The organism is Pseudomonas sp. R4-34-07 (assembly GCF_003852375.1).
Taxonomy (GTDB): domain Bacteria; phylum Pseudomonadota; class Gammaproteobacteria; order Pseudomonadales; family Pseudomonadaceae; genus Aquipseudomonas.
The window spans coordinates 5,370,063-5,427,483 of record NZ_CP027760.1 but is presented as its reverse complement, the minus strand read 5'-3'; the positions used below and the strand labels follow the sequence as shown (position 1 = coordinate 5,427,483).

Genomic DNA, 57,421 nt, shown 5'->3' with positions numbered 1-57,421 from the left:
CCGTGGTTTTGCCTGGCGATCGCGGCGAACCTGCATCGCGCGCGCAAGGCGCCGATGAGCGGCCAGTGGCGCTACCTTGGCTGGTTGCTGTTGTTCAGTGTGATCAGCGAAGTGCCCTATCGGCTGTTCATCGAGGATGCCGATACGTTGAATGTGCTGCCGACCCTGGCACTGGGCGTGCTGGTTGCCAGGGGATGGCAGCACAAAGCCCTTGTTGATCGAGGATTGGCGCTGCTGGCGCTCGCAGCAGGCGCTGTCTTTTCCACGCAACTGATGTTCGGTTTTTTTGGTGTATTGCTGCCACTGGCGATGCTGCTGGTATTCAGCCGGCCATGGTATTTCAGCGTGTTACCGGGTTTGGTTTGCGTAGCCGCCAACCAATGGCAGATTTTGCTCAACAGCGGCTCGATCGTTGCGCTGACCGGGTTGGCCGCGTGCCTGATCGCGCCATTGGCCGGATTGGTCTTGTTGCGACATGCCAAAAGCGCCTCCCCGCCAGCCATGCGTCGCTGGGCGTACGCTCTGTACCCCGCGCATTTCCTCCTGCTGCTACTCATCCGCCAGATCATCGCTTAACCCTTGTGGGAGGGGCGGTGCGACGATTCGACTTGCCCCCGATTGCGATGTGTCAGCCAGCCTATGTGCAAGCTGATGCACCGCTATCGGGAGCAAGCCCCCTCCCACATTTATTTCTGTGTTGTTTGAGCAATGTCGTAAACGCACCTTTGCGTGGCGTGCGCAGGCATTTGACCTGCACGCGCCAGCCCTACCATCGCATCAAAGGGCCCTGCACGGGCCTCAACAATACGAAAGGCTGGGAGAGACGCGATGTTCAGCAAACAAGACCAGATCCAGGGATATGACGACGCACTGCTGGCGGCGATGAATGCCGAGGAGCAGCGTCAGGAAGATCATATCGAGCTGATCGCGTCGGAGAACTACACCAGCAAGCGTGTGATGGAAGCTCAAGGCAGCGGCCTCACCAACAAATACGCCGAAGGCTACCCGGGCAAGCGCTACTACGGTGGCTGCGAGCATGTGGACAAGGTCGAGGCCCTGGCCATCGAGCGCGCCAAGCAGCTGTTCGGCGCCGATTACGCCAACGTGCAGCCGCACTCCGGTTCGTCCGCCAACAGTGCGGTGTACCTGGCGCTGATCAATGCCGGCGACACCATTCTCGGCATGAGCCTGGCCCACGGCGGTCACCTGACCCACGGCGCCAAAGTGTCGTCCTCGGGCAAGCTGTACAACGCGGTGCAGTACGGCATCAACACCGATACCGGGCTGATCGACTACGACGAAGTCGAGCGCCTGGCCGTGGAGCACCAGCCGAAAATGGTCGTGGCCGGTTTCTCTGCCTACTCCAAGACCCTGGATTTCCCACGCTTCCGTGCGATCGCCGACAAGGTGGGCGCGCTGCTGTTCGTCGACATGGCCCACGTCGCCGGCCTGGTGGCCGCCGGTCTGTACCCGAACCCGCTGCCCTACGCGGACGTGGTCACCACCACCACCCACAAGACCCTGCGCGGTCCACGCGGTGGCCTGATCCTGGCCAAGGCCAACGAAGCCATCGAAAAGAAACTCAACGCGGCTGTCTTCCCCGGCGCCCAGGGTGGGCCGCTGATGCATGTGATCGCCGGCAAGGCGGTGTGCTTCAAGGAGGCAGCAGAGCCAGGCTTCAAGGCGTATCAGCAACAGGTGATCGACAACGCCCAGGCCATGGCCGAGGTGTTCATCAAACGCGGCTACGACGTGGTCTCCGGCGGCACCGACAACCACTTGTTCCTGGTCAGCCTGATCCGTCAGGGCCTCACCGGCAAAGACGCGGACGCGGCCCTCGGCCGCGCCCACATCACCGTCAACAAGAACGCTGTGCCGAATGACCCGCAGTCGCCGTTCGTGACCTCGGGCCTGCGCATAGGCACCCCGGCGGTGACCACCCGTGGCTTCAAAGTGCCGCAGTGCATCGAACTGGCCGGCTGGATCTGCGACATCCTCGACAACCTCGGCGACGCCGATGTCGAGGCCAACGTGGCCAAGCACGTGTCTGCCCTGTGCGCTGATTTCCCGGTTTATCGCTGAGCGCGGTTTTGGAGTAATGACTATGCAACGCTACTCAGGCTTCGGCCTCTTCAAGCACTCCCTCAGCCATCACGAAAACTGGCAGAAGATGTGGCGCACGCCGACCCCCAAGAAGGTCTACGACGTGGTGATCGTCGGCGGCGGCGGGCATGGTCTGGCGACCGCTTACTACCTGGCCAAAGAGCACGGCATCACCAACGTGGCCGTGGTCGAGAAAGGCTGGCTGGGCGGCGGCAACACGGCGCGCAACACCACCATCGTGCGTTCCAACTACCTGTGGGATGAGTCGGCGCACCTGTACGAACACGCGATGAAACTCTGGGAAGGTTTGTCTCAGGACCTGAACTACAACGTGATGTTCTCCCAGCGCGGTGTGTACAACCTGTGCCACACCCTGCAGGACATCCGCGATTCCGAGCGTCGTGTCAGCGCCAACCGCCTCAATGGCGTGGACGGCGAACTGCTCAACGCCAAACAGGTAGCGGACGAGATTCCGTACCTCGACTGCTCGAAAAACACCCGTTACCCGGTCCTCGGCGCCACCGTGCAACGTCGCGGCGGCGTGGCCCGTCACGATGCCGTGGCCTGGGGTTTCGCCCGCGCCGCTGACGCTCTCGGTGTGGATTTGATCCAGCAGACCGAGGTGATCGGCTTTCGCAAGGAAAACGGCGTGTGCATCGGCGTGGAAACCAACAAGGGCTTTATCGGCGCCAAGCGCGTCGGTGTGGTCACGGCCGGTAACTCCGGGCACATGGCGTCACTCGCCGGGTTTCGTTTGCCGATCGAATCCCACCCGCTGCAAGCGTTGGTGTCGGAGCCGATCAAGCCGATTATCGACAGCGTGATCATGTCCAACGCCGTGCACGGCTACATCAGCCAGTCCGACAAGGGCGACCTGGTGATCGGCGCCGGTATCGACGGCTACAACGGCTACGGCCAGCGTGGCTCGTACCCGGTGATCGAACACACCATCCAGGCCATCGTCGAGATGTTCCCGGTATTGTCCCGGGTGCGCATGAACCGCCAGTGGGGCGGCATCGTCGACACCACGCCGGACGCCTGCCCGATTATCTCCAAGACCCCGGTGCCGAACATGTTCTTCAACTGCGGTTGGGGTACCGGTGGCTTCAAGGCTACGCCCGGCTCAGGCAACGTGTTTGCCGCGAGCCTGGCCAAGGGTGAAATGCACCCGCTGGCCGCGCCATTCTCCATCGACCGTTTCCACAACGGTGCGCTGATCGACGAACACGGCGCTGCGGCCGTCGCCCACTAACAGGAGAAATTTCCTATGTTGCATATCTTCTGTCCTCACTGTGGCGAACTGCGCTCCGAAGAGGAATTCCACGCGTCCGGCCAAGCGCACATCCCGCGCCCGCTGGACCCGAATGCCTGCACCGATGCGGAGTGGGGCGACTACATGTTCTTTCGCGACAACCCCCGTGGCCTGCACCACGAACTGTGGATTCACGCCGCCGGTTGCCGCCAGTACTTCAACGCAACGCGCGACACCCTGACTTACGAAATTCTTGAAACCTACAAGATCGGCGAGAAGCCGCAATTCACCGCCAAGGCCGCTGGAGAGAAGGTATGAGCCAGATCAATCGCCTGTCCAACGGTGGCCGGATCGACCGTAACAAAGTCCTCACCTTTACCTTCAACGGGCAGAGCTACAAGGGCTTTGAAGGCGACACCCTGGCCGCTGCACTGCTGGCCAACGGCGTCGACATCATCGGCCGCAGTTTCAAGTACTCGCGCCCTCGCGGCATCTTCGCCGCCGGCGCCGAAGAGCCGAACGCGGTGCTGCAGATCGGCGCCACCGAAGCCACCCAGATTCCCAACGTGCGCGCCACGCAACAAGCGCTGTACCAAGGCCTGGTTGCCACCAGCACCAACGGCTGGCCGAGTGTCAACAACGACATGATGGGCATCCTCGGCAAGGTCGGCGGCAAGCTGATGCCGCCGGGTTTCTATTACAAAACCTTTATGTACCCGCAGTCGTTCTGGATGACCTACGAGAAGTACATCCGTAAGGCGGCCGGCCTTGGCCGTTCGCCGACCGAAAACGATCCGGACACCTACGACAACTTCAACCGTCACTGCGATGTGCTGGTGGTCGGTGCCGGCCCGGCCGGTCTCGCCGCTGCACTGGCGGCTGCGCGCAGCGGTGCGCGGGTGATCATTGCCGATGAGCAGGAAGAGTTCGGTGGTTCGCTGCTGGATTCGCGCGAAAGCCTTGACGGCAAGCCGGCGACCGAATGGGTTGCCAGCGTCATTGCCGAGTTGAAAGCCCTGCCGGACGTGGTGCTGCTGCCCCGCGCCACCGTCAACGGCTACCACGACCATAACTTCCTGACCATTCACGAGCGCCTCACCGATCACCTCGGTGACCGTGCGCCAGTTGGCGTGGTGCGCCAGCGTATCCACCGTGTGCGTGCCAAGCGCGTGGTGCTGGCGACCGGTGCCTGCGAGCGTCCGCTGGTGTACGGCAACAACGACGTGCCGGGCAACATGCTCGCCGGAGCCGTCTCTACTTACGTGCGCCGCTACGGCGTGGCACCGGGCAAAAAGCTGGTGCTGTCGACCAACAACGACCACGCCTACCGTGTCGCCCTGGACTGGCTCGATGCGGGCCTGCAAGTGGTCGCGGTGGCCGATGTACGCCACAACCCACGCGGCGCGCTGGTTGAAGAAGCCCGCGCCAAAGGTATTCGTATCCTCACCGGCAGCGCCGTAGTCGAAGCGCGTGGCACCAAGCGCGTGAGCGCTGCCCGAGTGGCTGCGATCGATGCGAAAGCACACAAAGTCACCAGCCCCGGCGAGTGGCTGGACTGCGACCTGGTGGCCAGCTCCGGCGGCTACAGCCCGGTGGTCCACCTGGCCTCGCACCTGGGCGGCAAGCCGACCTGGCGTGAAGACATCCTCGGTTTCGTGCCGGGCGAAGCGCCGCAGAAACGCGTGTGCGTCGGCGGTATCAACGGCGTCTACGGCCTGGGCGATTCCCTGGCCGATGGGTTCGAAGGCGGCGTACGTGCGGCCAGCGAAGCCGGGTTCGCCCCGGTTGAAGGCGTGTTGCCGAAAGCCTTGAGCCGTCTGGAAGAGCCGACCCTGGCGCTGTTCCAGGTGCCGCACGAAAAAGTTACCGCACGGGCGCCGAAGCAATTCGTCGACCTGCAGAACGACGTGACTGCCGCCGCCATCGAACTGGCTACCCGCGAAGGTTTCGAATCGGTCGAGCACGTCAAGCGCTACACCGCGCTGGGCTTCGGTACCGACCAGGGCAAGCTGGGTAACGTCAACGGCCTGGCCATTGCCGCGCGCTCGCTGAACGTGACCATCCCGCAGATGGGCACCACCATGTTCCGTCCCAACTACACACCCGTGACATTCGGTGCGATAGCGGGCCGTCACTGTGGGCACATCTTCGAACCGGTGCGCTACACCGCGCTGCAAGCCTGGCACGTGAAGAACGGCGCCGAATTTGAAGACGTTGGCCAGTGGAAACGCCCGTGGTATTTCCCGCGCACCGGCGAAGACCTGCACGCTGCGGTCAAGCGCGAATGCCTGGCCGTGCGCGACAGCGTCGGCCTGCTGGATGCGTCCACCCTCGGCAAGATCGATATCCAGGGCCCGGATGCCCGTGAGTTCCTCAACCGTATCTACAGCAACGCCTGGACCAAGCTCGACGTGGGCAAGGCGCGCTACGGCCTGATGTGCAAGGAAGATGGCATGGTCTTCGACGACGGCGTCACCGCCTGTCTGGCCGACAACCACTTCCTGATGACCACCACCACCGGCGGCGCCGCGCGTGTGCTGCAATGGCTGGAAATCTACCAACAGACCGAATGGCCGGACCTCAAGGTGTACTTCACCTCGGTCACCGACCATTGGGCGACCATGACCCTGTCTGGCCCCAACAGCCGCAAACTGCTGAGTGAAGTCACCGACATTGACCTGGACAAGGACGGCTTTCCGTTCATGACCTGGAAAGAAGGCCTGGTGGGCGGCGTACCGGCGCGGGTGTTCCGTATCTCGTTTACCGGCGAGCTGTCGTATGAAGTCAACGTGCAGGCCGACTACGCCATGGGCGTGCTGGAACAGATCGTCGAGGCCGGCAAAAAGTACAACCTGACGCCGTACGGCACCGAAACCATGCACGTACTGCGCGCCGAGAAGGGCTTCATTATCGTCGGCCAGGACACCGACGGCTCGATGACCCCGGACGACCTGAACATGGGCTGGTGCGTAGGCCGTACCAAACCGTTCTCGTGGATCGGCTGGCGCGGCATGAACCGCGAAGACTGCGTGCGTGAAGAGCGCAAGCAACTGGTCGGGCTCAAGCCGATTGACCCGACGGTATGGCTGCCGGAAGGCGCGCAGTTGGTGTTCGATCCGAAACAGACGATCCCGATGAAGATGGTCGGCCACGTCACCTCAAGTTATGCGCACAACTCCCTGGGCTATTCGTTTGCCATGGGCGTGGTGAAGGGCGGCTTGAAGCGCATCGGCGAACGGGTGTTTTCGCCCCAGGCCGATGGCAGCGTGATCGAGGCGGAGATTGTGTCTTCGGTGTTCTTTGATCCGAAAGGTGAACGGCAGAACATCTGATACCTGATCGTTCCCACGCTCCGCGTGGGAATGCATCCCCGGGACGCTCCGCGCCCCTGGAGCGGACGCAGAGCGTTCATGGCGGCATTCCCACGCAGAGCGTGGGAACGATCAATTTAAGACAAGGTGCTTTATGACAGCAGCCAACGTATACCAACAACGCCCCACCACCGGTGCCAAGGCCGAGTCGTCGCTGCACCATGCCGACCTCGCCAGCCTGGTCGGCAAGGGCCGCAAGAATGCCGGCGTGACCGTGCGTGAAAAGAAACTTCTGGGCCACCTGACCCTCCGCGGCGACGGCCACGATGCCGCGTTCGCCAGCGGCGTGCACAAGGCCCTGGGCATCGAACTGCCTGGCGCTCTGCGGGTCATCGTCAACGGTGAAACCAGCCTGCAATGGCTCGGCCCGGACGAGTGGCTGTTGATCGTGCCAGGCGGCGAAGAGTTCGCTGCCGAACAAAACCTGCGCGCGGCGTTGGGCGACCTGCATATCCAGATCGTCAACGTCAGCGGCGGCCAGCAAATTCTCGAACTCAGCGGCCCGAACGTGCGCGATGTGCTGATGAAATCCACCAGCTACGACGTGCATCCCAACAACTTCCCGGTGGGCAAGGCGGTGGGCACGGTGTTCGCCAAGTCGCAACTGGTGATCCGTCATACCGCAGAAGACACCTGGGAACTGCTGATCCGTCGCAGCTTCTCGGATTACTGGTGGTTGTGGCTGCAGGACGCCTCGGCCGAGTTTGGCCTGAGCGTTCAAGCCTGATCGTTCCCACGCTCCGCGTGGGAACGCATCCCGGGACGCTCCGCGTCCCAAGAGCGGACGCAGAGCGTCCATGGCGGCATTCCCACGCAGAGCGTGGGAACGATCAAGGAGTCAACCGTAATGAGCCGCGCACCCGATACATGGATTTTGACCGCCGACTGCCCCAGCGTGCTCGGCACGGTGGACGCGGTCACCCGCTACCTGTTCGAGCAGGGCTGCTACGTCACCGAGCACCACTCGTTCGATGACCGCCTCTCGGGCCGCTTTTTCATCCGCGTGGAATTTCGCCAGCCGGACGGTTTTGACGAGCAAGCCTTTCGCGACGGTCTGGCCACGCGCGGCGAAGCCTTTGGCATGATCTTCGAGCTGACGGCGCCGAACTACCGGCCCAAAGTGGTGATCATGGTCTCCAAGGCGGACCACTGCCTGAATGACCTGCTGTATCGCCAGCGCATCGGCCAATTGTCGATGGACGTGGTCGCGGTGGTGTCCAACCACCCCGATCTGAAACCCTTGGCCGACTGGCACCAGATTCCCTACTTCCATTTCCCGCTGGACCCCAACGACAAGCCGTCCCAGGAGCGCCAGGTGTGGCAAGTGGTGGAAGACACCGGCGCCGAGTTGGTGATTCTTGCGCGCTACATGCAGGTGCTGTCGCCGGAACTGTGCCGCAAGCTGGACGGCAAGGCGATCAACATCCACCACTCGTTGCTGCCGGGTTTCAAAGGCGCCAAGCCCTATCACCAGGCGTACAACAAGGGCGTGAAACTGGTCGGCGCCACGGCGCATTACATCAACAACGATCTGGATGAAGGCCCGATCATCGCCCAAGGCGTGGAGGTGGTGGATCACAGCCACTATCCCGAGGATTTGATTGCCAAAGGGCGCGATATTGAAGGGCTCACGTTGGCGCGGGCGGTGGGGTATCACATCGAGCGGCGGGTGTTTTTGAACGCCAATAGAACTGTGGTGCTTTGACTGACGCCATCGGGAGCAAGCCCCCGATGAGGTCCTCAAAAACAACGCAAAAACAGCATCTGTAACCCGAGCACTTAAACGCGCTGCCCACCTAACAGGGCAACGCAGTTCCATAAAAACAACAGCGAGGTGAAAGCATGTCTGGCAATCGTGGTGTCGTGTATCTCGGCAACGGCAAGGTCGAAGTACAGAAAATCGACTATCCCAAAATGCAGGACCCCCGTGGCAGGAAGATCGAGCACGGCGTCATCCTGCGCGTGGTCTCTACCAACATCTGCGGCTCCGACCAACACATGGTGCGCGGCCGCACCACCGCCCAGACCGGCCTGGTGCTGGGGCATGAAATCACCGGCGAAGTGATCGAGAAGGGCAGCGACGTCGAGAACCTGAAGATCGGTGACCTGGTGTCGGTGCCCTTCAACGTAGCGTGCGGTCGTTGCCGCTCCTGCAAGGAAATGCATACCGGCGTGTGCTTGAGTGTCAACCCGGCGCGCCCGGGCGGTGCCTACGGCTATGTCGACATGGGCGACTGGACCGGTGGCCAGGCTGAATACGCGCTGGTGCCTTACGCCGACTTCAACCTGTTGAAACTGCCGGACCGCGACAAGGCGATGGAGAAAATCCGTGACCTGACGTGCCTCTCCGACATCCTGCCGACCGGCTACCACGGTGCGGTCACGGCAGGCGTTGGCCCAGGCAGCACGGTCTACATCGCCGGTGCCGGCCCGGTCGGCCTCGCCGCTGCCGCGTCAGCACGTCTGCTGGGCGCTGCGGTCGTGATCATCGGCGACGTCAACCCGATCCGCCTGGCCCACGCCAAGGCCCAAGGCTTTGAAATCGCCGACCTGTCCACCGACACGCCGTTGCACGAACAGATTGCCGCGCTGCTCGGCGAGCCGGAAGTGGACTGCGCCGTCGATGCCGTAGGCTTTGAAGCACGCGGCCACGGCCATGACGGCGTCAAGGCCGAAGCCCCGGCCACGGTGCTCAACTCACTGATGGGCGTGGTGCGCGTGGCGGGCAAGATCGGTATCCCCGGCCTTTACGTCACCGAAGACCCAGGCGCTGTCGATGCCGCCGCTAAAATGGGCAGCCTGAGCATTCGTTTTGGTCTGGGTTGGGCCAAATCCCACAGCTTCCACACCGGGCAAACGCCGGTGATGAAGTACAACCGCCAGCTGATGCAGGCGATCATGTGGGACCGTATCAACATCGCTGAAATCGTCGGCGTGCAGGTGATCAGCCTGGATGACGCGCCACGTGGCTATGGCGAGTTCGATGCGGGTGTGCCGAAGAAATTTGTGATTGATCCGCATAAAATGTTCAGCGCGGCATAAAGCCTTGGGCAAATGTCCCAGCCACTGAAAATCAAATGTGGGAGGGGGCTTGCCCCCGATGGCGGTGGTTCAGTCAGTGCCGCTGTGACTGACATGCCGCTATCGGGAGCAAGCCCCCTCCCACAAGGGTTTTAGGGTGTTTAGCGTGCGGCCAGCGCACCCTGGTAGACAGTCGGGCCGGTTGGCTGCTTGCTCAGCGAGCCACCCTTGCTCTCCGAACTCACCATCAATTCCACCGGCTTGCTGATGCTTTCCTGTTGGCGTGGATTCAAACCAATGATGCCTTTGCCATCTTCCGGCAAAAGTCCCAGGGACACAGGCGTGCCGTCTTTGGGGATGGCCCACAGCTCCAGGCTCTGGTCGGGCGCAGGCGCCGTGGCGGCAATCGGCTGTACTTCCAGATAATCCTTGTGCGCCATGATTTGCGCGGCCGGCTGCTGGGTCGTCGTCACCAACGTCGCCGCGGATTTGACGCTGTCCTGGGTGTAGAGCGCGCCGCCGATGCCGGCCGCCACCACGGCACAGGCGCCGATGAACAGGCGTGGGCGGCTCCAGAAGGCAGGCTTGTGCTCAATCACTTGGGGTTGGATCGCAGTCATAAGTCTCTTCCTGACAAATTTTGTAGTCAGTTCCTAGACCCGCTTATCCCCGATGGGTTCCGGAACAACCGACGGGATACCCAGTCCAACGCCTGCTTTTGCACCTATCTCCTGAGGTTGTCTTGATGAAGATTTCACGCGGTTTTGCCCTTTCCTGCCTGTTGACCGTGGCCGCCAGCCCGGTGTTTGCCGCAGGTTTCAGCCTTGGCGATGCGGCCAACGCCATTTCCGGCATGCAGGGTGGCAACAACAAAGCCGCCGCCGCTGCTCCAACATCGGAGACGGCCGACCTGCTGACAGCCTTGACCTCTCAACTCAATATCACCCCGGAGCAAGCCGTCGGCGGCACGGGCGCGATGCTGGGCCTGGCGAAGAACAAGCTGAGCAGCAATGACTTTTCGCAGCTGGGCGATAGCGTGCCGGGCCTCGATAAACTGTCGGGTAACAATGCCCTGGGCAGCCTGGGTGCCTTAAGCGGGATGCTCGGCCAGGCCGGCGGCAGCAAGACCAGCGGCCTGGACGGCCTGCTGGGCAACGTGAAAAACACTAATGATTTGAACACCGCATTCAGCGCCCTGGGCATGGACAGCGGCATGATCGGTCAGTTTGCTCCGGTGATCCTGCAATACCTGGGCGGGCAGGGCGCCGATAGCTCGGTGCTGGGCAAGCTGGCCCAGGCCTGGGGCACCGGCAGCTAAGACTGCTGCGCGCGCAGCTGCTCGATGCGCGCATCCTTCTCCCGCCAGAGCTGGTTGACCCAGTTCTGGACGGTCAGGCGAAACGCCGGATCGTTCTCGTAGTCCCCCTGCCACAACGCCGCGTCCAGTTCACGGGTGCGGATATCCACGATCACCTTCGGCACCGCGCCGCTGATCAAATCCCAGAACCCTGGAATCTTTGGCTGTGGGTACACCACGGTCACGTCGAGGACGGCATCCAACTGCTCGCCCAGCGCCGCCAACACGAAGGCCACGCCGCCCGCCTTCGGTTTGAGCAGCCGGTTAAACGGCGAGTTCTGCTGCTTGCGTTTAGCCTCGCTGAACCGCGTGCCTTCCAGGTAGTTGACCACCGTCACCGGCTGGCGCTTGAACAGCTCGCAGGCCTCTTTGGTGATCTTCAGGTCCTGCCCGGCCAGCTCCGGGTGCTTGGCCAGGTACGCTTTGGTGTAGCGCTTCATGAACGGATAATCCAGCGCCCACCAGGCCAGGCCAAGGAAGGGCACCCAGATCAGCTCTTTTTTCAGGAAGAATTTGAAGAACGGTGTGCGCCGGTTCAGTGCCTGGATCAGCGCTGGAATATCCACCCAGGACTGGTGGTTGCTGATGACCAGGTAAGAGGTGTCGCCCCGCAGGTCTTCACCGCCGCGAATATCCCACTGGGTGGGAATGCACACCGCGAAGATCAGTTTGTCGATCTCGGCCCAGGTCTCGGCGATCCACATCACCGCCGATGACGCATAGTCACGCGAGCGGCCCGGTGCCACCAGTTTTAGCAGAGCAAACACCAGCAAGGGGCCGATCAAAATCAGCGTGTTGAGTAACAGCAGCAGTGTGACCAAACAGCCGGTGAGCAGGCGGCGCATAAGCAACTCTTGAAATTCTGTGGGCGGGCAATGATAAGCAAGGTGCGTCCAGAGGCCAAATCGCAAATGGCTGTACGAATGTTTCACAACGTGCCGGTTATGCTCGGTGATCCAACTAAGTGCCGTGCGTGCGGTCTAGAATCCGTCCACTTCTTTCGAGGAAATCATGCCGTGAAATTGTTCCTTGGCGCGTTCGCCCTAGTTTTTCCCGTTATCACCGCCATGCCTGTGATGGCCGCCGAACCGACCCTCTACGGTCGCTACGAATACATTCAACTGCCGGAAATCGGCCAGACCTTCAAGGCCAAGATGGACACCGGCGCGTTGACCGCCTCGTTGTCGGCCCGCGATATCGAAACCTTCACCCGTGATGGCGACGACTGGGTACGCTTCCGCCTCGGCGGCAAGGACGCCGACAACAAAGTCTACGAGCACAAGGTCTCGCGCATCAGCAAGATCAAGAGTCGCGCCGACGAAGATGACGACAAGGACGAAGCCAGTGTGGCCAAGCGCCCGGTGATCGACCTGGAGATGTGCCTGGGTGACGTCAAGCGTACCGTCGAGGTCAACCTTACCGACCGCAGCAGCTTCAATTACCCGCTGCTGATCGGCGCCAAGGCCTTGCGTGAATTCGGTGCAGCAGTAAACCCGGCGCGTCGCTACACTGCCGACAAACCGGACTGCTGACGGACCCACATGCCGCATATCCTGATTGTCGAAGACGAAGCGGCGATTGCCGACACGCTGATCTTCGCCCTGCAAGGCGAGGGCTTTAGTACCACCTGGCTGAGCCTGGGCCAGGCGGCGCTGGAGCATCAGCGCCAAACCCCGGCCGACTTGATCATCCTCGACATCGGCCTGCCCGACATCAGCGGTTTTGAAACCTGCAAGCAACTGCGCCGGTTCAGCGAAGTGCCGGTGATGTTCCTCAGCGCGCGCGATGGCGAGATCGACCGGGTGGTGGGGCTGGAAATCGGCGCCGACGATTACGTGGTCAAGCCCTTCAGCCCGCGTGAAGTGGCGGCCAGGGTGCGGGCGATTCTCAAGCGGGTCGGCCCGACTGTGGCGCCTGCGGTGTTCCAGGTCGACCTGGAACGCATGCAAATCCACTATCGCAGCCAGCCGCTGAGCCTGACGCGTCACGAATTCCGCCTGCTGCAAAGCCTGCTGGAACAACCCGAACGTGTGTTCAGCCGCGAGCAACTGCTGGACGCCGTGGGCGTACCCGCCGACGCCGGCTATGAGCGCAATATCGACAGCCATATCAAAAGCCTGCGCAGCAAGTTGCGCAGCGTGGCCGCCGATGCCGAACCGATCCAGACGCATCGCGGCCTGGGTTACAGCTACAGCCCGAGCCATAGCTGATGCGCCTGGGGCTGCGGATTTTCCTGGTTTACGCGCTGTTTATCGGCCTGACCGGTTACTTTGTGCTCAACACAGTGATGAAGGAAATCCGCCCCGGCGTACGCCAGTCCACCGAAGAAACCCTGGTGGACACCGCCAACCTGCTCGCCGAAATCCTGCGCACCGATGTGAAGAACGGCACCCTCGGCCAGAGCCACTGGCCGCAGGTGCTCAAGGCGTATGGCAATCGTCAGCCGGGTGCGGTCATCTGGGGCCTGCCGAAGAACCAGGTCAACCACCGCATCTATGTCACCGACGCCAAGGGCACGGTATTGCTCGACTCCACGGGCGAGGCGGTGGGCCAGGACTATTCCAGGTGGAACGACGTGTACCTGACCCTGCGCGGTGAGTACGGCGCGCGCTCAACCCGCAGCGAAGCGGATGACCCAACCTCGTCGGTGATGCACGTGGGCGCGCCGATTCGTGACGACGGCCGGATTATCGGCGTGGTGACCGTGGCCAAGCCCAACAGCTCGTTGCAGCCCTACGTCGACCGCACCGAGCGGCGCCTGCTGTGGTATGGCGCCGGGCTGGTGACTCTGGGCCTGCTGCTGGGCGCACTGTTGTCTTGGTGGCTGAGCGTCGCCCTGAAGCGCTTGACCGCCTATGCCGAGGCCGTCAGCGAAGGGCGTCGGGCTGAGTTGCCCCATTACCGTGGCGGCGAGCTCAAGCAGCTGTCCACCGCTGTCGAACACATGCGCACGCAGCTGGAGGGCAAAGCCTATGTCGAACACTACGTGCACACCCTGACCCACGAACTGAAAAGCCCACTGGCGGCCATTCGCGGCGCGGCGGAGTTGCTGCAGGGCGACATGACCCGCGAACAGCAGCAGCGTTTTGTCGGCAATATCGACAGCGAAAGCGCACGCCTGCAGCAGCTGATCGAGCGGTTGTTGAACCTGGCACAGGTGGAGCAACGCCAGGGGCTGGAAGAACAATCGAGTATCGCGCTGGCGGGCCTGGTCGATGATGTACTCAAGGCGCAATGTGCGCGGATCGAAAGCGCCGGCCTGCAGGTCGAGCAAAGTATCGGCGCCGATGTGCGGGTGTTTGGCGAACCCTTCCTGCTGCGCCAGGCCCTGGGCAACCTGCTGGACAACGCCCTGGACTTCACCCCGCCCGGCGGCGAACTGCGGTTCAGTGCGCAGGTGCGGCACAACGACGTTCGGGTGAGCCTGTTCAACCAGGCCGCGCCGATTCCGGATTACGCCTTGCCGCGCCTGAGCGAGCGTTTCTATTCCCTGCCGCGTCCGGCCAGCGGGCGCAAAAGCACCGGCCTGGGCCTTAACTTTGTCGAAGAAGTGATGAAGCTGCACGGCGGCGCGCTGCAAATCGGCAACGTACCGGGTGGCGTGGAGGTGGTGCTGCATCTCCACACAATCTCCACACTGCCCACATAAATCCCCCACACAGGCTGCCCAGACTCTCCTTATCAAAACAGGGAGAGTCCCATGAACCGCAGCCTGCTTTTCAAACTTGGCGCGATTGCGCTGCTGATCCTGCTGTTGCTGATTCCGTTGCTGATGATCAACGGCATCATCAGCGACCGCCAGCAACTGCGCGACGGCGTACTGATGGACATCGCCCGCAGTTCCAGCTTCGCGCAGCGCCTCACCGGCCCGGTGATGGTGGTGCCTTATCGCAAGACGGTGCGCGAATGGAAGCTCAATGAAAAACTCAACAAACGCTACGAAGAAACCCGCGAGGAGCGCGGCCGTTTGTATTTCCTGCCGGAGCGCTTTGAGCTCGACGGCCAGGTGCAGACCGAGCTGCGCGCACGGGGCATCTACCAGGCGCGGTTGTTTCATGCCGACAACCGCATCAGTGGACGTTTCCAACTGCCTGCACAACTGGGCATCACGGAAAACTTCGCCGACTACCGTTTTGAACCGGCGTTTCTGGCGATGGGCATCAGCGATATTCGCGGCATCGAAAATGCGCTGACGCTGGAGCTGGGCGATCAGCGCCTGGAATTTGCGCCGGGCTCCCTGGTGGACTGGCTGGGAGAGGGCGTGCATGTGCTGCTGCCCGACCAGGACAGCCGGAAACCCGCCACCGTGGATTTCGCCTTCGACCTGCGCCTGCAGGGCACTGAACAACTGCAGGTGGTGCCCGTGGGCAAGACCAGCCAGGTATCACTTGCCTCCAACTGGCCGCACCCAAGCTTTATCGGCAACTTCCTGCCGGCGCAGCGGGACGTCACCGACAAGGGCTTTACCGCCCACTGGCAAACCTCGTTCTTCGCAACCAACCTCGAGCAGGCCCTGCAAACCTGCCTGGACCGCCAGGGTTGTGATGACTTCAATAACCGCAGCTTCGGCGTGAACTTCATCGACCCGGTGGACCAGTACCTCAAGAGCGAACGCGCGATCAAATACGCGCTGCTGTTCATCGCCCTGACCTTTGCCGGCTTCTTCCTGTTCGAAGTGCTCAAGAGCCTGGCCGTGCACCCCATCCAGTACGCCTTGGTGGGCTTTGCATTGGCGTTCTTCTACCTGCTGCTGTTGTCGCTGTCCGAGCATCTGGGGTTTGCCCTGGCGTACCTGATATCGGCCAGCGCCTGCGTGCTGTTGATCGGCTTCTACGTGTGCCATGTGCTGCGCAGCGTGATTCACGGCCTGGGTTTTTCGGTGGGCTTGGCGGCGTTGTATGGGTTGTTGTACGGGCTGCTGAGTGCCGAGGATTACGCGTTGCTGATGGGCTCGTTGTTGCTGTTCGGCCTGCTGGGTACGGTGATGGTGCTGACGCGCAGGCTGGATTGGTATGGCGTGGGCAAGCGCAAGGCGGAGGCGGTGCAATGATCGGGTTGCGCGAAGATCAGCAAATGAAGGCCAGGATGATCGACGTCCTCAATCACACCGCCGCTCAATGTGGGAGGGGGCTTGCCCCCGATAGCGGTGGTTCAGAAACAGATGTGCTCAATAACACACCGCAATCGGGGGCAAGCCCCCTCCCACATGGGGTTTGCGTGAACATCAGGCGGGCGGTTGGGTCTGCTGCATCGAAGGCCGCTGGCTGACCTCGGCGTACCAGGCGGCAAGCCTGGGGTTATCCACGCGCCATTGCAGGTCGGGATGGCGGAAGTCGAGGTAGCCCAAGGCACAGGCCACGCTGATCGCGGCGATGTCGAAGTGGCTGGCCAGTTCGGCAATCGCCTCGGCTTCCAGCTCGGCCAGTGCGCGCCGCATCTTGTTGCGCTGCTCGTCCAGCCACTGGTCCCAATGTTTCTCCACCGGGCGCATCGCAGTCTCGTAGCGCACCAGCACGGCGGCATCCATGATCCCGTCGGCCATCGAGGCCAGAGTCAGGCGGCGCCAGCGGGCCGCGCCGTCGCGGGGGATCAGCGGGTTGCCGACGTGCTGGTGGTCGAAGTAATCGAGGATCACCCGGCTGTCATGCAGTACCGAACCGTCGGCCAGGCGCAGGGCCGGGATCTTGCCGACCGGGTTGCCTTGCACCACATGTGCATCCGGGTTGACGGGGGTGGGCATACAGGCATGCAGGGCCACACGGTCCTGCTGGCCGGTCTCGATCAGCAGCACGCGGACTTTGCGCACGAACGGCGACGCGGGGTTGTGGAACAAGGTCATGCTGGGGGCGGACATGGGCATTCCTCGAAATGGGATGTGGCTAGCCTAGAGGCTTGCGCCGTGGCTGGCGAGGGAGATTTTTGGTGGTTTTGAAGGCCTCATCGGGAGCAAGCCCCCTCCCACAGTTGAAGCCATTCACAAATCAAAATGTGGGAGGGGGCTTGCCCCCGATAGCGCCCTCAGCCGCGCCGCTTGAACAACGCCCATGCACCAATGCCAGCAGGAACGCCCAACCCGACCCAACTCAACACATCCCACCCCCCATCCCCCAGCAACGCCGCAAACAACCCGGCGGCGCTGAGCAGGCCAATCCCCAGCGGAATGCCAAACACTTTCCAGAAACTCGACTGCCGGGGCTTCATGCCTTACCCGCCTTGCGCCGCACTATCCACAGGTAAATCCCGCTGACCAGCACGATGATGGTCAACACATCCAGCACCGCCCAGAGGATTTTCATCGGCATGCCGCCGTAGTCACCGAAGTGCAGCGGCTGGGACATGCCCATGGCGTCCATGTACCAGGGCCGTGCGGCGATGGCGGTCACGGCCAGGGTGCGGGCGTCGATCAATACCGGGGTGAGCAGATGGGAAGTGAGGTGGGTGCTGCCCTTCATGAACACGGCGTAGTGATGTTCGCTGGAAAAGCGCGTGCCGGGGAAGGCGATGAAGTCCGCTTGCATACCGGGCGCGGCATTGGCGGCGATGCTCAGCAGCTCAGTGGCCGGTGCGCGCTGGGTCAGCGGCGGGGCGTTTTTATAGGGTTCGATCATGGCGCTGAGGGCGTCCTCGCGCCAGGCGGCGATGATCACGTCGGCACAGGCGCTGATCACACCGGTCACGCCCACCACCAGTGCCCAGGTCAGGGTGACCACGCCAATCAGGTTGTGCAGGTCGAGCCAGCGCAGGCGAGTGGACTTGTTTTGGCGCACGGTGGCGAACTTCAAACGGCGCATGAACGGCAGGTACAACACCGTGCCCGAGACGATCGCCAGCACGAACAGAACCCCCATAAACGCCAGCAACAGCTTGCCTGGCAGCCCGGCGAACATGTCCACATGCAGGCGCAGCAGGAACAGGGTGAGCCCACCATTGGCGGAGGGCATTTCCACCGCTTCGCCGGTACGCGCATCCAGCATGAAGGTGTGGGACGAATTCGGCTCGGTGCCGGCCGTGGCAGCCATGATCGCGATCACACCGTTCTGGTCGTCCTCGTCCCACGCCAGGTACTGCATGGCCTCGCCTGGTCGATGGGCCTGGGCCTTGGTCACCAGTTGCTCCAGGTTGAGTTGCGGCGTCCCGGCGGGCATCTGCTTGAGCTGCGGCTCGTTGCCCAGCAGATGGTCGATCTCGTGGTGAAACACCAGCGGCAAGCCGGTTAGGGCGAGCATCAGCAGGAATACGGTGCAGATCAGGCTGGTCCAGGTGTGGATGAAGGACCAGCGGCGGATGGTTTTGCTTTTCATCACGGCTCCAAAGGCAAAAGGGCCGCAACTTGGGCGGCCCTTTATCAGCGGTTGTTCACCGTCTTAAAATTTGTAGTTCACGCTGGCAACCACATTACGCTGGTCACCGTAGTAGCAGTAAAAACCGTCGCAGGTAGACAGGTAGTCCTTGTTAAAGATGTTTTTGGCGTCGACGGCTACGGTCACCCCCTTCATGGTGCTGTTCAAACGGCCAAGGTCGTAGTGCACCGAGGCGTCGTAGACGGTGTAGGAGCCTACATGGCCCAGTTCGGTGTTGGCGGCGTTGCCATAGGTGTCGCCGACGTAGCGCACGCCCGCGCCAACCCCGAAGCCATCCAGCATGCCGCTGCGCCAAGTGTAATCAGCCCATCCCGTGGCTTGGTTGCGAGGCAATTGGTTCAGTCGATTGCCCTTTTCAGCGGCTGCACCCTCGATAATTTCGCTGTCGTTGTAGGTATAGGAACCTACCAGCTTGAGGCTTTCTGTGACGTCAGCGCTGGCTTCCAATTCAAGACCACGGACCCGTACTTCACCCACCTGACGAGTGATACTGCCTTCGGTAACGGAGGTGTTTTGCTGTGTCAGGTCGAACACTGCAGCGGTAAACAGGGCTTGGGTGCCTGGCGGCTGATACTTGAGGCCGGCCTCGTACTGCTTGCCTTCGGTGGGTTTGAACGCCCCGGTACTGCCCACTTGGGTGCCTGACCCTGCCTGGAATGATTCGGCGTAGGACAGGTACGGAGTGATACCGTTTTCGAAGACGTAGCTCAGTGCAGCATTGCCGCTGAAGTGCTTGTCGCGCTGAGTATTGGTGGCGTCGTTCTGATTATGGAAGGTGGTGCCGGTGTGTACCCAGTCTTCGCGTCCACCCAGAGTCAGCCGCCAGTTGTCCAGCGCCATTTGGTCCTGGACGTAGAGACCGGTCTGGTGCGTCTTCTGCGTGTAGTCGTACATGCTGAAGTACTGGACCTTGGAGAAGTCCTGTCCATATACCGGGCGGTTGAAGTTGATGGTGGGGACACCTGCCGAGCCCCACAGCCAGCGTGCGTCACTGTCCGAGCGCTGGTGATCGAGCCCCAGCAGCAGCGTATGACTGATCGAACCGGTCTTGAAGTCAGCCTGAAAATTGTTATCCACGGCAAACTGGCCGATGTTCTCATCGACCTTGCCCGCAGAGCGACTCACGTTGCCATCGGCATCGACCGCGACTTCAGGTCCATTTGGGAAGAACGCGCCACCGGCGGTTATGCCTTGGAACGACAAGTCATTCTTGGTATAGCGCAGGTTCTGGTGAAACTGCCACGTGTCGTTTAAACGTGTTTCGAAGGCATAGCCGAGTGCGTAGTAGGTGCGATCATAAAATTCCCAATCCGGATCACCCAGGTTCTTATGGTGGGAAATCTTCCCGGCGGGCGAGCTTAGTTTGGTGCCCTGAAGCGGCAGAAACTGTCCGGTAATACCGGTATCGTCGCGGGTGAACTGGGTGAGCAGGGTCAACTTGGTATCGTCGTTGATATTCCAAGTAAGGCTGGGGGCAACGTTGTAGCGCTTGTCGGGGATGTGGTCCACCGCAGTATTGCTGTCGCGCACGACGCCGCTGATACGATAGAGCAACTGGCCTTCGTCGTCGATTTTGCCGGTGCTATCGAAGTTGATCTGCTTGTGATTATTGCTGCCGGCTTGTACTTCAATTTCGTTCGAGGCGTCGGCCTGGGGACGTCGGCTGACCATATCCAACAATCCCCCTGGCGGTGTTTGCCCGTAAACCGACGATGCGGGGCCACGCAGGACGGCAATTCGCTCAAGGTTCCAGGTGTCTATTTTGGGCGTGGCGTAGTTGCCTTTTGGGAGTGGTAGGCCGTCGAGGAATTGAGTGGGGACGAAACCCCTCACCAGCAACCAATCGCTGCGTGAATCCGAGCCATAGCCGCTGCTCTGCACGCCTGCGGTGTAGCGCAGGGCATCGTTAAGGTTGAGAACAGAGCGGTCCTCCATTTGTTGGCGAGTGATTACCGTGACCGAACGGGGCAATTCTGCGATGGGCGTGTCGGTCTTGGTGCCCGCTGCAGTGCGAGTGGCAACATAGCCGTCGACCGGCCCCCACGCGCTCTCATAACTGCCCTGACCAATAATGCTGGTCTCCGGCAGCGCCACGACACCGTCCGCAATTGCCACCAACGTAAACGTCCCGGCGCTGCTCTGCTCCAACTGTAACCCCGTGCCCCGCAACGCTTCACGCAACGCACCCTGGGCGTCGAACTGGCCCTTGACCGGGGCCGAGGTTTTGCCGGCGGCGAGTGCCGGGTTGAGGGTGAGGGCGAGGCCGGCCTGGCTGGCGATCTGGTTCAGGGTGGAGGCCAGTGGGGCGGGCGCCAGGTTGTAGGCGCGCACGCTGGTGGCCTGCTCGGCGGCGATCAGCGGGGCGCTGACCAGCGGGGCGCCGAGAGCAATCGCCACGGCTAACAGGCTGGGGCGCAACAAAGTGTCTAGCGTGCGGGACATGGGCGGCTCCTGAATGGAAATATTTCTCAATTGCCTAGGTGCCGGACGAGAATCGGAAAGTGATAGGGCGGGGTGAAAATATTTTTTGGTGGTGTTCTTGAGGGCCTCATCGGGGGCAAGCCCCCTCCCACACTTTGATTTGTGAATACATTCAAAATGTGGGAGGGGGCTTGCTCCCGATAGCGATCGCCCAGGCACTGCAAACCCTAAGGCTTACCCGTGACGGTCACCCACCACGGCGTGTGCTGCTCGATCTGCACCGGCAGTGTGGGCAACAGCGCATTGAGCGCCAGGGTGGTGTCGTGCAGTGGGAAGCTACCGGTGATGCGCAGGTCGGCCACGTTGTCATCCACGCCCAGGTGGCCGGTGCGATACCGGCCGAGTTCCGCCACCACATCGCCCAGGCGGGCGTTGTCGACGACCAGCATGCCGCGGGTCCAGGCGTCGGTGGCCGGGGGCACGGCAAGCAAAGGGCCCAGGCCATCGCTGCGCATCAGCACTTGCTGGCCTTGCTTGAACACCTGCTCCTGATGCAGTGCCTGGGGCTGGGCGGCCACTGCCGATTGCAGCACGCTCAGGCGCGTGGCGTGATCTTCGCGCCTGACGATGAACCGCGTCCCCAACGCCCGCAGGTTGCCGTCGCGGGTCTGGACAGAGAACGGACGCGCATCGTTGTGGCCGGTTTCGACGAAAATTTCGCCTTCCTGCAACACAATCAAACGGCGTTTATCGTCGAAACGCACATCAATTGCGCTATGGGTATTGAGCGTGATCCGGCTGCCGTCCGCCAGCGTGAGCGTGCGCTGTTCGCCGGTGGCGGTGCGTTGATCGGCCAGCCAATAGTGGATCGGCACATACCGCTCACCGGCAAACAACGCCAGCCCCACTACCAGCGCAATACTCGCCAGGCCACGGCCTAGCTTGCGCATGCGCTGGCGAACGCTTTCGCGCGACTGCAACAACGCGGCCCGCGCGGGCCCGCAGGCTACGCTGAAACGCTGGTCGAGCATGCCCAGCTGGCGCCAGGCGCGGGCGTGTTCTTCATCGCTGGCCAGCCATTTGGCGAATTCTTCCTGTTCCACCTCGCTGCCGTCGCCTGCGCCGAGGGACAGTTGCCAGGCGATCGCGGCGTCCAGCACGCGGGCCGATACTGGCTTGGAGCTGATCAGCGTCACGTCGGCTCGCCATACAGCGCGATGTAGCACTGGCGAATGCCCTGGGCCAGGTACTGGCGCACACGCGGCACCGACACACCCAGGCGCTGGGCGATTTCTGCATGGGCCATGCCGTCGAGGCGGTTATAGAGGAACGCGGCGCGGGCTTTGCTCGACAGTGTGCCGAGCAGGCGGTCGATGGCTTTGAGGTCTTCGAGGATCAGGTGCTGTTCTTCGGGCGAAGGGTGTTCGCTTTCCGGGATCAGCATCAGTTCGGTGAGGTAGGCCTGTTCCAGGGCAGCGCGGCGGAAGTAGTCGAACAGCAAGCCCTTGGCAATCGCGACCAGAAAGGCGCGTGGCTCGCGGGGTGCGCGCAGCCCGTCTCGGCCCAGCAGGCGCATGAAGGTGTCCTGGCTGAGGTCTTCGGCGCGGCTCGGGCAGGCTACGTTGCGCCGCAGCCAGGCCAGCAGCCAGCCACGATGGTCGCGATACAACGCGCCAACAAGCTCACTGTGTGGGGGCTGGACCGACGACAAGGCATCACCGAATAAAAGTTTAAACTAACGAGAATTATTCGCGATTGTGTCAGAGGCGTGGGATGGGCGCAATTGGCGTCTGTCGGGAGATCGTTCCCACGCTCTGCGTGGGAATGCCGCCCCGGACGCTCCGCGTCCCCTGGAACGACGGCGTGGGAATGCCGCCCCGGACGCTCCGCGTCCACTAGAAAGACGGAGCTTGTTTACGCCGCTTCCACTGGGACAAGCGCTCTTGCAGCGCCTGGGGCGTGTCGATGTGTTGCTGGCGCGCACGGCTGAACAGAATCAGCATCAGCTCCGCCGTCGCCAATGCGTCGGCGCTGGCGTGATGGCGCTCGCCCACCTGCAATTTGAAATGGCCGATCCAGTCATCCAGCCCCGCCTCGCGGATGTTCGCTTCAGGGCATAACAGCGGGGCGATATCGGCCACATCGAGAAACGGGTGGGTCAGGCGATAACTCAGGCTGTCCATCAGCGCCCGGCCCAGCATGTGTTGATCGAACGGCGCATGGAAGGCCAGCAGCGGGCTGTCGCCCACGAACGCCATGAAGTCCAGCAGCGCGTCCACCGGGTCGCTGCCGGCCGCGATGGCGCTGGGGCCGAGGCCGTGGATCAACACGCTGGGGCTGAGTTTGGTGGCGGTGCGTTGCAGGGTGCGTTCGAACATCTGCGAGAAATCCACCGCACCGTCCTCGATCACCACGGCGCCGATGGACAGCACCTGGTCACGGTTGAGGTTCAGGCCGCTGGTTTCCAGGTCGACCACCACCCAGCGCTGGCTGCGCAATGTGCCATGGCCCAGCGCCGAGGGCCCGCGCAACTCGGCCAGGCGCTGCTGCTGCGCCGCGTCGAGCCTGGGTTTTTTCGCGCGCAGCCAACTGAACAGGCTCACAGTTGATAGCGCAAGGTCAGGCTGCTTTGCAGGCGCTGGGCCTGACGCAGGGATTCGCGCAGGATGCGGCGGTCCAGATGGTTGAGGCTGTCCGGATCGACGCGGTTGGAATACGGCTGGTTTTCCCGCGTCTGCACCTGGTGCTGCTGCATGCGGGTTTGTTGGATGAAGTGATAGGCCTCTTCATACGCGGCGCCGTCCAGCGGCTCGATCACGCCCTTGGCGACCAACTGGCGCAGCCGCTCCAGGGTGTTGTTGGCATGCACACCGTGCGCCAGGGCCAGCAGGCGCGCACCGTCCACAAACGGCGTGAGGCCCTGCACCTTGAGATCAAGGGTGGCCTTTTCACCGCTTTTGCGCGTCAGCACGAACTCGCGAAAGCGCCCGACGGGTGGGCGTTGGCGTAAGGCATTCTCGGCCAGCATGCGCTGGAACAGTCGATTGTCCGCCACCTGATCCAGAATGCCCTGGCGCAGTTGCTCGCAGCCCTGCTCGTCGCCCCACACCACCCGCAAGTCGAAATAGATGCTCGACCCCAGCAGATTCTCCGGCGTCGCCTCGCGGATGAAGGCGCCAAACCGCCGCGCCCACTCGGCCCGCGACAGGCACAGCTCCGGGTTGCCGGCCATGATATTGCCCTTGCACAGGCTGAAGCCGCACAGCGCCAGGCTCTGGTTGATCTGCTGCGCCAGGGGCAGCAGGCGCTCGCGAATGTCGGCGGCCTCCACGGCGTCTTTGGCCTCGAACAGGATGCCGTTGTCCTGGTCGGTGTACAGCGTCTGTTCGCGGCGGCCTTCGCTGCCAAAACACAGCCAACTGAAGGGCACGCCGGGGTCGCCTCTTTCCGCCAGGGTCAGCTCGATGACCCGGCACACGGTGTGATCGTTCAGCAAGGTAATGATGTGAGTGATCTGGGTCGACGAAGCGCCGTGGGCCAGCATGCGCTCGACCAGTTGGCCGATTTCGCCGCGGATCGCCACCAGCTGTTCCACCCGGGACGCGTTGCGGATGGTCCGCGCCAGGTGCACCAGGTCGACGCGCTGCAGGGAAAACAGATCGCGCTCCGATACCACGCCACACAGGCGCCGGTCCTGCACCAGGCATACATGGGCGATATGCCGCTCGGTCATGGCGATCGCCGCATCGAACGCGCTGTGGTCCGGGGACAAGAAAAACGGCGCCTGAGTCATATGGCCGGCAATGCCTTGACTGAAATCACCGGTACCGTCGGCCACCACTTGACGCAGGTCACGCAAGGTGAAGATGCCCAGCGGCGCCTTGTGCTCATCGACAATCACAATGCTGCCGACCTGCTGCTCGTGCATCAGCCTCACCGCTTCGCGCAGCGCGGTGTCCGGGCTGCAGGTGACGGGATGGCGCATGGCCAGTTCACCCAGGCGCGTGTTCAAGGAGTATTGAGTGCCGAGGGTTTCCACGGCTTTTTGCTGCACCTGCTGGTTGACCTGGTCGAGCAGGCTGCTGACACCGCGCAAGGCGAAATCCCGAAACGGGCTGGACAGGGCGAACAGCTTGATGAACGCCATCTTGTTCAGCTGCAGGCAGAAGGTGTCCTCGGCGGCTTTGTGCTCGGTGCGGGTGGCGCGTTCGCCGAGCAAAGCGGCGAGGGGGAAGCACTCGCCGGTGGTGATTTCGAACGTGGTATCTGCCGAGTCCGGGCGCTCGCCGACCACGCGGCCCTGCTTGACGATATAAAAATGCTCGACCGGCCCGCCCGACGGTTTGAGGATGCTGTCGCCGGGGCCATAGAAGCGCAGTTGGCACTGTTCCACCAGAAACGCCAGGTGCGCCTGCTCCATCTGATTGAATGGAGGGAAGCGTTGCAGGAATTGCAAAGTGCCATGGATGTTCTGCAACACGGCGGTTTTACCCGCCTGCGTGAAAGCATCAGCTTTACTCATAACAGTGACCGCAGTTTTTTTGTCGTTATCGTGCTGCATGGTCGACTGCCGCACGGCGGGTGCCCATTGGACGTAAGTCTAGGTTGGTGAAACCCACGCAAAACTAAGGAAAAACCTTACATGACTATCGTCCAAAACCCGTAGAACACCCACTAGGCAAACTTTCCGACGAAGTGCACATTGTTCGCCCTCCCGCAGATGTCTGACGAGTGTGCTGCGAGATTGATGAAAACTGCTGAGAACTGTATGTCCGACCACGATATTTTGAGTGATGCCGAGCGCGAGGCGCTGAGCGCCGTGATGCTGGAGCCCGATTTACCGCCCCAACGTGTATTGATCGTGGACGACGACAAGGATGCGCGTGAATTGCTGGCGGAAATCCTCGGGCTGAACGGCATTCGCTGCATGACGGCTGACGGTGGTGAGGAAGCATGGGAATTGTTGAATTCCACCAGCTCCATCGGTTTGCTGATCACCGACCTGCGCATGGCACCGAGCAACGGTTTGGAATTGATCCGAAAAGTGCGCGAGTCGACCCGCGCGGCGTTGCCGATCATCATCATGTCTGGGGATGCCGAGGCGCCGGATGTAATCGATGCCATGCACTTGAGCGTGGTGGATTTTTTGCTCAAGCCGATTGATAGCGCGAAGTTGGCGAAGTTGGTGAAGCAGGAGTTGGGGATGGTTTCCTGAGTTTTGTGATGAAGGTGATGGCCCCATCGGGAGCAAGCCCCCTCCCACCTTCTGAAAGTATTCACAATTCAAAATGTGGGAGGGGGCTTGCTCCCGATGAGGCCAGTTCAATCACCCCAACACCCGAAAAAAAGCCCCGATCTTTCGATCAGGGCTTTTTCATTTACAGGCCGTTTTTAGCCTTGAACTCCCGACGCCTGCGGTGCAACACCGGCTCGGTATACCCGTTCGGTTGCTTGGTCCCTTCAATCACCAGCTCCACCGCTGCCTGGAACGCGATGTTGCTGTCGAAATCCGGCGCCAGCGGGCGGTACAACGCATCCCCGGCATTCTGACGGTCCACCACTGGCGCCATGCGCTTGAGGCTTTCCATCACTTGGGCTTCGTTGACGATGCCGTGGCGCAACCAGTTGGCGATGTGCTGGCTTGAGATACGCAGGGTGGCGCGGTCTTCCATCAGGCCGACATCGTTGATGTCCGGCACTTTCGAGCAACCCACGCCCTGGTCGATCCAGCGCACCACGTAGCCGAGGATGCCCTGGGCATTGTTATCCAGTTCGTTGCGGATCTCTTCGTCAGACCAATCGGTGTTGCTGGCCAGAGGAATAGTCAGGATATCGTCCACGGATGCGCGCTCGCGCTTGGCCAGTTCGGCCTGGCGCGCGAACACGTCAACCTTGTGATAGTGCAGCGCATGCAGCGCAGCCGCAGTGGGCGATGGCACCCACGCGGTGTTGGCGCCGGCCAGTGGGTGCGCGATTTTCTGTTCGAGCATCGCGGCCATCAGGTCGGGCATCGCCCACATGCCTTTGCCGATTTGCGCACGCCCTTGCAGGCCCGTGCTCAAGCCGATATCGACGTTCCAGTTTTCGTAGGCGCCGATCCATTTTTCCGCCTTCATGGCGGCCTTGCGCACCATCGCGCCGGCTTCCATGGAGGTGTGGATTTCATCGCCGGTGCGGTCGAGGAAGCCGGTATTGATAAACACCACGCGCTCGCTGGCCGCCTTGATGCAGGCCTTGAGGTTGACGGTGGTACGCCGCTCCTCGTCCATGATCCCGACTTTGAGCGTATTGCGCGGCAGGTTCAGCACGTCTTCGATACGGCCGAACAACTCATTGGTGAACGCCGCTTCTTCGGGGCCGTGCATCTTCGGTTTGACGATGTACACCGAACCGGTGCGGCTGTTCTTGCGCGTGCTGTTGCCGTTGAGGCTGTGGATCGCCGCCAGGCTGGTGAGCAGGCCGTCGAGGATGCCTTCCGGCACTTCGTTGCCGTCTTTATCGAGGATCGCGTCGATGGTCATCAAGTGGCCAACGTTGCGCACGAACAGCAGCGAACGGCCATGCAGGGTCACGTCATTGCCATCCACGCCGGTGTAGACGCGGTCAGGGTTCATGGTGCGGTTGAAGGTCTTGCCGCCCTTGGCCACTTCTTCGGCCAGGTCGCCCTTCATCAGGCCGAGCCAGTTGCGGTAGATCACCACTTTGTCGTCGGCATCCACGGCGGCGACGGAATCTTCGCAGTCCATGATGGTGGTCAGCGCGGCTTCCATCAGCACGTCTTTGACGCCGGCCGCGTCGGTCTGGCCGACCGGGGTGCTGGCGTCGATCTGGATCTCGAAGTGCAGGCCGTTGTGCTTGAGCAGAATCGCAATCGGCTCGGCCGCAGGGCCCTGGAAACCGATCAACTGCGCGTCGTCACGCAGGCCGCTGTTGCTGCCACCCTTGAGGCTGACGATCAGCTTGCCGTCGACGATCTTGTAGCCGGTGGACTCGGCATGGCTGCCTGCACTGAGCGGCGCGGCTTCGTCGAGGAACGCACGGGCGAAGGCAATGACCTTGTCGCCGCGCACTTTGTTGTAGCCCTTGCCCTTTTCCGCGCCGTTGGCTTCGCTGATGGCATCGGTGCCATATAGCGCGTCATACAGCGAACCCCAGCGCGCATTCGAGGCGTTGAGGGCGAAGCGGGCGTTCATCACCGGCACCACCAGCTGCGGGCCGGCCATGCGCGCGATTTCATCGTCGACGTTTTGGGTCGAGGCCTGGAAGTCTGCGGCTTCTGGCAGCAGGTATCCGATGTCTTGCAGGAAGGCTTTGTAGGCCACCGGGTCGTGGGCCTGGCCGGCATGGGTCTGGTGCCAGGTATCGATCCGCGCCTGGAAATCGTCGCGTTTGGCGAGTAGGGCTTTGTTCTTCGGGGCCAGGTCGTGGATGACCTTGTCGGCGCCGGCCCAGAACTGGTCGGCAGTGATGCCGGTACCGGGAATGGCTTCGTTGTTCACGAAGTCGAACAGGACTTTGGCGACCTGCAGGCCACCGACTTGAACGTGTTCAGTCATTGCTTGCCTCACTCTGCGGAGCTTATGCGCTTTTTCAGATTTTCATTATGTAGTGCACGGTTGGGCATACTACATGATGACTTGCGGTTGTGAAAATTAGACTAAATACGTCGTTTAGCGACTCACTTTGGTCGTACGGTCACAGCGGAGAACCGGATGTTCTCAAAAAACTATTGGATTGTTCCAGATAAATATAAAAATGGTACACGATTTGTTTTCGAGGGCTCGCGGGTCCACCTTGTAGATTGAATTCCAGAGGGCTTCGCCATGGACCATCTTGTACTCACAATTATCGCCGCCGACAAACCCGGCCTGGTTGAGCGCATCGCGCAAAACATCGCCGCCCACGGTGGCAACTGGCTGGAAAGCCGCATGGCCCACATGGCCGGGCAGTTTGCCGGGATTCTGCGTGTCAGCGTTCCCGCAGAGAGTCGTCAGGCATTGGTGGGGGCGCTGGAGGATTTATCCACACACGGCATTCGCGTGCTGGTGGGTGAGGGCAGTTCCGGGCAGGCCTCGGCTTCAAAACCGATTGTGATGACCCTGGTGGGCAATGACCGCTCGGGCATCGTGCGTGAGATCACTGCGCTGTTGAGCCAGCAGGGCGTCAACCTGGAACGCTTGAGCACCGATGTGCGCCCGGCCCCGATGAGCGGCGATCCGCTGTTCAATGCCGAGGCCTTGCTGCAGGTGCCCTCGACGTTATCCCTGGAGACGTTGCAGGCCTCCCTGGAAACCCTGGCGGATGATCTGATGGTGGAACTGCGCGCCGACGAATAACCACGCACAAGGTTATGCATGGAAATCTTGCATGGGCCTGTGGATAACCTGTAGAGACCCGTCGCCAGGCCACGCCGCCCGGGGATCTTCGCCACCTGAGCAAAAAACGAACAGTTTCAACGGCTTGTGCACAAATGGCGGGGATCAGGTTGTGGATAACCTTGGGGTGAATCGCTGCAAGCCACGAAAAATGTGGCTTGCAGGAGGTTGTACGTTATTTGATCAGCGTTTGCGCATGGTCAGCCAGGCGTCCAGGCTGTAGATAACCAGGCCGGCCCAGATAAAGGCGAAGGCGATCAATGTACTGGGCGCCAGATGTTCGCCGAACAGCAGCACGGCTTCCAGCAGCACCAGCGTGGGCGCGACGTACTGTAGAAAGCCCAGTGCGGTGTAGGGCAAATGCCGTGCGGCGGCGTTGAAACACACCAGCGGGACCAGCGTGACGGGCCCGGCCGCCACCAGCCACCAGGCCTCGGAGGTGCTCCAGAACGGCAGTTGTGCACTGTGCGCCGTCGGGTTGAACAGCAACCACGCGATGGCAATCGGTACCAGCATCCAGGTTTCCACCACCAGCCCCGGCAGCGCTTTGACCGGCGCCTGCTTGCGAATCAGGCCATAGAAGCCAAACGTCAGCGCCAACACCAATGACACCCACGGCAAGCTGCCGACCTGCCACACCTGTTGCGCCACACCGACCGCCGCCAAACCCACCGCCACCCATTGCAGGCGACGCAGGCGTTCGCCGAGCAGGAGCATGCCGAGCAGCACATTCACCAGCGGGTTGATGTAGTAACCCAGACTGGCCTCAAGCATGCGCCCGGTGTTGACCGACCACACGTAGGTCAACCAGTTGGCGGCGATCAGCGAGCCACTGAGGGCGAGGATCGCCAGGCGTTTGGGGTTGTCGCGCAGCTCGCGAAACCAGCCTGGGTGTTTCCACACCATCAACAGCAAACCGCCGAACAGCGCCGACCACAGCACGCGATGCACGATGATCTCGGCGGCGGGCACACTGGCAATGGCTTTGAAATAGAGCGGGAACAGACCCCAGATGACATAGGCACTCAGGCCCAGGATGTACCCCTTGCGAGGGTTGGCGGCGTGCATTGCAGAATCCTTGCTTAGGCAGCTAACAAAGCGCGATTGTAATTGGGTTTTCCGATCCTTCCCACGCTCTGCGTGGGAATGCCGATTTGGACGCTCTGCGTCCGCTCTTTGTGTGACGCAGAGCGTCACCCGATGCATTCCCACGCGGAGCGTGGGAACGATCAGCGGTCAGAAGAGTTTGAGGGGTTCTTCATTGAGCGCCGACAGTTGCTCACGCAACGCCAGCACCTGGTCGCCCCAATAGCGCTCGCTGCCAAACCACGGGAAGCTGTGGGGAAATGCCGGGTCTTCCCAACGTCGCGCCAGCCAGGCGCTGTAGTGCATCAGGCGCAGGGCGCGCAAGGGTTCGATCAGGGCCAGTTCCCGTGGGTCGAAGTCGTGGAATTCCTGGTAACCGTCCATCAATTCCGACAGTTGGCCCAGGCATTCCTGGCGATCCCCGGCGAGCATCATCCACAGGTCCTGCACCGCCGGGCCCATGCGGCAGTCATCCAGGTCGACGATGTGGAACATCTCGTCGCGGCACATCATGTTGCCGGGGTGGCAGTCGCCGTGCATGCGGATGTTCTTGTGCGGGGTGGCCTTGTACACCTCTTCCACACGCTTGAGCAGGTCGCGGGCCACGGACTCGTAGGCCGGCAACAGGCTCTTGGGAATGAAGTTGCCTTCGAGCAACGTGGTCAGGGAATCGTGACCAAAGTTCTTCACGCCGAGCGCTTCGCGGTGTTCGAACGGGCGGGTGGAACCCACGGCATGCAAACGCCCAAGCAATTGCCCGAGGCGATAGAGCTGATCGAGGTTGCCCGGCTCCGGCGCCCGGCCGCCACGGCGTGGAAACAGAGTAAAGCGAAAACCCTGGTGCTCGAACAGGCTTTCGCCGTTGTGGATCAGTGGAGCGACCACCGGTACTTCGCAGTCAGCCAGCTCGAAGGTGAAACGGTGCTCTTCCAGGATCGCTTCGTTGGTCCAGCGTTGGGGCCGGTAGAACTTGGCGATCAGGGGTTCGGAGTCTTCGATGCCCACCTGATACACGCGGTTTTCGTAGCTGTTGAGCGCCAATACACGGGCGTCGCTGAGAAAGCCGATGCTTTCGACGGCGTCGAGCACCAGGTCGGGAGTGAGTGTTTCAAACGGGTGGGCCATGCGAACTCCTGCGCGCAGCAGGGCGCCGCGTCCGGCCGGGTATGGTAACGCACCGGGCTTGAGATAGGTGGGGGCTGTGCTATCGCCATCGGGGGCAAGCCCCCTCCCACACGGAATGTATCCGCAGGTCAAAATGTGGGAGGGGGCTTGCCCCCGATAGCGGTTTGTCAGGCGCCAACAACCCCACCATCATCCCGCCGAATCGCCACCACCGACGAACGCGGCTTGCCGTTCGCCAGGTGCTCCGGCCAGGTCGAGCCCCCGGTTTCACCCGGATGCTGAATGCCCACGAACAGGGTTTTCTGATCCGGCGAAAAGCTGATCCCGGTCACTTCACACGCCACCGGCCCGACCATGAACCGGCGGATTTCTCCAGTAGTTGGGTCTGCGCAGAGCATCTGGTTATTGCCCATGCCGGCGAAGTCGCCTGCGTTGCTGTAGTCGCCGTCGGTGAGGATCCACAGGCGGCCGGCCTTGTCGAAACCCAGGCCGTCCGGGCTGTTGAACATATTTTGCGGGTTGATGTTGGACGAGCCGCCCTTCGGCGAGCCCGCGTGCACGCCGGGGTTGCCGGCGACCACGAACAGGTCCCAGGTGAAGTCCGTGGCACCGTGGTTATCGGCGTCGGCTTTCCAGCGCAGGATCTGGCCATACACGTTCTTTTCTCGCGGGTTGGGCCCGCCCACCGGCTGGCCGTCTTCGCCGCGCTTGGCGTTGTTGGTGAGGGTGCAATAGACCTGGCCATCGGTGGGGCTGACCACGATCCATTCCGGGCGGTCCATGCGTGTGGCTTTCACCACGCTGGCAGCCAGGCGTGCATGAATCAGCACTTCAGCCTGGTTGGCAAAGCCGCTGCTGGCATCGATGCCGTTTTTGCCGTGGGTAAGTTCGACCCATTGGCCTTTGCCCTTGGGGTGATCGGCATCGCCATCGCCCGCGTCGAAGATCGCCACGTACAAGGTCCCGTGATCGAGCAGATCCTTGTTGGCTTTCGGGTTGTTGTGGTCGATCCGATCGCGGCTGACGAACTTGTAGATGAACTCGCCGCGCTCGTCATCGCCCATGTACACCACGGCGCGGCCATCGCGGGTTTCTGCCAGGGCAGCGTTTTCGTGCTTGAAGCGGCCCAGGGCAGTGCGCTTGACCGGAGTGGATTGCGGGTCGAACGGGTCGATTTCCACTACCCAGCCATGGCGGTTGAGTTCGTTGGGGTTCTTGGCCATGTCGAAGCGCGGGTCGTGGGTGTGCCAGTGGATGTCTTTGCTGGCGGCGATCACGCCATAGCGTTTTTGCCCGGCGTCGAAGGTTTGCTGTGGGTCGCTGCTGCCGAAGCAGTCGGTGAAGTTCTCTTCACAGGTCAGGTAAGTGCCCCACGGCGTCTTGCCGTTGGCGCAGTTCTGGAAGGTGCCGAGGGCTTTCTTGCCGGTTTTGTCGGCGCGGGTTTTCAACCAGTCGTGGCCGGCGGCAGGCCCGCTCAGGCGGATCGGCGTGTTGCCGTGGATGCGCCGGTTGTAGCGTGAATCCTGGACGAACTGCCAGGTATCGCCCTTGCGCTGTATTTCGATCACCGAAACGCCTTCGCTGGCCAACGCCTTGCGCACGTCTTCGGCCGATTGCGGCGCGCCGCCATGGGCGTAGAGGTAGCGGTAGTTGGTGTATTCGTTGTTGATCGCCATCAGTGCGCGGCGGTCGTCACCGGGGAAGGGAAACAGGCTCATGCCGTCGTTGTTGTCGCCGAACTGTTGTTCCTGGGCCTCGGCGGTGCCGTTGCCGCTGGGGTCGAAGGCTGGGGCGCGCTTGCTCAAGGGCTGGCCCCAACTGATCAGTACCGAGGCGCTGTAGCCGGGCGGCAGGGTGAGGGTGTCGCTGGTAGCGGCGCCGATGCTGGAAAATCCCAGCAACGGGCTGGCAGAGGCGGCGTTCACGGCCAGTGCGCTGCGGCTGAGCAGGTTGCCGCCCAGGAACATCGCAGCGCCGCACAGGGCGCCGGCGCCGATGAAGCGGCGACGGGTGAGGCCGACCATCTGTTCAAGGTCGGTGGCTTGGTTTTCTTCTAATAAGTTCATGTCAGGCTCCCTACGGTTTTTGCAGATACCTTAAGGAGCGAGCGTGACGAAATTGTTGCAGTTTGATGGCGCGTGCTCGCTACACCGGGGTGCCGAGCAGTACATTGCCGGGGGCGAACTGCACCTGGATCGGCTGGCCTTGCGCGGCATTGAGCGCAGTAAGTGCGGCGGGCTGCGCCAGGGCACACAGCACCTGACCGTTGGGCAGGCCGATGCGCACTTCGCTGGGGCCGTCTTCAGCGTCGAGAACCGCCTCGATCACGCCGCTCATGCAATTGTGTCCAGGTGTTGCGGCTTGCCCGATGGCCAGCAATTCCAACCATCCGGCCTTGATCAGGGCAACCACTTCCACGCCAGCCTCCAGCTCCAGCCGTTGCGTGCTGTCGTGGGTGATCTGTGCATCCAGGTGCAGGCCGCCGGCCAATTGCAGGCGGACCCAATCATTACGCCCATGGCGCTCAATGGTGCTGACCTGACCGTGCAGTTGATTGCGCGCACTGGTGCGCAGCATCAGGCGGCCCAGCAGGTTGAAATCGCGGGCTGCTTCGTCCGTAGCGAGCACTTCGGCTTGCAGCACTTGCAGGCGCTGATAGAGGCGCAGCACGCGCTCACCTTCGGCGGTCAGCCTGGCGCCGCCACCGCCTTTGCCGCCGACGCTGCGCTCCACCAGGGGCTTTTGCGCCAGGTTGTTCAGCTCATCAATGGCGTCCCAGGCGGCTTTGTAGCTCAACCCGGCACTTTTGGCGGCGCGGGTGATGGAACCCTGCTCGGCGATATGCCCCAGCAGGGCAATGCGCTGGGGGCGGCGGATGATGTGCTGGCTGAGCGGGGAGGTCAGGGGCATGTGGACACGCTTGGCTGGAATGAGCGGACGTTGCCGCCCAGCGGCACGGGAGTCAAGTCACGTGCCGGGTTTTGGCGTGCGGGCCAGGCAATACACATCGACCTGGCGCGCACCGGCCTGCATCAATAACCGCGCCAGGCTATGGGCGGTGGCGCCGGTGGTCAGTACATCGTCGACCAGCGCCAGGTGACGTCCCTGCACCCAGGCGCCGGGTGCGAGGGCGAAGGCATTGCGCAGGTTGCGCTTGCGCGTCTTGGCGTCGAGGTCTTGTTGCGCAACGGTTTCATGGGGACGTAACAGCAGGTGTTCATCGTAGGGGATGTTCAGGTCGCTGCTGAGCCAGCGCGCCAGCATCGCGGCCTGGTTATAACCGCGCTGGCGCAGACGTTTGGGTGGCATCGGCACCGACAGCAGACAATCGGGGCGGCTGAGTTCGGCATTCTCGAACCGGTGGTGCAGGAATCTTCCGAACAGGCGCCCCAGCAAGTGCCCCAAGGGCCAGCGTGCCTGATGCTTGAACCGGCTGATCAGGCTGTCCACCGGAAAACTGTAGGTCCAGGGCGCGATCACCTGTTTATACGCGGGCGGTTGTTGCTGGCATTGGCCGCAGACCAACCCGTCCATCGGCAGGGGCAGGGCGCACACTTCGCACTGCTCCATCAGCCATGGCAGCTCGGTTTCGCAGGCGTTGCATACACAATCGACGCTATCAGCCCGTTCATCGCAGATTAAACAGGTTTGTACGCTTTTTAACCAGATGTAAACCTGGTGTTTGTGGGTTGGTTGACAGTGCATGAATCTTCCTTAAATATGCCGAGCATCCGTGTCGTACCTGTGGGTATTGCCCTGCCCGCAGCGTTAGCCTAAGCATAATCAAGGAATCACCCATGAGCGCCAGCACCTCTGCCACCCTGCGTCACGATTGGTCTTTGGCCGAAGTCAAAGCACTGTTCGTGCAGCCGTTCAATGACCTGTTGTTCCAGGCGCAGACCGTGCACCGCGCGCATTTCGACGCCAACCGCGTGCAGGTATCCACCCTGCTGTCGATCAAAACTGGCGCGTGCCCGGAAGATTGCAAATATTGTCCACAGTCGGGTCACTACAACACCGGCCTGGAAAAAGAAAAACTGATGGAAGTGCAGAAGGTCCTCGAAGAGGCCGCCCGCGCCAAGGCCATCGGCTCGACGCGTTTCTGCATGGGCGCCGCATGGAAACATCCATCGGCTAAAGACATGCCCTACGTGCTGGAGATGGTCAAAGGCGTGAAGGCCATGGGCCTGGAAACCTGCATGACCCTCGGCCGTCTCGACCAGGACCAGACCGCCGCGCTGGCTCAGGCTGGCCTTGATTACTACAACCACAACCTGGATACCTCGCCGGAATTCTACGGGTCGATCATCACCACGCGCACCTACGGCGAACGCCTGCAAACCCTGGCCTACGTGCGTGAGTCGGGGATGAAGATCTGCTCGGGCGGCATCCTCGGCATGGGCGAGTCCCTGGATGACCGTGCCAACCTGCTGATCCAACTGGCCAACCTGCCGGAGCATCCGGAGTCGGTGCCGATCAACATGCTGGTCAAGGTGGCCGGTACGCCGCTGGAAAATGCCGACGACATCGACCCGTTCGACTTCATCCGCATGCTGGCGGTGGCGCGCATCCTGATGCCGCAATCCCATGTGCGCCTGTCGGCTGGGCGTGAGGCGATGAACGAGCAGATGCAGGCCCTGGCGTTTTTCGCTGGCGCCAACTCGATTTTCTACGGCGACAAGCTGCTGACCACCGCCAACCCGCAGGCGGACAAGGACATGCAACTGTTCTCGCGCCTGGGCATCTTGCCGGAAGCCCGCGAGGAGCACGCCGATGAAGTGCATCAGGCGGCCATTGAGCAGGCGTTGGTGGAGCAGAAGAGCAGCGAACAATTCTACAACGCCGCTGTTTGACCGAAACCAAATCCCAATGTGGGAGGGGGCTTGCTCCCGATGGCGCAGGGTCAGTCAACTTATGTACCGACTGACACACCCCCATCGGGAGCAAGCCCCCTCCCACAGTTTTGACCGAGTTGAACCCGCATGTCTTTCGATCTCGCCGCGCGCCTCGCTGCCCGCCGTGCCGAACACCTTTACCGTCAACGCCCCTTGCTGCAGAGCCCTCAGGGCCCGGAAGTGGTGGTGGACGGCAAGCCGCTGCTCGCCTTTTGCAATAACGACTACCTGGGCCTGGCCAACCATCCGCAGGTGATCGAGGCCTGGCGCGCCGGTGCGTCCCGTTGGGGCGTGGGCGGCGGTGCGTCGCACTTGGTGGTGGGCCACGCCACGCCGCACCATGCGCTGGAAGAAGCACTGGCCGACCTGACTGGGCGCCCGCGTGCGTTGCTGTTTACCACCGGCTACATGGCGAACCTCGGCGCGGTGACGGCGTTGGTGGGGCAGGGCGATACGGTGCTGGAAGACCGTCTCAACCATGCGTCGTTGCTGGATGCCGGCTTGTTGTCAGGGGCCCGTTTCAACCGCTACCTGCATAACGACGCCGCCAGCCTGGCCAAGCGCCTGGAGAAAGCCTGCGGTAACACTCTGGTAGTGACCGATGGCGTATTCAGCATGGATGGCGACCTGGCCGATCTGCCGGCGCTGGCCCGTGAAGCCAAGGCCAAAGGTGCCTGGTTGATGGTAGATGACGCCCATGGCTTTGGCCCGCTGGGGGCCAATGGCGCGGGGATCGTCGAGCATTTCGGCTTGAGCCAGGACGACGTGCCGGTACTGGTCGGTACCCTGGGCAAAGCATTCGGCACCGCCGGGGCCTTTGTGGCGGGCAGTGAAGAACTGATCGAAAGCCTGATCCAATTCGCCCGCCCCTACATCTACACCACCAGCCAGCCACCGGCTTTGGCCTGCGCCACCCTGAAAAGCCTCGAGCTGCTGCGCAGCGAGCATTGGCGCCGCGAGCATCTCAACGCGTTGATCCGCCAGTTTCGCCAGGGTGCCGAACAGATCGGCCTGGCGCTGATGGACAGCTTTACGCCGATCCAGCCGATCCTGATTGGCGACAGCGCGCGTGCCCTGCGCCTGTCGCAGATGCTGCGCGAGCGCGGATTGATGGTGACCGCGATCCGTCCGCCCACGGTACCCGCCGGCAGCGCCCGTTTGCGCGTGACGTTGACGGCGGCCCACAGCGCGGCGCAGGTGCAGCTATTGTTAAACGCGCTGGAGGCGTGTTTCCGGTTGTTAAACGCTATGGAGCCTGAGCATGCGTGATCGACTGGTATTGCTGCCCGGCTGGGGCCTTGGGGTGTCGCCGCTGGAGCCGCTGGCTGCGGCGTTGCACGGTTTGAATGAACACCTGCAGGTGCAGGTCGAGCCCTTGCCGGCACTGGATGGCAGCGAACTGGCCGAATGGCTCGACGAACTGGATGCCACGCTGCCGGACAATGTCTGGCTCGGCGGCTGGTCCCTCGGCGGCATGCTCGCTGCAGAGCTGGCGGCGCGACGCGGCGAGCGTTGCTGCGGTTTGCTCACCCTGGCGAGCAATCCGTGTTTTGTCGCCCACGCTGATTGGCCCCATGCCATGCCCGCCGAAACATTCGACGCGTTCCTCGCCGGCTGCCACGCGGATTCCCAGGTCACCCTCAAGCGCTTTGGCCTGTTGTGCGCCAAGGGCGCCGCCGACCCACGCGGGCTGTCGCGGCTGCTGGTCAGCGGGGCGCCGAACACGGCGCCCAGCGTGTTGATGCCCGGCCTGGAGTTGCTCGCCCAACTGGACACCCGCGCCGCCTTGCAGGCCTTTCGCGGGCCACAGCTGCACCTGTTTGCCGGTCAGGACGGGCTGGTGCCCGCCGAAGCCGCCAGTGACCTGCTGGCGCTGCTGCCCGATGTGGAAATCGGCCTGATTGAACAGGCCGGTCACGCCTTTCTTCTGGAAGACCCTCACGGTGTGGCGGGGGCCATCCAGGCTTTTTTGCATGAGTATGCTGATGACTGATCTATCCCATCCTCCTCTGCCGGGCGCCTTGCCGGACAAGCGCCAGGTGGCCGCTTCGTTCTCCCGGGCCGCCGCCAGTTACGACAGCGTGGCCGAGTTGCAGCGGTCAGTCGGGCACGCACTGCTCGCTCGGCTGCCGATGGGCCTTGCGCCACAGCGCTGGCTCGACCTGGGATGCGGCACGGGCTATTTCAGCCGTGCACTGGCTGAGCGCCTGCCGGCCAGTCACGGCACGGCGCTGGATATTGCCGAGGGCATGCTCAACCATGCGCGGCCTTTGGGCGGCGCGCAGCACTTCGTTGCGGGGGATGCGGAACGCCTGCCGCTGAAGGCTGACAGCTTCGAACTGATCTTTTCCAGCCTGGCGGTGCAATGGTGTGCGAACTTCGATGCGGTCCTCAGTGAAGCGTTTCGCGTGCTGCAACCGGGCGGCATGCTGGCCTTTGCCAGCCTGTGCGTGGGCACGCTGGATGAGCTGCGCGAAAGCTGGCGTGCGGCGGATGGCCTGGTTCACGTCAACCGCTTCCGCACCTTCGAGGCGTATCAACGGCTGTGCGCCGCCAGTGGGTTTCGGGTGGCGAGCCTGGAGCAACGTGCCCACGTACTGCATTACCCGGACGTGCGCAGCCTGACCCACGAATTGAAAGCCTTGGGCGCGCATAACCTTAACCCAGGGCGCCCGGGAGGCTTGACCGGCCGCGCGCGGATCGCGGCGTTGATGCAGGCTTACGAGCAGTTCCGTCAGGCCCAGGGCCTGCCCGCCACCTACCAAGTGGTGTATGCCGTACTGGAGAAACCGCTATGAGCGCTGCTTATTTCATCACCGGTACCGACACCGATGTGGGCAAGACCACCATCGCCGCCGGCCTGCTGCATGCCGCGCGCCAAGCCGGCAAAAGCACGGCGGCGGGAAAGCCCGTGGCCTCGGGCTGCCAGGTAACGCCCAAGGGGTTGCGCAATGCCGATGCCCTGGCGCTGCTCGCCGAATGTTCGTTGCCCTTGACGTATGCCGAGGTCAACCCGGTAGCGTTCGAACCGGCGATTGCACCGCATCTGGCCGCCCGTGAGGCAGGTGTCGCGCTCACGGTGCAGTCGCTGCTCAAGCCGATGCAACGGATCCTGGCGCACCAAGCGGACTTCACGTTGATCGAAGGCGCGGGCGGTTGGCGTGTGCCCCTGGCCGACCAAGCCAATCTGTCGGACCTGGCCATTGCACTCAAGCTGCCGGTGATTCTGGTGGTGGGGGTGCGGCTGGGGTGTATCAGCCACGCGTTGCTCACGGCCGAAGCGATCGCACGAGACGGTCTGTCGCTGGCCGGTTGGGTGGCCAATATCATCGATCCGAAGACCTCTCGTCTGGAAGAGAACCTCGCCACCTTGGCCGAGCGTTTGCCGGCGCCTTGCCTGGGGCGAGTGCCCAAACTCAAGCACGCCGGGGCAGCCGCGGTGGCCGCCTACCTGGAAATGGACCTGCTTGACTGATTTTGGCTATCGCTAAGGCAATATGCCATTAGTGTTTTTAGCGGGCCTTTTGCCAGGATGTCTGGTTCAATTGGCTATCACGATTCTCTAAAGGCAGGCTTGCGCCATGGAAATCTCTGGAAGCAGCGCGTTTTATTCGGGCCTGAGCACCATTCAGGCCGGGCAGAGCCGTGTCGACCAGGCCGCCGGCAACATTGCCAGCGCCGCGACCACCCAGCCATCGGCCGCGCAAAGCGACCGTCTGCAAGCCAACGACCGCGCCCAGGCATCCAATTCGGCGAGCAATATGGTCGAAATGGCCCAGGGCAAGTTTCAAGTGGAGCTGGGGGCGAAAGTCGCCAAGGCTTCGGACGAAATGCTCGGTACGTTGATCGATACCTACGCCTGATCTTTCTGCCTTATGCAATTCAAAATGTGGGAGGGGGCTTGCTCCAGATAGCGGTCTGTCAGTCGATAGCCATTTGACTGATGCACTGCCACCACGCCCTGAGTCCGTCCGTCAAACCGCTTTAGCCTGGTCAAACGCACCAGCTAGAGAGGAGCCGCGCCGTTTCAAGTTCTGTATATGAGCGGCTTCATCGTATGGGGTGCTGGTTTTCCAGCACCTGTACACAATCCTGATCCATTTGAACGCCAACGCTCTGAGCGCCGCTTGATATGAGCACCCTTTAGCCCGCTGCTTATCGTAATAAGCCTTGGCCCAAACTGATTTGTTTATGCTTTGCGCTGCCCATTCAACAAACGTTTGGCGGATAATCGTTGAGCACTGATAACGCCAGTGAACAATCTTCGTTTTGCCGCTGCGCTCCATTACGGGCGCTACACCGGCGTATTTCTGAACGGCGCTGGCGTTTTCAAAGCGATCACGTCGTTCACCCAAAGCGCTCATCAAGCGTGGTGCCAGCTGCGGTCCAGCCCCTGGCAGGCTTCGGAAAATGGAGTAGTCAGCCAGCGTTGCTGCAACGCTTTCAATCTGTGTATCGAAGCGTTTGATTGCTTTCAATATCGCCTTCAATTGCTCTGCCAGAACGGCGGCGTACAACGACATCGGCTCGATAATGCCCCGGTCTTGCGTCAAAGGTATGGCCCTGGATATCTGCTCTATACGCGCTTGATTACGCTGCGGTTTACGGAGGTTATGTTCGTTGAAAAATTTCTGAAGCCTTTCAGGCTGCACGCGTTTGATCTTTTCAAAGGTTGGCCAGCGCATCAGGAAATCACAAAACACCGCTGTCCCATGGTCTTGGAACAGTTCAAGAGCCAGCGGATAATATTCTTTGAGGGAACTGACCAGGCGATTACTGACTTTGACCCGTTCCTCAACCAGCTTACGGCGATGTTCGGTCAAACTTGCCAGCGAGCACATGGCGGGGCTCTGCTGTTCAAGCTGAGGAAATTTCTCCGGATGCTTGAGCAGCAACTCAAGAATCCATCGCGCATCGGTTGGATCGTCCTTCGCGCCACTGCGTACGAACGTTTTGCGGTATTGAGCGACGGTGGCCGGGTTGATGGGGAAGATACGCACGAAATCATATTTCAACAGAGCAGCAATTATCGGCCCTTTACTTAACTCTACCGCCACCGCGATAAAACCCGGAAAACGTTTGTGTAGATCAAGCACCCAGCGTTCGATCGCTTCTGGAGTGTGATCGATGACACTGAGTTCACACTGGCCGCCGTCAGCGGCCTGCAACCTCACATCGTGCTTGTTATCGGCCCAGTCCATCGAGATATAAGCACTGAATTTTTCATGCAAGAGTGTTTTCACCACAGACCTCCACTCGCGCTAAAGTTGCACTTGGGGACATGCAAGCTTGCGTCCAGCGAAGGCGATATAGAGAGCTATGGGAGCATCCCCTGAGTGTTCGTTATGGCCGCAAGCGCACCTATGGGCTCGAATGTGATGGCATGATCATCGAGTGATACGGGAGCAGATTCGTAGCCCGTAGGTGCATGTTCCTTCCTCGTCGATTACTGATATTTCAGTGGTTCAGTATGGATAAGGAAAGAACGGATTACCTATATCGGGAGCAAGCCCCCTCCCATATGTGTTCCGTGCCCTTCCGCCGAAATCCTATACTTCTTGAGCTGTGGCATCACGCCACAGGCTTCGCCGTGCGCGCCATTGACCCGCATCAAGACAAACGGCATCGGGCCGACGCTTGACAACCCCAGGTCGTAAACGTATGTTTCAAACACCTGTTTGACCGCCATCACACATCCACGCGGTTGTTCATCCCAGATACATCAGCAGAGGTTTATCGCTATGCCTGACTACAAGGCCCCCTTGCGTGATATTCGCTTCGTGCGTGACGAACTGCTCGGCTATGAAGCGCACTATCAGAGCCTGCCGGCTTGCCAGGACGCTACCCCGGACATGGTCGACGCCATTCTGGAAGAAGGCGCCAAGTTCTGTGAGCAAGTGCTGGCACCGTTGAACCGCGTGGGTGACATCGAAGGGTGCACCTGGAGCGAGTCAGGCGTTAAAACCCCAGCAGGTTTCAAAGAAGCCTACAAACAGTTCGTAGAAGGCGGCTGGCCAAGCCTGGCTCACGACGTGGCGCACGGCGGCCAAGGCCTGCCGGAGTCCCTGGGCCTGGCGGTGAGTGAAATGGTCGGCGAAGCCAACTGGTCGTGGGGCATGTACCCAGGCCTGTCCCATGGCGCGATGAACACCATTTCCGAGCACGGCACGCCCGAGCAGCAAGACGCCTACCTGACCAAACTGGTCTCGGGCGAGTGGACCGGCACCATGTGCCTGACCGAGCCGCACTGCGGCACCGACCTGGGCATGCTGCGCACCAAGGCCGAACCCCAGGCTGACGGTTCCTACAAAGTCTCCGGCACCAAGATCTTCATCTCGGCCGGTGAACACGACATGGCCGACAACATCGTCCACATCGTCCTGGCGCGCCTGCCGGATGCACCGGCTGGCACCAAAGGTATCTCGTTGTTCATCGTGCCCAAGTTCCTGCCCAACGCCGATGGTTCGGTGGGCGAGCGCAACGCGGTGACCTGTGGCTCCCTGGAGCACAAGATGGGGATCCACGGCAACGCCACCTGCGTGATGAACTTCGACGCGGCTACCGGTTACCTGATCGGCCCGGCGAACAAAGGCCTGAACTGCATGTTCACCTTTATGAACACCGCGCGTCTGGGGACTGCGCTGCAAGGCCTGGCCCACGCCGAAATCGGCTTTCAGGGCGGCCTCAAATATGCGCGTGATCGCTTGCAGATGCGCTCCCTGACCGGTCCGAAAGCGCCGGAAAAAGCCGCCGACCCGATCATCGTGCACCCCGACGTGCGCCGCATGCTGCTGACCATGAAAGCCTTCGCCGAAGGCAACCGTGCGATGGTGTACTTCACCGCCAAGCAAGTGGACATCGTCAAGTACGGCACCGATGACGACGCCAAGAAACAGGCCGATGGCCTGCTGGCCTTCATGACCCCGATCGCCAAGGCGTTCATGACCGAAGTCGGTTTCGAGTCCGCCAACCACGGCGTGCAGATCTACGGCGGCCACGGGTTCATCGCTGAGTGGGGCATGGAGCAGAATGTTCGCGACAGCCGTATTTCGATGCTGTACGAAGGCACCACCGGCATTCAGGCGCTGGACCTGCTCGGTCGTAAAGTGCTGATGACCCAGGGCGAAGCGCTGAAGGGCTTCACCAAGATCGTCCACAAGTTCTGCCAAGCCAACGAAGGCAATGACGCGGTCCAGGAGTTCGTGACTCCGCTGGCGGCGCTGAACAAAGAGTGGGGCGAGTTGACCATGAAGGTCGGCATGGCCGCGATGAAAGACCGTGAAGAAGTCGGTGCCGCCTCGGTGGACTACCTGATGTACTCCGGTTACGCGTGCCTGGCTTACTTCTGGGCCGACATGGCCCGCCTGGCCGCTGAAAAACTGGCCGCCGGCACCACCGAAGAGGCGTTCTACACCGCCAAGCTGCAGACCGCGCGCTTCTACTTCCAGCGCATCCTGCCGCGCACCCGCACCCACGTGGCAACCATGCTGTCGGGCGCGAGCAACCTGATGGACATGAAAGAAGAAGACTTCGGCCTGGCTTACTAAGCTGTACCGGATCTTCCGAAACCGCCGCCCTTAGGGGTGGCGGTTTTTTTTCGCTGGTTGTAACGCCGCAGGCCTGAGAGTGTAATGCGATCCCCTGTGGGAGGGAGCAAGCCCCCTCCCACATTTGGTCACTGTCGCCTATAAAAATGCGCTCCGAAGCTAAGGGATTATCAACCCGTGCCGTTACAGTGATGGCAATGTGATACATGCCGGACGAGTTGTGTTTAACTAGTCCCGCAGAGGCACTATGCCATCACTTTTTGCGGGTCGGAGTTTTACCCTTGTCACGCGTGTCTGCCCTACGGTTCAGCCATTTCCTGCCCTCGTTGCTGCTGTTGCTGGCCGGGCTCTCGGCTGCTTATCTCAAAGACCTCAACGTCTTCTTCACCTCGCTGTTCAACGTGCTGCCAACCTTGGTGCTGTTGCTCGGCGGTGCGTACTGCGCGGTGTATCGGCGCCAGCGTGAGCTGTTCCTGATGATCACGGTGTATGTCGCTTATTTCCTGCTCGACACCCAGACCGACTTCTACCGCGACAATGGCCGCGTGCGCGAAGACGCCGCCGTGGTGTTTCACCTGTGCTGCCTGCTGCTGCCCTTGCTGTTCAGCGTGTATGCGCTGTGGCAGGAAAAGACCCACCTGTTCCGCGACTTCGTCGCACGCTGCGCGGTGTTGCTGGCCGTCGGCAGTGTGGCGCTGGCGCTGGAGCAAAGTTATCCCCAGGGCGTGCTGGACTGGTTGGCCGAGATTCGCTGGCCGGTGCTGCATGGCGCCTGGATGAGCCTGATCCAGCTGTCATACCCGATGTTTCTGATCGGCTTTCTCACCCTGGCCGCCCAGTACTGGTATCAGCCGCGCCCGCTGCATGCCGCGCAGCTGGTGGGGTTGCTGGGGATGTTCTGGATGCTGCCGCAAACGTTCATCCTGCCGTTTACCCTCAACATCATGTGCAGCCAGGTCATGCTGATGATCGCTGCCGGTGTGGCGCACGAGGCGTATCAAATGGCGTTTCGCGATGAGCTGACCGGCTTGCCGGGGCGCCGCGCCCTTAACGAGCGCATGCAGCGGCTGGGCCGCAACTACGTGCTGGCGATGGGCGACGTCGACCACTTCAAGCGGTTCAACGACACCCATGGCCATGACGTGGGTGACCAGGTGTTGCGCCTGGTGGCGAGCAAGCTGTCCAAGGTCAACGGTGGCGGGCGTGCCTATCGTTACGGCGGGGAAGAGTTTGCCGTGGTGTTCGCCGGCAAGAACCTGGATGAATGCCTGCCGCACCTGGAGGAGATCCGAGAGATCATCGCCAACTATGCGATCAAATTGCGCAACCCGGACCGCCCCCCTGACGACCATCAAGGCCGCCAGCGTCGGGCCGGCAGCGGTGCCTCGAGTGTGTCGGTGACCGTCAGCATCGGCGTGGCCGAGCGCCAGGCCGAGCAGCGCAGCCCTGAAGAAGTGCTCAAGTGCGCCGACCAGGCGCTGTATGCCGCCAAGGGCGCCGGGCGCAACTGCGTGATTGCGGCCGGGCAGAACCGTCGCGGTGCGGTGCGTATGGAGCGTGCTGCCGGTTGAGTAATGGTGCTGTATTCAGCAGCGCTACAGTGATTGTCCGGGGCATTGGCCGGCAGTAGGTTGAACTATCTGCCGCCGGAGACATTGCCATGCCTGAATACAAAGCTCCCCTGCGCGACATGCGCTTTCTGATCGACAACGTGTTCGACTTCCACGGCCATTACGCGGCCCTGGGCGCGACGGACGCCAGCCCCGACATGGTCAATGCAATTCTCGAGGAGGGCGCGAAGTTTTGCGAGAACGTACTCGCGCCGCTCAATCGCAGCGGCGATGAAGAGGGCTGTCATTTCGATCAGGGTGTGGTGACCACGCCCAAGGGCTTCAAGGAAGCCTTCGCCCAGTACGTGGAAGGCGGCTGGCATGGCCTGGCGGCAGACCCGGCCTACGGTGGCCAAGGCTTGCCGCAGTCACTGGGGCTGGTGCTGAGCGAGATGATCGGCTCCAGCAACACCTCCTGGGGCATGTACCCAGGCCTGACCCACGGTGCAATGTCGGCGATCCACGCCCATGGCACCGACGAACAGAAAGCCACTTACCTGCACATGCTCACCGCTGGCGAATGGACCGGCACCATGTGCCTGACCGAAGCCCATTGCGGCACCGACCTGGGCTTGATCAAGACCCGCGCCGTACCTCAGGCCGACGGCAGTTACGCGGTCACCGGCAGCAAGATCTTCATCTCGGCCGGCGAGCACGACATGAGTGCCAACATCATCCATCTTGTGCTGGCCAAACTGCCGGATGCGCCGGCGGGCACCAAAGGCATCTCGTTGTTTATCGTGCCCAAGTTCCATGCCGATTCCGGTGAACGCAACACGGTGCACTGCGGCTCCATCGAGCACAAGATGGGCATCAAGGCCTCGGCCACCTGCGTGCTGAACTTCGACGGCGCCAAGGGCTTCCTGATTGGTGAGGCGAACAAAGGCCTCAACTGCATGTTCACCATGATGAACCACGCGCGCCTGGGCACCGGGATGCAGGGTTTGTGCAACGGCGAGGCGAGCTTCCAGGGCGCGATCAAATACGCCAACGACCGCCTGCAAATGCGCTCGTTGACCGGCACCAAGGCCCCGGAGAAAGCCGCCGACCCGATCATCGTGCATGCCGACGTACGCCGCATGCTGCTGACCATGAAAGCCTTCAACGAAGGTAATCGCGCGCTGACCTACTTCACCGCCCAGTTGCTCGACACGGCGCACCTGAGTGACGATGCGGGCCAGCGCCAGGAGGCCGAGGACCTGTTGGCCTTCCTCACGCCGATCTGCAAAGCCTTCATGACCGAAACCGGGCTGGAGGTGACCAACCACGGTATGCAGGTATTCGGCGGGCATGGCTACATTCGCGAGTGGGGCATGGAGCAATTGGCCCGGGATGCCCGGATTGCGCCGATCTATGAAGGCACCAACGGTATCCAGGCCCTCGACCTGCTGGGGCGCAAGGTGCTGGGCAGCCAGGGCAAGTTGCTGCGCGGCTTTACCAGAATTGTGCATAAGTTCTGCGTCGCCAATGCCGAGCACGCGCAACTCAAGGCCGCTGTAGAACAGCTCAACCAGTTGAACCAGCAATGGGGTGAGCTGACCCTGAAGGTCGGCACGGCAGCGATGAAAAATCCTGACGAAGTAGGCGCGGCGGCCATGGATTACCTGATGTACAGCGGTTACATCATCCTCGCCTACCTGTGGTTGCGCATGGCGATCGCGGCGCAGGCGCACGATGAGCCCGGGTTTGCCCAGGGCAAAACTGCGACCTGCGACTTTTATTTCAAGCGCCTGTTGCCGCGCACCGCCATGCACCGGGCCGCCGTGGAGGCGGGCAGCGAATGCCTGATGAGCTTACCGGCGCAGGCATTTGCCCTATAGACGGGAGAGGTTTGGTGTGACTTATAAATACTTAATGGTCACGAACGGACCCTATGTGTCTGAAAAGTTGTTCGGGTACACTCGGAGTCTGTAAAACCGATCCTATCGAATCACTTTTCACCTTCTCACGAGGTTTGCCATGGCTGATTACAAAGCGCCGTTGCGTGATATGCGCTTCGTCCTCAACGAAGTTTTTGAAGTCGCCACGACGTGGGCCCAATTGCCTGCCCTGGCCGACACGGTTGACGCCGAAACCGTTGAAGCGATCCTCGAAGAAGCCGGCAAGGTCACCGCCAAATCCATCGCGCCGTTAAGCCGTGGCGGCGATGAGCAAGGCTGCCATTGGACGGACGGTGCGGTCACTACGCCGGACGGTTTCCCCCAGGCCTACGCGACTTACGCCGAAGGCGGCTGGGTCGGTGTGGGTGGCGACCCGGTATACGGCGGCATGGGCATGCCCAAGGCGGTGTCGGCACAGGTCGAAGAGATGATCAACTCGTCCAGCCTGGCTTTCGGCCTGTACCCGATGTTGACCTCGGGCGCTTGCGTGTCGATCAATACCCACGCCAGCGAGGAACTTAAGGCCATCTATCTGCCGAAGATGTATTCCGGCGAGTGGGCCGGTTCCATGTGCCTGACCGAAGCCCATGCCGGCACCGACCTGGGCATGATTCGCACCAAGGCCGAGCCCCAAGCAGACGGTTCCTACAAAGTCAGCGGCACCAAGATTTTCATTACCGGCGGTGAACACGACCTGACCGAAAACATCATCCACCTGGTGCTGGCCAAACTGCCGGATGCACCGGCGGGCCCCAAAGGCATCTCCCTGTTCCTGGTGCCCAAGTTCATGGTGAACGCCGACGGCAGCCTCGGCGCACGCAACCCGGTGAACTGCGGCTCGATCGAACACAAGATGGGCATCCAGGCCTCCGCGACGTGCGTGATGAACTTCGACGAAGCGGTGGGTTACCTGGTCGGTGAGCCTAACCGTGGCTTGGCGGCGATGTTCACCATGATGAACTACGAGCGTCTGGGGGTGGGCATCCAGGGCCTGGCATCCGGCGAGCGCTCCTACCAGAACGCGATTGAATATGCGCGCGACCGGCTGCAGAGCCGCTCTCCATTGGGCGCCAAGGCCCCGGAAAAACCCGCCGACCCGATCATCGTGCACCCGGACGTGCGCCGCATGTTGTTGACCATGAAGGCGGCGAACGAAGGCGGCCGTGCGTTCTCCACCTACGTCGCGACGCAACTGGACATCGCCAAGTTCAGCGAAGACGCCGCCGCCCGCGAGCGCGCCGACAACCTGGTGGCGTTGCTGACGCCGGTCGCCAAGGCATTCCTCACGGACCTGGGCCTGGAAACCACCGTGCTCGGCCAGCAAGTATTTGGTGGCCACGGCTACATTCGCGAGTGGGGCCAGGAACAGTTGGTGCGTGATGTGCGCATCACCCAGATCTACGAAGGCACCAATGGTATCCAGGCGCTGGATTTGATGGGGCGCAAGATTGTCGGCAGCGGTGGCGCGTTCTACACCTTGTTCGCCGATGAGATCCGTCAGTTCATCGCCACTGCGGGCGAGGCATTGGGCGAGTTCACCCGGCCGCTCGGCGCGGCGGTGGATAACCTGGATGAACTGACCGCCTGGGTGCTGGACCGTGCCAAGACCAACCCGAATGAAATCGGCGCAGCCTCGGTGGAATACCTGCATGCGTTCGGTTACATGGCGTACGCCTATATGTGGGCGCGCATGGCCAAGGCCGCATTGGGCAAAGAGGCCGAAGAGGATTTCTATGCCAGCAAGCTGGGCACCGCGCGCTTCTACTTTGCGCGCCTGTTGCCACGCATTCACTCGTTGAGTGCGTCGGTAAAAGCCGGTAGCGAATCGCTGTTCCTGATGGATGAAGCGCTGTTCTAGGGGGTGAGGCGCGCATGTAAGCATTCTCTTACATGACGTGCTGCTAATCGTCCTCTATCGCCATATTGGATCCACGGATAATCTACTTCACATGGACGTCGCGCAGGAAGCGCAAAGCAACAACACGGACACGTAGGATTCTGCCAGGATGGCGGAGTGAAATGGATGTCAGGGAAACAGTCTGCAAAGCCCCGCTTCGGCGGGGTTTTCTTTTGCCCGCGAAAAAGTCAGGCGCCTGCCTGCGGGGCATTCATCACGTCTTCCAGCAACGTGCGCAGCAATGCCACCGTCGCTTGCTGGCGCTGCACGTCACGGCACACCAATCCGACTTTCAACGGCACCCTGGGTTCGCTCAAGGGTTTCCACAGCAGCGACTGGCTGTTGTGTTCGTCCTGTGAGCGCCCCGGTAGCACAGTGGCCAACTGGGTGTGGGGCAGGCTGTCGAGAATCCCCACCATTGTATTGAGCTCTGCCTGCACCTGCGGGCGCCGGCCCAGGTTGGCCAACTGGGCCTGCCAGATCTGGCGCACCTGAAATTCCTCGCCCAGTAGCAACATCGGCAACTCGGCTGCCTGTTTCAGCGAGACCTTCTTGAATTCCCGCAAGGGATGGTGCTCAGGGATGACCACCTTCAATTCATCTTCATACAACAACACGCCATGCAGGCCCGGCTGGCGCGGTGGCAGGTAGCTGATACCGATATCCAGCGAGCCATTGAGCAGCCGCCGCTCGATTTCCAGCCCGGTCAATTCGTAGATTTGCACCACCAAGTGAGGTTGGGCCTTGCGCACCCGCTCGAGCATCTGCGGCACCAGGCTGGTGTGCACGGTTTGCAGCACGCCGATGGCCAAGGTGCGCATCGCCTGGCCTTTGAAGTTGCGCAACGCCTCCACCGCTTGCTGCATGCCGTCGATCAGGGGCAAGGCATGGTTGTACAGCGTGTGGGCCGCCAGCGTGGGGAGCAGGCGTTTGCTGCTGCGCTCGAACAGGCTCACGTCCAGGTTCTGTTCCAGTTGGCGAACCTGCTGCGACAGGGCTGGCTGGGAGATCGACAGACGCTCGGCGGCCCGGCCTACATGGCCTTCTTCATACACCGCGACGAAATAACGCAGTTGCTTGAAATCCATAAGATTTGCTTATCGAAAAAGCTGGAAAATCGAAATGGCCGTGGGCCCTTGAGACGCCTAGTCTAGCGCCTATTCGCAGGGCTTACAGGGCCGGATCGGGCAATGAATAACGTTTTTGGTAATGGCGTTTACATAGGCAAGGCAAAACACCTCAGCACCGGGCTTGCGCCCGGTACCGACCAAGGTCCGCTTGCTGTCAGGGGTGAACTGTGAACCTGTTCCGGCGCGCCGCGCCGAGCCTTGACGACCTGCTGCTTCATGATCCGCATCGTGATTTTTCCAGCCATTGCCTGATGCCTACTGTCGCGCGCCCCTGCGAGGTGTTCGTCCAGGGCCACGGCTCCTGGCTGTCGGACAGCGACGACCGTGCCTACCTGGACTTCAGCCAGGGCGGCGGTGCCAACAGCCTAGGCCATAGTCCACAAGCGGTGCGCGACGCCATTGCTGAACAGATGCAAACCGTGATCAATCCTGGCATGGGGTTGCATAACCGGGCGCAGCTCGACCTGGTTGAGCGCCTGTGTCATCACACCGGCAGCGATCAGGCCTATCTGCTCAATAGCGGTGGGGAGGCTTGTGAAGCCGCGATCAGACTGGCGCGCAAGTGGGGCCAACTGCATCGCGGCGGCGCTTATCACATCATCACGGCGGGTAACGGCTGCCATGGCCATGGTTTCGCAGCGATGTCGGCTTCGGCCGTTGCCCGCGAAAACCGTTTCGACCCGCTATTGCCGGGCTTCAGTCATGTGCCGTTCAACGATCTGCCGGCGCTGCACGCTGCCGTCGACGCGCACACCGTCGCCATCATGCTGGAGCCAATCCAGAGCGCAGCGGGTGTCATTCCCGCCACCGAACACTACCTCAAAGGCGTCGAGCGCCTGTGCCGCGAGCTGGGGATCCTGCTGATTCTTGACGAAGTGCAAACCGGCATCGGCCGCTGCGCCAGCCTGCTCGCCGAACAGCAATACGGCGTACGCGCCGACATCATTACCCTCGGCAAAGGCCTGGGCGGTGGCGTGCCCCTGGCGGCGTTGCTGGCGCGCGGCACAGCCTGTTGCTTCGAGGCGGGCGAGCTGGACGGCACGCATCACGGCAATGCGCTGATGGCGTCAGCGGGTGGTGCGGTACTCGATGCCGTGTTGGCCAGCGGCTTTTTTGAACAGGTACGCGAATCCGGCACGTACCTGGCAGAAGGCCTTGCGCGCCTGGCTCACCGTTATGAACACGGACAATTGCGCGGCAACGGTCTGCTATGGGGCCTCACGCTATCGGACGATTCTGCGGCTGCGGTAGTAAAGGCCGCGCTCCACGAAGGCGTGATCCTCACCGCTACGCAGCCTGATTGTCTGCGCTTTACCCCCGCCCTGAATGTCAGCAAAAACCACATCGACGAAATGCTTCTGCGCCTTGCCCGCGCTTTCTCTCGGGTACGTACCGCCCAACTGCAATGCCGCAAGGGCATCGCTGTCTGACCTCGACTTCCTGAACCGTCTCGCGGGGATACGCGGCGCCTCCAGCCTGATTCTTTTGGCTGGGGGCGTTTTTTTGTCTGTTGATTAAAGGATGGCCCAACGCCAGAACCTACTGAACCCTCACGAAGCGCCAAGGTCGATTAGCTACACGGCTCACACGAGCCGATTTTCTGGAGCTGACCCATGGACATCATTCGTATCATCATCGCCATTCTGCTGCCGCCACTGGGTGTGTTCCTGCAAGTAGGCTTCGGCGGCGCGTTCTGGCTGAACATTCTGCTGACCCTGTGCGGTTACTTCCCCGGCATCATTCACGCGGTGTACATCATCGCCAAGCGCTGAGGCCCTCAGCCTTTGGCGATGAGGCGTGAATTGCGCTCATTGCGAAACGCCAGTTGCTCGATGGTCTGGGTGGCATGTTCGGCTTCTTCCCGCGCTTGAAGGATGATGCCGTGCTGCTCGGACTTGCTGCACACCGGGTCGGCGTTGCTCGCATCCCCCGTGAGCATGAAGGCCTGGCAACGGCAGCCGCCGAAGTCCTTTTCCTTCTCATCGCATGAACGGCACGGCTCGGGCATCCAGTCGTAGCCGCGAAAACGGTTGAAGCCGAACGAGTCGTACCAGATGTGTTGCATGCTGTGGTCGCGCACATTGGGAAACTGCACCGGCATCTGTCGGGCGCCATGACAGGGCAGCGCAGTACCGTCCGGTGTCACGGTCAGGAAAATACTGCCCCAGCCATTCATGCAGGCTTTCGGGCGTTCTTCGTAGTAATCCGGCGTGACGAAAATCAGCTTGCACGGGTGGCCTTCGGCTTCGAGCTTGGCGCGGTATTCGTTGGTGATGCGTTCGGCACGTACCAGTTGTTCCCTGGTCGGCAATAACCCCACACGATTGAGCTGTGCCCAGCCGTAGAACTGGCAGGTGGCAAGCTCGACAAAATCCGCCTCGAGGGCAATGCACAGCTCGATAATGCGGTCGATCTTGTCGATGTTATGCCGATGGGTGACGAAGTTCAGCACCATCGGGTAACCGTGGGCTTTCACCGCCCGAGCCATTTCGAGCTTCTGCGCGAAGGCTTTTTTCGAGCCCGCCAGCAGGTTGTTGACCTGTTCGTCGCTGGCCTGGAAGCTGATCTGGATATGTTCCAGGCCGGCCTTTTTGAAATCGCTGATCTTCTGTTCGGTCAGGCCAATGCCTGAGGTGATCAGGTTGGTGTAGAACCCCAGCTTGCGCGCTTCAAAGATCAGCTCAGCGAGGTCCTGGCGCACCAGCGGTTCACCGCCGGAAAACCCGAGCTGCGCGGCGCCCATTTCGCGGGCTTCGCGAAAGACCTTGATCCATTGCTCGGTGCTCAGCTCCTTGCCCTGCTCGGCAAAGTCCAGCGGGTTGGAGCAGTATGGGCACTGCAGCGGGCAGCGGTAAGTCAGCTCGGCGAGCAGCCACAGCGGCAGACCGATGGCGGGTTTTTCAGGCAAGGGTGATCCAGTGCTCGGCACGGGCGACCTCCATGAATTGCTCGATGTCATCACCGAGTTCCGGCACGCCGGGGAATTGCTTGTCCAGCTCGGCAATAATGGCGGCCACGTCGCGCTCGCCGTCAATCAAGCCACCAATCAGCGCGGCGCTGTCGTTGAGCTTGATCATGCCTTCCGGGTAAAGCAGCACATGGCCTTTCTGCGCGGGCTCGTACTGGAAGCGGTAACCGGGGCGCCAGGTCGGTTTTTTGCTGCGATCAAAGCTCATAGGGTGATCCCTTTATGCCACACCCGCTGCGCGGTCACGCTGTGATACGGCGGGCGGTTCAGTTCGTAGGCCATGCTCATGGCATCAAGCATGCTCCACAGGATGTCCAGTTTGAACTGGAGAATTTCCAGCATGCGCTCCTGGCCTTCACGGGTGGTGTAGTGCTGCAGGGTGATCGCCAACCCGTGTTCCACGTCGCGCCGGGCCTGGCCCAGGCGGGTGCGGAAGTATTCGTAGCCGGCCGGGTCGATCCACGGATAATGCTGCGGCCAACTGTCGAGGCGCGACTGGTGGATCTGCGGCGCAAACAGTTCGGTCAAGGAGCTGCTGGCGGCTTCTTGCCAACTGGCGCGGCGGGCGAAGTTGACGTAGGCGTCTACCGCAAAGCGTACGCCGGGCAATACCAGTTCCTGGGAGCGCAGTTGGTCCGGGTCGAGACCGACGGCTTGGCCCAGGCGCAGCCAGGCTTCGATGCCGCCGTCTTCTCCGGGCGCGCCATCGTGGTCGAGCAGGCGCTGGATCCATTCGCGGCGGATTTCCCGGTCCGGGCAGTTGGCCAGGATCGCTGCGTCCTTGAGGGGAATGTTCACCTGATAATAGAAACGGTTGGCGACCCAGCCCTGGATCTGCTCGCGAGTGGCGCGGCCTTCGTACATCGCCACGTGATACGGGTGGTGGATGTGATAGAAGGCGCCTTTGGCGCGCAGGGCGTGTTCGAATGCTTCAGGGGTCATCGGTGTATCAGTCATATGAGTCTCCTACAGCTCGATGCTCATGCCGTCGTAGGCTACTTCGACATTACGCCGCACCAGCTCGGCTCGCTCGGGGGAATCTTCATCGAGGATCGGGTTGGTGTTGTTGATGTGGATAAGGACTTTGCGCTGCTCGGGCAACTGTTCCAGCACTTCGAGCATGCCGCCAGGGCCATTTTGCGCCAGGTGGCCCATTTCGCGGCCGGTGCGGGTGCCGACGCCACGGCGCTGCATTTCGTCGTCGTCCCACATCGTGCCGTCCACCAGCAGGCAGTCGCTGCCGGCCATGATGTCCAGCAGCGGAGCGTCGACCTTGCCCAGGCCTGGGGCGTAGAACAGTTTGCCACCGGTGCGCAGGTCTTCGACGATCAGGCCGATGTTGTCGCCCGGGTGCGGGTCGAAGCGGTGCGGCGAATACGGCGGGGCGGCGCTGCGCAGCGGCAGTGGCGTGAAGCGCAGGTTGGGGCAGGCCGGGATAGTGAAACTGGCGTCCAGCTCGATGCGGTTCCAGGCCAGGCCGCCGTTCCAGTGCGTGAGCATGGTGAACAGCGGGAAACCGGTGCTCAGGTCTTCATGGACCATATCGGTGCACCACACCTGGTGCGGGCAGCCCTCGCGCAGGCTCAGTAGGCCGGTGGTGTGGTCGATCTGGCTGTCCATCAGGATGATCGCGCTGATGCCGGTGTCACGCAGGGCGCGGCCCGGTTGCATCGGCGCAAACCCCTGCAGTTGTGCGCGGATATCCGGCGATGCGTTGCACAGCACCCAATTCACGCCATCATCGGAAATAGCGATGGACGACTGGGTGCGCGCCTGGGCCCGCAGGCTACCATCACGAAAACCTGCGCAATTCACGCAGTTGCAGTTCCACTGCGGGAAGCCGCCGCCGGCGGCGGAACCTAGAATCTGGACAAACATGATCGCTCCATCAAGCACAGCTCAAAACAAAAACGCCCCGGGCGAACCGAGGCGTTGTATTACCCAGCGGATTAACGGCTGGCGAAGTACATGGTGACTTCGAAACCGATGCGCAAATCAGTGTAAGCAGGTTTGGACCAGGTCATATTCATACTCCTATCAAGGGACGGGATGTTCACTACCAAGTAGTACATATAGTCCACCTCCCATGGGAGATGTTCAGATATTGCGTGTGAATATTACGCAATTCTTTTCGAGTTAGCGCTGTCTCGAAAGAAAAAGCCTGTTGCACGGTTGGCAATGATCACCCCGCTGGCTGCCACGCCCCTCGGCTGCCTGGGCCGTTGGCGATGCAGCGCCAGCCGCCCGTGGCATCGTTCAGTTGTTGCGCGGCGCGCCGCATATCGTCCTGCGAGCAGCTTTGTATCAAATCTTGTAATCGCTCCAGGTAACCCGATGAGTGGCCCGCCAACTGCGCATGCCATAGCAAATCAGCGGCTTGGGCCATCGGCAGGGATTGGGCAGTGAATTGCTGCGCCAAGGCCTCGTTGCCCATGTCTGCGCTGCGCTCGATCAACGACGGCAGTTGTGCCAGGAACGTCTGCACCTGTTCGAGGATCTCGCCCAGGGACGCGCTGGGGGACTGCACGCCGAACAGCAAGCCGGTCTGCCCATTGACCTGTCGGATGCCACTGAAAACGGCGTAGCCGATTTGCAGTTCGACCCGCAGGCGCTGGTAGAACGGCCCCTGAAGCAGATGACCGAGCAAGCGCCAGGCGGCTTCATCGGACAGGGCTTGAGTGGGTGTCGGGCAAAACAACAGCATCGCCGCTTCGCTGGACGCGGTGTTGACCTCGTGCCAGCGGCGCTGACCTTTGAGCGGTTGAGGCTCGTATTGCAAAGGCGCAGGCTGCCCAGGCAAGCGGGCTGCTGCGGTCTTGATCGCCGCTTCACAGGCTGCCGGCATCCCTGAGCCCAGCCCCTGCCAGCGGGCGGTGGCCCACGGTGCTGGCGTCGCTTGGGGCGTCGGCTGAACGCCGGTACAGCAGGCGGGCAACGCCTTGAGCAATTCGCGGATGGCAATCATCGGTGCCGGGGGTGGAGGCGCCAAGTGTTCAGCGGCAGTGCTCAAGCAGCGCGTCAGCGCTTCAAGCACGGCCGGCATGGGCTCGTGGACACCGAGCATTTTTACCTGCCAGTCATTGGCGATGGTTTCGAAAACCAACTCGACGCCCGCGTGACCGGCACTGTCGCGCAGTGGTTGTAACAGGCTGTCCAGGCCAGCAGGCACGGCGCCCTCAAATCGCCAGCGCAGGTACAGGGCGCCTTCACCGGTGTCATTGGCCAATGCCTGGCTGAATATCAGCGCCGATGTTTCCCGTCGGCCCCGTAAGCGGTCCTGGGCAAATGTGCGCAAGCCCCGGTGGGCGCTGGTCTGGCCGCGAATCAAGCCGGCACGTTCTTCTTGAGCGGCGGGACGAAGAAACGGGTTAGCCGGTGGAAGCTGCCATTCATGTCTGGCGGGTGGCAGATGCAGTGCGTCGAGCATGGCCTTGAGCGCTGCGAGACTTTGGTCCGATACGTCTTCAAGGTCGTTGCGTGCCAGCGCCAGGGCGCTTTGGACTTGCTGTTGGCGAGCAGTGAGCAAGGCGAACTCTTCGCGTAGGGGCGTCCAGTCGCTGTGTGCGAAAAAACTCAGCCAGTCGTGCAGCAGCGCCTCGATCTGTGTCGTCGCTTCGCCTTGGATGTCGATATCCAGCACGGCCTGTCCGGCAAAGTGATACGGCACCGAGGCGTGCAAGGCAGTCGCCAGGCGTCGCGCTTTGAGTTCGGCGAGCAAGCCACCCGGTGCCGGGCTGTTGAGCCAGGTACAGAGAAACGCCAGCGCTTCGGGCGGTGCGTCACAGGTGATGACCTGATGCAGATGATGATCGGCTACGTGCTGATAGCCCCTGGCTTGCCCAACCATCAGCGCCGGTGGCGCGGCCTGGGGATGCAGCGGGCCGCCGTTCAACTGCGCACTGAATTGCTGCGCCAGCGCTTCCAGGTCTTGCTGCGATTGCGGGCCGGCAAGGCTCAACGTCATCTGCCCGCTTTGATAGAAGCGCCGATGAAATTCGCGCAACGCCTGCTGAAAAGCCTCA

51 protein-coding genes (2 of these 51 only partly in view) are annotated in these 57,421 nt (G+C 61.6%); 27 read left to right on the top strand and 24 right to left on the bottom strand.

Translation table 11 applies throughout. The annotated features are described in order from the left end of the window. The 8 genes from C4J85_RS25035 to fdhA all read left to right on the top strand — a co-directional run. On the top strand, positions 1-576 hold the 3' portion of the coding sequence (locus tag C4J85_RS25035; protein ID WP_124410944.1) for a TraX family protein. Its footprint begins 153 nt before the window's first position; the window shows 576 of its 729 coding nt (coding positions 154-729); the start codon falls outside the window, past its left edge; it ends in the stop codon at positions 574-576. A 252-nt stretch (positions 577-828) separates the two neighbouring features. Continuing rightward, entirely contained in the window at positions 829-2,082 is a 1,254-nt protein-coding gene (gene glyA, locus C4J85_RS25030; RefSeq protein ID WP_124368610.1) for a serine hydroxymethyltransferase, read from the top strand. 22 nt (positions 2,083-2,104) lie between these two features. Then, positions 2,105-3,355 carry a sarcosine oxidase subunit beta gene (locus tag C4J85_RS25025; protein WP_010207084.1) on the top strand — a complete coding sequence of 417 codons (1,251 nt, stop codon included), beginning with the start codon at positions 2,105-2,107 and terminating at the stop codon, positions 3,353-3,355. A gap of 15 nt (positions 3,356-3,370) precedes the next feature. After that, positions 3,371-3,673 (top strand): sarcosine oxidase subunit delta, encoded by a 303-nt coding sequence (locus tag C4J85_RS25020; protein ID WP_122487201.1) that lies wholly within the window; start codon positions 3,371-3,373, stop codon positions 3,671-3,673. After that, the gene (locus tag C4J85_RS25015) at positions 3,670-6,687 is read left to right on the top strand and encodes a sarcosine oxidase subunit alpha (RefSeq protein ID WP_124410943.1); all 3,018 of its coding nucleotides are present in this window, start codon (positions 3,670-3,672) and stop codon (positions 6,685-6,687) included. Before C4J85_RS25020 ends, C4J85_RS25015 begins: the two co-directional genes overlap by 4 nt. 133 nt (positions 6,688-6,820) lie before the next feature. Next, positions 6,821-7,453, top strand: a complete 633-nt coding sequence (locus C4J85_RS25010; RefSeq protein WP_124368608.1) for a sarcosine oxidase subunit gamma — start codon at positions 6,821-6,823, stop codon at positions 7,451-7,453. Between the two features lie 120 nt (positions 7,454-7,573). Further along, positions 7,574-8,431 carry a formyltetrahydrofolate deformylase gene (gene purU, locus C4J85_RS25005; protein WP_124364704.1) on the top strand — a complete coding sequence of 286 codons (858 nt, stop codon included), beginning with the start codon at positions 7,574-7,576 and terminating at the stop codon, positions 8,429-8,431. Between the two features lie 137 nt (positions 8,432-8,568). Continuing rightward, positions 8,569-9,768, top strand: coding sequence for a formaldehyde dehydrogenase, glutathione-independent (gene fdhA / locus C4J85_RS25000; RefSeq protein WP_057723611.1), 1,200 nt, complete (start codon positions 8,569-8,571; stop codon positions 9,766-9,768). Between the two features lie 140 nt (positions 9,769-9,908). Here fdhA and C4J85_RS24995 read toward each other — a convergent pair whose 3' ends face one another. Next, entirely contained in the window at positions 9,909-10,367 is a 459-nt protein-coding gene (locus C4J85_RS24995; protein WP_124410942.1) for an anti-sigma factor domain-containing protein, read from the bottom strand. A 125-nt stretch (positions 10,368-10,492) separates the two neighbouring features. Between C4J85_RS24995 and C4J85_RS24990 the strand changes: the two genes are divergently transcribed. After that, positions 10,493-11,065 carry a DUF2780 domain-containing protein gene (locus C4J85_RS24990; protein WP_124364702.1) on the top strand — a complete coding sequence of 191 codons (573 nt, stop codon included), beginning with the start codon at positions 10,493-10,495 and terminating at the stop codon, positions 11,063-11,065. On the opposite strand, the gene C4J85_RS24985 is transcribed toward C4J85_RS24990, so the two are convergent. Then, on the bottom strand, positions 11,062-11,949 hold the full coding sequence (locus C4J85_RS24985) for an acyltransferase (RefSeq protein ID WP_124410941.1): 888 nt from the start codon (positions 11,947-11,949) through the stop codon (positions 11,062-11,064). The two genes, C4J85_RS24990 and C4J85_RS24985, sit on opposite strands and share 4 nt — an antisense overlap. 222 nt (positions 11,950-12,171) lie before the next feature. Between C4J85_RS24985 and C4J85_RS24980 the strand changes: the two genes are divergently transcribed. Genes C4J85_RS24980 through creD form a run of 4 tightly spaced genes read left to right on the top strand, consistent with a single transcriptional unit; the run spans position 12,172 to position 16,154 of the window. After that, the gene (locus tag C4J85_RS24980) at positions 12,172-12,636 is read left to right on the top strand and encodes an ATP-dependent zinc protease (protein ID WP_124369028.1); all 465 of its coding nucleotides are present in this window, start codon (positions 12,172-12,174) and stop codon (positions 12,634-12,636) included. Between the two features lie 9 nt (positions 12,637-12,645). Further along, a complete protein-coding gene (gene creB, locus C4J85_RS24975; protein ID WP_124405483.1) occupies positions 12,646-13,314 on the top strand; it encodes a two-component system response regulator CreB in 669 nt (222 codons plus the stop codon). Then, positions 13,314-14,753, top strand: a complete 1,440-nt coding sequence (creC, locus tag C4J85_RS24970) for a two-component system sensor histidine kinase CreC (RefSeq protein WP_124410940.1) — start codon at positions 13,314-13,316, stop codon at positions 14,751-14,753. Before creB ends, creC begins: the two co-directional genes overlap by 1 nt. 51 nt (positions 14,754-14,804) lie before the next feature. Beyond that, positions 14,805-16,154, top strand: a complete 1,350-nt coding sequence (gene creD, locus C4J85_RS24965) for a cell envelope integrity protein CreD (protein WP_124410939.1) — start codon at positions 14,805-14,807, stop codon at positions 16,152-16,154. 174 nt (positions 16,155-16,328) lie between these two features. On the opposite strand, the gene C4J85_RS24960 is transcribed toward creD, so the two are convergent. The 8 genes from C4J85_RS24960 to C4J85_RS24925 form a co-directional block, all read right to left on the bottom strand. After that, positions 16,329-16,958, bottom strand: a complete 630-nt coding sequence (locus C4J85_RS24960; RefSeq protein WP_124368603.1) for a glutathione S-transferase N-terminal domain-containing protein — start codon at positions 16,956-16,958, stop codon at positions 16,329-16,331. A 164-nt stretch (positions 16,959-17,122) separates the two neighbouring features. After that, entirely contained in the window at positions 17,123-17,305 is a 183-nt protein-coding gene (locus C4J85_RS24955) for a hypothetical protein (protein ID WP_124368602.1), read from the bottom strand. Continuing rightward, entirely contained in the window at positions 17,302-18,405 is a 1,104-nt protein-coding gene (locus C4J85_RS24950) for a PepSY domain-containing protein (RefSeq protein WP_124410938.1), read from the bottom strand. Before C4J85_RS24950 ends, C4J85_RS24955 begins: the two co-directional genes overlap by 4 nt. Before the next feature lie 63 nt (positions 18,406-18,468). Further along, entirely contained in the window at positions 18,469-20,907 is a 2,439-nt protein-coding gene (locus tag C4J85_RS24945) for a TonB-dependent siderophore receptor (RefSeq protein ID WP_124408360.1), read from the bottom strand. Between the two features lie 206 nt (positions 20,908-21,113). After that, entirely contained in the window at positions 21,114-22,082 is a 969-nt protein-coding gene (locus tag C4J85_RS24940; protein ID WP_124410937.1) for a FecR family protein, read from the bottom strand. Then, the gene (locus C4J85_RS24935) at positions 22,079-22,597 is read right to left on the bottom strand and encodes an RNA polymerase sigma factor (RefSeq protein WP_124364692.1); all 519 of its coding nucleotides are present in this window, start codon (positions 22,595-22,597) and stop codon (positions 22,079-22,081) included. The genes C4J85_RS24940 and C4J85_RS24935 overlap by 4 nt, the downstream gene beginning before the upstream one ends. A 184-nt stretch (positions 22,598-22,781) precedes the next feature. Continuing rightward, positions 22,782-23,489 carry a PolC-type DNA polymerase III gene (locus tag C4J85_RS24930; protein ID WP_124364690.1) on the bottom strand — a complete coding sequence of 236 codons (708 nt, stop codon included), beginning with the start codon at positions 23,487-23,489 and terminating at the stop codon, positions 22,782-22,784. Next, positions 23,486-25,408, bottom strand: a complete 1,923-nt coding sequence (locus C4J85_RS24925; protein ID WP_124368596.1) for a putative nucleotidyltransferase substrate binding domain-containing protein — start codon at positions 25,406-25,408, stop codon at positions 23,486-23,488. Before C4J85_RS24925 ends, C4J85_RS24930 begins: the two co-directional genes overlap by 4 nt. Before the next feature lie 246 nt (positions 25,409-25,654). On the opposite strand from C4J85_RS24925, the gene C4J85_RS24920 reads away from it, so the two are divergent. Further along, positions 25,655-26,101: a response regulator gene (locus tag C4J85_RS24920; protein ID WP_124405473.1), complete on the top strand. Its 447-nt coding sequence runs from the start codon at positions 25,655-25,657 to the stop codon at positions 26,099-26,101. Positions 26,102-26,264: 163 nt separating this feature from the next. Here C4J85_RS24920 and C4J85_RS24915 read toward each other — a convergent pair whose 3' ends face one another. Beyond that, on the bottom strand, positions 26,265-28,442 hold the full coding sequence (locus C4J85_RS24915) for a malate synthase G (protein WP_124410936.1): 2,178 nt from the start codon (positions 28,440-28,442) through the stop codon (positions 26,265-26,267). 267 nt (positions 28,443-28,709) lie between these two features. Between C4J85_RS24915 and C4J85_RS24910 the strand changes: the two genes are divergently transcribed. Then, entirely contained in the window at positions 28,710-29,222 is a 513-nt protein-coding gene (locus tag C4J85_RS24910) for a glycine cleavage system protein R (protein ID WP_124368593.1), read from the top strand. Positions 29,223-29,444: 222 nt separating this feature from the next. Here the strand turns inward: C4J85_RS24910 and rarD are convergent, their stop codons facing one another. The 5 genes from rarD to C4J85_RS24885 all read right to left on the bottom strand — a co-directional run bounded on the left by rarD (position 29,445) and on the right by C4J85_RS24885 (position 35,177). Beyond that, positions 29,445-30,329, bottom strand: coding sequence for an EamA family transporter RarD (gene rarD, locus C4J85_RS24905; RefSeq protein ID WP_124372074.1), 885 nt, complete (start codon positions 30,327-30,329; stop codon positions 29,445-29,447). A 168-nt stretch (positions 30,330-30,497) separates the two neighbouring features. Further along, complete coding sequence (locus C4J85_RS24900) at positions 30,498-31,472, bottom strand: serine/threonine protein kinase (RefSeq protein ID WP_124364684.1); 975 nt, start codon at positions 31,470-31,472, stop codon at positions 30,498-30,500. A 167-nt stretch (positions 31,473-31,639) separates the two neighbouring features. Next, positions 31,640-33,538 carry a PhoX family phosphatase gene (locus C4J85_RS24895; protein ID WP_124410935.1) on the bottom strand — a complete coding sequence of 633 codons (1,899 nt, stop codon included), beginning with the start codon at positions 33,536-33,538 and terminating at the stop codon, positions 31,640-31,642. 79 nt (positions 33,539-33,617) lie between these two features. Beyond that, positions 33,618-34,382, bottom strand: coding sequence for a TOBE domain-containing protein (locus C4J85_RS24890; protein ID WP_124410934.1), 765 nt, complete (start codon positions 34,380-34,382; stop codon positions 33,618-33,620). 57 nt (positions 34,383-34,439) lie between these two features. Continuing rightward, complete coding sequence (locus C4J85_RS24885; RefSeq protein WP_124410933.1) at positions 34,440-35,177, bottom strand: ComF family protein; 738 nt, start codon at positions 35,175-35,177, stop codon at positions 34,440-34,442. Between the two features lie 92 nt (positions 35,178-35,269). Between C4J85_RS24885 and bioB the strand changes: the two genes are divergently transcribed. From bioB to C4J85_RS24855, 6 genes are all read left to right on the top strand, one after another. Further along, positions 35,270-36,325 carry a biotin synthase BioB gene (bioB, locus tag C4J85_RS24880; RefSeq protein ID WP_124364680.1) on the top strand — a complete coding sequence of 352 codons (1,056 nt, stop codon included), beginning with the start codon at positions 35,270-35,272 and terminating at the stop codon, positions 36,323-36,325. Positions 36,326-36,454: 129 nt separating this feature from the next. After that, positions 36,455-37,636 carry an 8-amino-7-oxononanoate synthase gene (gene bioF / locus C4J85_RS24875; protein ID WP_124410932.1) on the top strand — a complete coding sequence of 394 codons (1,182 nt, stop codon included), beginning with the start codon at positions 36,455-36,457 and terminating at the stop codon, positions 37,634-37,636. Then, positions 37,629-38,360, top strand: a complete 732-nt coding sequence (locus C4J85_RS24870; RefSeq protein ID WP_124410931.1) for an alpha/beta fold hydrolase — start codon at positions 37,629-37,631, stop codon at positions 38,358-38,360. Before bioF ends, C4J85_RS24870 begins: the two co-directional genes overlap by 8 nt. Continuing rightward, positions 38,353-39,165 carry a malonyl-ACP O-methyltransferase BioC gene (gene bioC, locus C4J85_RS24865; RefSeq protein WP_124410930.1) on the top strand — a complete coding sequence of 271 codons (813 nt, stop codon included), beginning with the start codon at positions 38,353-38,355 and terminating at the stop codon, positions 39,163-39,165. Before C4J85_RS24870 ends, bioC begins: the two co-directional genes overlap by 8 nt. Beyond that, positions 39,162-39,842: a dethiobiotin synthase gene (gene bioD / locus C4J85_RS24860; protein ID WP_124364676.1), complete on the top strand. Its 681-nt coding sequence runs from the start codon at positions 39,162-39,164 to the stop codon at positions 39,840-39,842. Before bioC ends, bioD begins: the two co-directional genes overlap by 4 nt. A gap of 106 nt (positions 39,843-39,948) precedes the next feature. Next, entirely contained in the window at positions 39,949-40,230 is a 282-nt protein-coding gene (locus C4J85_RS24855; RefSeq protein ID WP_124364675.1) for a pyrroloquinoline quinone biosynthesis protein PqqE, read from the top strand. Between the two features lie 111 nt (positions 40,231-40,341). On the opposite strand, the gene C4J85_RS24850 is transcribed toward C4J85_RS24855, so the two are convergent. Beyond that, positions 40,342-41,568 carry an IS110 family transposase gene (locus tag C4J85_RS24850; protein WP_124411231.1) on the bottom strand — a complete coding sequence of 409 codons (1,227 nt, stop codon included), beginning with the start codon at positions 41,566-41,568 and terminating at the stop codon, positions 40,342-40,344. A 540-nt stretch (positions 41,569-42,108) separates the two neighbouring features. On the opposite strand from C4J85_RS24850, the gene C4J85_RS24845 reads away from it, so the two are divergent. From C4J85_RS24845 to C4J85_RS24830, 4 genes are all read left to right on the top strand, one after another. Further along, positions 42,109-43,914, top strand: a complete 1,806-nt coding sequence (locus C4J85_RS24845; RefSeq protein WP_124410929.1) for a phenylacyl-CoA dehydrogenase — start codon at positions 42,109-42,111, stop codon at positions 43,912-43,914. 281 nt (positions 43,915-44,195) lie between these two features. Continuing rightward, on the top strand, positions 44,196-45,485 hold the full coding sequence (locus tag C4J85_RS24840; RefSeq protein ID WP_124410928.1) for a diguanylate cyclase: 1,290 nt from the start codon (positions 44,196-44,198) through the stop codon (positions 45,483-45,485). An 89-nt stretch (positions 45,486-45,574) separates the two neighbouring features. Beyond that, positions 45,575-47,344, top strand: a complete 1,770-nt coding sequence (locus tag C4J85_RS24835; RefSeq protein WP_124410927.1) for an acyl-CoA dehydrogenase C-terminal domain-containing protein — start codon at positions 45,575-45,577, stop codon at positions 47,342-47,344. Between the two features lie 139 nt (positions 47,345-47,483). Further along, positions 47,484-49,262 (top strand): acyl-CoA dehydrogenase C-terminal domain-containing protein, encoded by a 1,779-nt coding sequence (locus C4J85_RS24830; RefSeq protein WP_124408348.1) that lies wholly within the window; start codon positions 47,484-47,486, stop codon positions 49,260-49,262. A gap of 227 nt (positions 49,263-49,489) precedes the next feature. On the opposite strand, the gene C4J85_RS24825 is transcribed toward C4J85_RS24830, so the two are convergent. Continuing rightward, positions 49,490-50,389 carry a LysR family transcriptional regulator gene (locus C4J85_RS24825; protein ID WP_124368578.1) on the bottom strand — a complete coding sequence of 300 codons (900 nt, stop codon included), beginning with the start codon at positions 50,387-50,389 and terminating at the stop codon, positions 49,490-49,492. 209 nt (positions 50,390-50,598) lie between these two features. On the opposite strand from C4J85_RS24825, the gene C4J85_RS24820 reads away from it, so the two are divergent. Beyond that, positions 50,599-51,861 carry an aspartate aminotransferase family protein gene (locus tag C4J85_RS24820; RefSeq protein WP_124410926.1) on the top strand — a complete coding sequence of 421 codons (1,263 nt, stop codon included), beginning with the start codon at positions 50,599-50,601 and terminating at the stop codon, positions 51,859-51,861. A gap of 183 nt (positions 51,862-52,044) precedes the next feature. Continuing rightward, positions 52,045-52,203, top strand: a complete 159-nt coding sequence (locus C4J85_RS24815) for a YqaE/Pmp3 family membrane protein (protein WP_003194776.1) — start codon at positions 52,045-52,047, stop codon at positions 52,201-52,203. Between the two features lie 5 nt (positions 52,204-52,208). Here C4J85_RS24815 and pqqE read toward each other — a convergent pair whose 3' ends face one another. From pqqE to pqqF, 6 genes are all read right to left on the bottom strand, one after another. Further along, positions 52,209-53,390, bottom strand: coding sequence for a pyrroloquinoline quinone biosynthesis protein PqqE (gene pqqE / locus C4J85_RS24810; protein WP_124410925.1), 1,182 nt, complete (start codon positions 53,388-53,390; stop codon positions 52,209-52,211). Beyond that, positions 53,332-53,607: a pyrroloquinoline quinone biosynthesis peptide chaperone PqqD gene (pqqD, locus tag C4J85_RS24805; protein ID WP_124410924.1), complete on the bottom strand. Its 276-nt coding sequence runs from the start codon at positions 53,605-53,607 to the stop codon at positions 53,332-53,334. The genes pqqE and pqqD overlap by 59 nt, the downstream gene beginning before the upstream one ends. Next, the gene (pqqC, locus tag C4J85_RS24800; RefSeq protein ID WP_124368575.1) at positions 53,604-54,356 is read right to left on the bottom strand and encodes a pyrroloquinoline-quinone synthase PqqC; all 753 of its coding nucleotides are present in this window, start codon (positions 54,354-54,356) and stop codon (positions 53,604-53,606) included. Before pqqC ends, pqqD begins: the two co-directional genes overlap by 4 nt. Before the next feature lie 9 nt (positions 54,357-54,365). Beyond that, positions 54,366-55,277 (bottom strand): pyrroloquinoline quinone biosynthesis protein PqqB, encoded by a 912-nt coding sequence (pqqB, locus tag C4J85_RS24795; RefSeq protein ID WP_078739427.1) that lies wholly within the window; start codon positions 55,275-55,277, stop codon positions 54,366-54,368. A gap of 71 nt (positions 55,278-55,348) precedes the next feature. Beyond that, on the bottom strand, positions 55,349-55,423 hold the full coding sequence (gene pqqA / locus C4J85_RS24790) for a pyrroloquinoline quinone precursor peptide PqqA (RefSeq protein ID WP_003194766.1): 75 nt from the start codon (positions 55,421-55,423) through the stop codon (positions 55,349-55,351). A 158-nt stretch (positions 55,424-55,581) separates the two neighbouring features. Beyond that, positions 55,582-57,421, bottom strand: partial view of a pyrroloquinoline quinone biosynthesis protein PqqF gene (gene pqqF, locus C4J85_RS24785; protein WP_124410923.1) — the 3' portion only. 524 nt of this gene lie beyond the right edge of the window; 1,840 of the gene's 2,364 nt are visible here — the last part of the coding sequence; the start codon falls outside the window, past its right edge; the stop codon is at positions 55,582-55,584.

Coding starts and splice junctions, on each gene's coding strand:
- creB (WP_124405483.1), top strand. CDS start 12,646: ATGCCGCATATCCTGATTGTCGAAGACGAAGCGGCGATTGCCGACACG.
- creD (WP_124410939.1), top strand. CDS start 14,805: ATGAACCGCAGCCTGCTTTTCAAACTTGGCGCGATTGCGCTGCTGATC.
- C4J85_RS24890 (WP_124410934.1), bottom strand. CDS start 34,382: ATGCCCCTGACCTCCCCGCTCAGCCAGCACATCATCCGCCGCCCCCAG.
- bioF (WP_124410932.1), top strand. CDS start 36,455: ATGTCTTTCGATCTCGCCGCGCGCCTCGCTGCCCGCCGTGCCGAACAC.
- pqqB (WP_078739427.1), bottom strand. CDS start 55,277: ATGTTTGTCCAGATTCTAGGTTCCGCCGCCGGCGGCGGCTTCCCGCAG.
- C4J85_RS24910 (WP_124368593.1), top strand. CDS start 28,710: ATGGACCATCTTGTACTCACAATTATCGCCGCCGACAAACCCGGCCTG.
- C4J85_RS24900 (WP_124364684.1), bottom strand. CDS start 31,472: ATGGCCCACCCGTTTGAAACACTCACTCCCGACCTGGTGCTCGACGCC.
- C4J85_RS25025 (WP_010207084.1), top strand. CDS start 2,105: ATGCAACGCTACTCAGGCTTCGGCCTCTTCAAGCACTCCCTCAGCCAT.
- pqqD (WP_124410924.1), bottom strand. CDS start 53,607: ATGAGCTTTGATCGCAGCAAAAAACCGACCTGGCGCCCCGGTTACCGC.
- C4J85_RS25015 (WP_124410943.1), top strand. CDS start 3,670: ATGAGCCAGATCAATCGCCTGTCCAACGGTGGCCGGATCGACCGTAAC.
- pqqE (WP_124410925.1), bottom strand. CDS start 53,390: ATGACATCGAGCAATTCATGGAGGTCGCCCGTGCCGAGCACTGGATCA.
- C4J85_RS24960 (WP_124368603.1), bottom strand. CDS start 16,958: ATGTCCGCCCCCAGCATGACCTTGTTCCACAACCCCGCGTCGCCGTTC.
- C4J85_RS24825 (WP_124368578.1), bottom strand. CDS start 50,389: ATGGATTTCAAGCAACTGCGTTATTTCGTCGCGGTGTATGAAGAAGGC.
- C4J85_RS24895 (WP_124410935.1), bottom strand. CDS start 33,538: ATGAACTTATTAGAAGAAAACCAAGCCACCGACCTTGAACAGATGGTC.
- pqqC (WP_124368575.1), bottom strand. CDS start 54,356: ATGACTGATACACCGATGACCCCTGAAGCATTCGAACACGCCCTGCGC.
- C4J85_RS24845 (WP_124410929.1), top strand. CDS start 42,109: ATGCCTGACTACAAGGCCCCCTTGCGTGATATTCGCTTCGTGCGTGAC.
- C4J85_RS24945 (WP_124408360.1), bottom strand. CDS start 20,907: ATGTCCCGCACGCTAGACACTTTGTTGCGCCCCAGCCTGTTAGCCGTG.
- C4J85_RS24870 (WP_124410931.1), top strand. CDS start 37,629: ATGCGTGATCGACTGGTATTGCTGCCCGGCTGGGGCCTTGGGGTGTCG.
- C4J85_RS24925 (WP_124368596.1), bottom strand. CDS start 25,408: ATGAGTAAAGCTGATGCTTTCACGCAGGCGGGTAAAACCGCCGTGTTG.
- C4J85_RS24855 (WP_124364675.1), top strand. CDS start 39,949: ATGGAAATCTCTGGAAGCAGCGCGTTTTATTCGGGCCTGAGCACCATT.
- C4J85_RS25020 (WP_122487201.1), top strand. CDS start 3,371: ATGTTGCATATCTTCTGTCCTCACTGTGGCGAACTGCGCTCCGAAGAG.
- C4J85_RS24990 (WP_124364702.1), top strand. CDS start 10,493: ATGAAGATTTCACGCGGTTTTGCCCTTTCCTGCCTGTTGACCGTGGCC.
- bioD (WP_124364676.1), top strand. CDS start 39,162: ATGAGCGCTGCTTATTTCATCACCGGTACCGACACCGATGTGGGCAAG.
- C4J85_RS25010 (WP_124368608.1), top strand. CDS start 6,821: ATGACAGCAGCCAACGTATACCAACAACGCCCCACCACCGGTGCCAAG.
- C4J85_RS24885 (WP_124410933.1), bottom strand. CDS start 35,177: ATGCACTGTCAACCAACCCACAAACACCAGGTTTACATCTGGTTAAAA.
- C4J85_RS24830 (WP_124408348.1), top strand. CDS start 47,484: ATGGCTGATTACAAAGCGCCGTTGCGTGATATGCGCTTCGTCCTCAAC.
- bioB (WP_124364680.1), top strand. CDS start 35,270: ATGAGCGCCAGCACCTCTGCCACCCTGCGTCACGATTGGTCTTTGGCC.
- C4J85_RS24915 (WP_124410936.1), bottom strand. CDS start 28,442: ATGACTGAACACGTTCAAGTCGGTGGCCTGCAGGTCGCCAAAGTCCTG.
- C4J85_RS24995 (WP_124410942.1), bottom strand. CDS start 10,367: ATGACTGCGATCCAACCCCAAGTGATTGAGCACAAGCCTGCCTTCTGG.
- purU (WP_124364704.1), top strand. CDS start 7,574: ATGAGCCGCGCACCCGATACATGGATTTTGACCGCCGACTGCCCCAGC.
- creC (WP_124410940.1), top strand. CDS start 13,314: ATGCGCCTGGGGCTGCGGATTTTCCTGGTTTACGCGCTGTTTATCGGC.
- C4J85_RS24920 (WP_124405473.1), top strand. CDS start 25,655: ATGTCCGACCACGATATTTTGAGTGATGCCGAGCGCGAGGCGCTGAGC.
- C4J85_RS24950 (WP_124410938.1), bottom strand. CDS start 18,405: ATGAAAAGCAAAACCATCCGCCGCTGGTCCTTCATCCACACCTGGACC.
- C4J85_RS24980 (WP_124369028.1), top strand. CDS start 12,172: ATGCCTGTGATGGCCGCCGAACCGACCCTCTACGGTCGCTACGAATAC.
- C4J85_RS24815 (WP_003194776.1), top strand. CDS start 52,045: ATGGACATCATTCGTATCATCATCGCCATTCTGCTGCCGCCACTGGGT.
- glyA (WP_124368610.1), top strand. CDS start 829: ATGTTCAGCAAACAAGACCAGATCCAGGGATATGACGACGCACTGCTG.
- rarD (WP_124372074.1), bottom strand. CDS start 30,329: ATGCACGCCGCCAACCCTCGCAAGGGGTACATCCTGGGCCTGAGTGCC.
- fdhA (WP_057723611.1), top strand. CDS start 8,569: ATGTCTGGCAATCGTGGTGTCGTGTATCTCGGCAACGGCAAGGTCGAA.
- C4J85_RS24955 (WP_124368602.1), bottom strand. CDS start 17,305: ATGAAGCCCCGGCAGTCGAGTTTCTGGAAAGTGTTTGGCATTCCGCTG.
- C4J85_RS24850 (WP_124411231.1), bottom strand. CDS start 41,568: ATGGACTGGGCCGATAACAAGCACGATGTGAGGTTGCAGGCCGCTGAC.
- C4J85_RS24835 (WP_124410927.1), top strand. CDS start 45,575: ATGCCTGAATACAAAGCTCCCCTGCGCGACATGCGCTTTCTGATCGAC.
- bioC (WP_124410930.1), top strand. CDS start 38,353: ATGACTGATCTATCCCATCCTCCTCTGCCGGGCGCCTTGCCGGACAAG.
- C4J85_RS24985 (WP_124410941.1), bottom strand. CDS start 11,949: ATGCGCCGCCTGCTCACCGGCTGTTTGGTCACACTGCTGCTGTTACTC.